Here is a 56042-nt window from a genome sequence, read left to right on the forward strand (position 1 = left end):
GAGGCGACGATTTCTCGACGGGAGCCGGAGGTGTTGGCTCGATATAGGGCTGTTCTGTGTGAGGGATGTCTTGGGAGAGAGCGTCTTGCTGGATCTCCGGATTGACGACAGTCGCGAAGTTGGTGACACCGTGGGAATCATCCAGAGCAGCGATCGCATCAATGAATGGTTGACGAAGTCGCTGTTCTAACATTCCTCGAGTGAGTTCGTTGGGAACTTCTAAGTAGAGGGTGCCGGCCATAACGCCTTTGGGTTCAACCAAGTTCACGAAGCCCTGTAGTTGAGGGGTAATTCGTTCGTCTCCGTTGAGGTGTGACAGAACTATTTGCCATAGTCCCTTAGTAGGGTCGGGTGTTTCCGACATTCTTTTCCCATCCCTCGTCAATAATTACTCACAGGCTTATCCACTGGTGAGTACAGCTATTCTCGCTGAAATACTGTGATCTTTTGGCCGTTATGCACCGATAGTCACCTTAGTTGTCCACAGCATGTCGTTACCAATGCCGATGTATTCTGTGTGGATAATGCGGCGTCATTCACATTGCGGTTTGACCGCATGCGTTTAACGCCGTAGTTTTAATCAGTTGACTTCCGGCCCTAGGGCCTACCAATTCTTCCCGGCTGCCAGAGCTGGGCCTTGGAGATATAGCTATGAGCAAGAGAACTTTTCAGCCGAACAACCGTCGCCGCGCGAAGGTACACGGTTTCCGTCTTCGTATGCGCACTCGTGCCGGCCGCTCGATTTTGAGCGCGCGTCGTCGCAAGGGACGCACCGAACTCTCCGCTTAGTCTCGTCCGGTGCTGTCTAAGGCGAACCGCGTAGCGTTGCCAAGCGATTTTCGTTTGGCCGTTCGTCGGGGTCGTCGTTTTACAGCACCGCACTGCATTCTTCACATTGTGAAGAATGAGCGATCACAGGGAGTCCGATTCGGATTCATCGTGTCCAAGGCGGTGGGCAATGCTGTGGTACGAAACCGAGTGCGTCGTCGACTTCGTGCCGCAGCTTTTCAATTGCTGCCGAATATTGACACTGATGTGGACATCGTTGTTCGGGCTCTAGCAGGCGCTGCGCAAGCTGAGTCCACTACGCTACTGGCTGAGATCGCAGAAGGGATTGACCGCATCGTGGTGAAGGCATGAACTCCGTCGCTACGTTCGCGTTGCTCATTCCAAGGAATATCTGTGTTCTTGTACTGCGCATCTACCGTGCGGTTGTATCTCCTCTTTATGGAGATGTCTGCCGTTATTACCCGTCGTGTTCCCACTACACTCTTCAAGCTATCCAGCAACATGGTGTTCTCCGTGGTGTGTGGCTTGGCTCTCGTCGGATCCTTCGCTGTCACCCGTGGGCAGAAGGAGGAGTCGACGACATCCCGGCTCGCCGGCATGACCGCTACCAGATCACTCGGTTCGGCTTTGTTGTAGCCGCAAGCCACGAAAGGGGCTAACCACTTCATGGACTTTTTCGCTTTCTTTAGCAGTCTGCTTTGGCCAATCAAGTGGGTGATCGAAGCAATCCTCGTAGCGTTCCATGAGGTCATCACATTCTTCGGTATGGATCCGGATGCCGGCCTCACCTGGGTGTTGTCGATCGTCGGTCTCGTGCTGGTAGTTCGTGCCGCGTTGATTCCAGTTTTTGTTCGTCAGATCAAAAGCCAGCGTCGCATGATGGAAGTTGCACCGCAGCTCAAAAAGATTCAAGACAAGTACAAGGGCAAAAAGGATCAGTTCTCCCGCGAGGCAATGTCGCGCGAAACCATGGAGATGTACAAGAAGGCTGGAACTAACCCCTTCAGCTCCTGCCTCCCCTTGCTCCTCCAGATGCCGATCTTCTTCGGTCTCTTTTCAGTACTACGTGAAGCTCAGCTTGAGGACCATCCTGCGGGCGTTGGACTACTCAACGCGGACCTCGCAGAGTCATTCGGAACCTCTTCACTTTTCGATATTGCGCCGCTACACCTTGCTATCAGTACTGCAGAGGGCAATGTAGCCGTCATCGTCACCGCAGTCATCATGGTTATTTTGATGACGGGTTCGCAGTTCATTACTCAGCTTCAGATCATGTCGAAGAACCAGTCGGCAGAGATGAAAGCCAGCCCCATGTACCGCCAACAGCGGATCATGTTGTACCTACTCCCCCTCGTGTTTGCCTTCTCGGGTTTCACCTTCCCGCTCGGCGTGATGTTCTACTGGCTCGTCTCGAACTTCTGGACCATGGGTCAGCAGTTCCTCGTCATCCGCAACATGCCCACTCCTGGTAGTGAGGCCGCGCTGGCTCGTGAGGCGCGTCTCGCCAAGCGCAATCAGCGCAAGGGGATCGTCGAAGAGACGCCCGAGGCCGGCACCATCGTTATTGAAGAGCCGAAGAACCCGCAGCGGGATCAGCCCGTTAGCAAGAACCGTGCAAAGAAGAAGCAGGGAAAAAAGAAATGACGAACGTTTCTGAAACCAACAGCGCCGCCATTGAGGATGCTCCTGTTGATGATCGTCTAGACCGCACGACAGCGCAGCTCGAAGAAGAGGGCGACATCGCGGCTGACTACATCGAGGAACTGCTCGATATTGCGGACCTTGACGGCGATATCGAAATCGACGCGCGTGCCGGGCGTTCGTATATCTCGGTGACCTCGAGTGAAGACACGAATCTGCGACTTCTTTCTAAGCCAGAGACAGTTACGGCACTGCAGGAGCTCACGCGAATAGCTGTTCAGAATAAGACGGGTGTTTTTTCGCGCCTGATTCTCGATATCGGTGGTTCGCGTGAGGCGCGCGCAGCTGAGCTTGCCAAGTTGGTAGACGCGGCTGTTGCTCGCATCGAGGCGGGGTCTGACTCCGCAGCACTCCCCCCTATGTCCTCTTACGAGCGCAAGCTCGTTCATGATGTTGTAGCCGAGCGTGGTTTTGTCTCGCAGTCCAGCGGTGAAGGCCGCGACCGTCACACAGTCATCACTCGTTCATAGTTTCACGTGAAACATTGACGGATGGACTGAGGCTCGAATCTGAGCCGGAGATTGCTTCTGAACTTTTTGGCGCTCGGATTGAGCTCGCGCGTGCCTACACCGAGAGTTTGGCTCTCCGTGGTGAGGAACTCGGTCTTATTGGTCCTTTAGAGGTACCGCGTTTGTGGTCACGGCACATCATTAATTGTGTCCTTGTCGCTCCCCTGCTTCGACCAGGTCTTGTTGGTGACATCGGAAGTGGTGCAGGCCTGCCTGGCTTGGTGCTTGCGATCGCCCGGCCGGATGTCGAGTTCGTACTGATTGAGCCCATGGAGCGCCGAGTTGATTGGCTCAACGCTGAAGCTAGTCGTCTCGGCCTGACCAATGTCGTTGTTGATCGCTCGCGCTCTCAGGATGCTCCCTACGCTGAGGCCTTGAGTCAGATAACGGCTCGTGCAGTCACGGCCCTTTCCAAGCTGATTCCTTCGACCGAACACCTTCTGGCGCCAGGGGGCGAGATGGTCTTTATGAAGGGTGAGCGCATCGATGCCGAAATCGAGGCCGCGGCAAAAGCCATCCGTAAGGCTCGCTTGAAGGATGTGGAATCTCTCGTTCTCGGAGAAGGAATCACTCCGGAGATCACAAGGGTCTTTCGGGCTAGAGTGGACTGATTCGGTTGGCTCGTGAGCCGTTTCAATCCCCATCCGATTCACTATCAGTCTGAGAGAAAGTTTCACGTGAAACATCCCGAAAGCGAAGTCAACGAACAAGGCAAATCGTTCGATGAATCCACGCCGCTTGCGCGGGAAATCGCGGATCTCACCCGTCGTCGGCAAGCAGTTGCTTCGGCCTCGCTTCCCCTCCCTTCTCAGCCCCGTGTCTTCACGGTCGCCAATCAAAAGGGTGGTGTGGGTAAGACGACGTCGACGGTGAATCTCGCTGCTGCCCTCGCCCGCACTGGCGCTCGCGTACTAGTAATTGATCTCGATCCTCAAGGGAACGCATCCACTGCGGTTGGGGTGGAACATCGATCCGAGACCGCGAGCGTTTATGACGTAATGATCAACGATGTTGCGATGGCCGATGTCGTGCAGAAGAGCCCTGAATTCGCAGCGCTGTTTTGTGTTCCGGCCACGATCCATCTTGCTGGTGCCGAGATTGAGCTTGTTTCGCTCGTCGCTCGGGAGCAACGACTCCGATCCGCACTTGATACGTTTCTCGCGGAAGCACCTGAGCCGTTCCACTATGTCTTTATCGATTGCCCGCCGTCTTTGGGTCTTCTCACTATCAATGCATTCGTGGCTGCTCAGGAAGTTCTTATTCCTATCCAGTGCGAGTACTACGCTCTCGAGGGTTTGAGCCAGCTGCTCAACAACATCAAGTTGATCGAGCGACACCTCAATCCCCGACTCCGAGTCTCTACGATTCTTATGACGATGTACGATTCTCGGACCAACCTCGCCAATCAAGTGGTTGATGACGTTAGGGAGCACTTTCCGAATCAGGTATTGACGACCGTCATTCCGCGTTCGGTCCGCATTTCTGAGGCACCTAGCTACGGCCAGAGTGTTATTAGCTATGACCAGAACTCCCCTGGATCGCTTTCCTATCTTGAAGCGGCAGCGGAGATTGCACATCGAGGAGCACCTAAATAATGGCAGCACCAAAACGTACTGGGTTGGGTCGGGGAATTGGCGCGTTGATTCCCTCGACTGACGAGAACGAGCAGCGGCCCGTAGACGTATTCTTCCCTGGTGGCGATTCGGTTCCCGAACGACTTCGATCGGTTCCCGGTGCGCGTCTCGCGAACCTCTCCCCTCTCGATATTGTTCCGAACGCTCGTCAGCCACGGACTGAGTTCCGTCAAGAAGAGCTAGAAGAGCTCATTGTCTCGATTCGCGAAATCGGAGTTCTCCAGCCAATCGTGGTTCGCCCCCTTGTGGGAGCAACCGAGGGAAACCCTCAGTACGAGCTCATCATGGGAGAACGTCGCCTTCGCGCGAGCAAGCACCTAGGGCTCGCTTCGATCCCGGCGGTTATTAAGAGCACCGCTGATGAAGACATGCTTCGCGATGCACTGCTCGAGAATCTTCATCGCGCTAACCTCAATCCGCTCGAGGAAGCTTCGGCCTACCAGCAGCTACTGGCCGATTTCGGAATTACTCAAGAGCAGCTAGCTGAGCGCATCGGTCGGTCAAGGCCACAAATCACCAATACAATGCGTCTTTTGCGTCTTCCTGAGAGCGTTCAGCGCCGTGTGGCTGCCGGAGTTCTCACAGCCGGTCACGCTCGGGCGCTGCTGTCGCTTCCTGACAGCGCCGGAATGGAACGTTTGGCGGAGAAGATCGTCAATGAAGAGCTTTCAGTTCGGGCGGCAGAAGCAGCCGCGGGCTCTCTCTCGACCAAGCCTGCTCGTTCCAAGCCTTCTCGAGGTAAAAAGCAAGGCCACTTGGATGAAATTGCGGAGCGACTCGGAGATCGACTCAACACTCGCGTCAAGGTCACGCTCGGCGCCAGCAAGGGACAAGTCGTCATTGACTTCGCGACGGTAGCCGACCTGAACCGTATTCTCGAAGAGCTCGGCGACAACGGCTTCAACTCCTAGATACGTATGGAGTTGACTCCCCCACGTCTGGGATCTCACCTCGATACGATTTTCCTTGTTAGTGAACCCCGTCGCGTCGTGCGGGGGTCTCAATTCGCTGCGACCGAACGTAAAGGTTCGCCCGCTCAGCCCTGCCGTGGCGTGTTGAATAGTCGAGGGCTGACACACGTGATCTGTATGTTTCACGTGAAACTTCGCTAGTCGCTAGTCGCTAGTCGCTAGTCGCTAGTCGCTAGTCGCTAGTCGCTAGTCGGGTCTGCTGCACGGATAGGTGACAGTGTGTAGTCACGCAGCCTGGGTGGCTGGCGTGTTCATGATGGCCTCGAACTCGATTGGCGTCAATCGGCCGAGCCGGGGTTGGCGTCGGCGTCGGTGATAGGTCCGCTCGATCCAGGTCACGATCTCGATGCGCAGCTCGTCGCGGGTTCGCCAGGCGCGCCGGTTGAGGACGTTCTTCTGCAGCAAGCTGAAGAACGATTCCATCGCGGCGTTGTCGCCGGCGGCGCCAACGCGCCCCATCGATCCGACCATGCCGTGGCGGCTGATCTCGCGAAGGAACTTCCTGCTTCGAAACTGGCTGCCTCTGTCGCTGTGAATCACGCAGCCCGCGACGTCACCGCGGCGAGCGACCGCGTTGTTCAACGCGTTGACCGCCAGGCTCGACTTCATCCGCGAGTCGATCGAGTAGCCGACGATCTTGTTCGAGAACACGTCCTTGATCGCGCAGAGATAGAGCTTTCCCTCACCCGTCCAGTGCTCGGTGATGTCGGTCAGCCAGAGCCGGTTCAGAGCGTCAGCGGTGAAATCTCGACCCACGAGGTCATCGTGAACCGCAGGCCCTGCCTTCTTGCCCTTGCCTCGGCTGCGTTTGCCGAACGAGGACCACCAACCATTGCGCGAGGCAATCCGCCACGCGGTCCGGTCAGCCATCGGCTCGCCATGTTCGCGAGCCTCGTCGGCCAGCAGTCGATGGCCGAACTCGGGGTCGTCCCGATGGGCATCGAACAACGCGTTCGCGCGATACGCCTGCACCCTCTCAGCGTTCGACACTGGCTGTTTCAGCCACCGGTAGTAGGGCTGGCGGGAGAGCTTGAGAACCCGGCACGTCACCGTCACGGGGATCCCGTCACTGGCGAGCTCTGTCACGAGCGGGTAGAACCTTTTCCCGGCAAATGCGCCTGCCCCAGATACGCCGCCGCGCGACGCAACACCTCAACCTCCTGCTCGAGCAGCCGGTTCCGTTGCCGCAACTCACGCAACTCTGCATCCCGATCGTCAGGCGACAACGACCCCGACTTGGCAGCCCGTTCAGTGGCACGCGAGCGCGTGATCCACTTCGTGAGCGTCATCGGATGGATCCCGAAGTCATGCGCGATCTGCTCGACCGTCACCCCAGGATCACGGTTCTCCGCAACACGAACGACATCGTCGCGGAACTCTTTCGGATAGGGCTTAGCCACAATGGCATCCTTCCAGGCCCGCCCGCAGGCAAGCCAGATCAGATGTCACCTATCCGTGCAGCAGACCCGTCGGCCCCACACTGGGTGAGCGCGCTCTATGCCGAAGGAGCAGAATCAGCTCATTCCGTGATTCAGCGAGTCAGACGCGCGCATGTTCCACGTGAAACATCCCGACCGCTGTTTTTGGGGCGACAATTAGACGCTGAGCGCAACTTAAATACACGTGCCTGACCGGCACGCGGTATCGGTGGGAAGCGGAGAAGGTGCCTAGCCTTCCATAGCGGTGTCGGCAAGTGCGGCGTAAACCCAGCCCAGATCGTGGCCGGCCGCTATCAGAGCCTGAGGCATGATCGAGGTTTCCATGAGCCCGGGCAGCACGTTCGCTTCGAGGAACCAGGGTGTGCCGGCGCCATCGACAATGAGATCTACGCGAGAAAGGTGTCGAAGCCCGAGTGCCGAATGGGCCGCGAGGGCCGATTCCGCGGCGCGCTCTGCATGCTCTTGAGAGATGCGGGCAGGAGTATAAAAGCGGGTCTGACCTGCATTATAACGAGCCTCAAATGTATAGGCTCCTTCGACAGGGTCGATCTCAACGGCGGGTAGCGCTACTGGGCCCGAACCGCTATCAAGCACTCCGATCGCAATCTCAACACCGGTTATGCGCTGTTCGATGAGCGCGACATCGCAATAGTTGTAAGCGTTGACCATGGCACTGGGGAGATCCGCGCGATCCGTCACAATCGAAACACCCTGAGCTGAACCACCTTGAGCTGGCTTGACGACCAACTCCCCCGACAGTTCATCGGCCAGTTCATCCAAGATGCTGTGAGCACCCAGTTCGCGGAACGAGTCACGAGACAGGGCGATCGACAGTGGAGTGCGAACTCCGACGCGAGAAACTAGTGCTTTCGCGGTTGGCTTATCCCACGCGAGACGTGCTGCGTCTGCCCGCGAGCCGACGTAGGGAATGCCGATGAGGTCGAGAAGCCCACGAAGGGCTCCGTCCTCTCCGCTCGCACCGTGCAGCGCTGGCCACACCACGTCGGGCTTGGAATCGCGGAGATAGGGAAGCAAGGAGGCATCCGGGTCACGCAGCTCAACGATCTTGCCCTGAGCCCGAAGGCCATCAGCGACACGCCGACCTGAACGGAGCGACACATCTCGTTCATGGGAGATTCCGCCGGCAAGAACTAGCACGCGGGTGGATGAAGCGTTCATGATGTCCTAGCTGAGGTTGGCTGGAGGGTTGATCATTGACGGAGCAGGAGGAGCAATCGTCAGCGGAGCTGTCTGAGAGAACGTGTTCAGCAATTCGAGTTCTCCATTAATGACCGTCGAGAGCCTACGGATGCCCTCGCGAATGAAGTCTGGCGTGGGATAGCAGAAAGACAGCCGCATGTTGCTGCGTCCGTTGCCATCCGCGTAGAAGGCTGTACCCGGCGTGTAGGCCACAAGTTCCTTGACAGCACGAGGCAACATCGACTTGGAATCGAGGTTGTCTGGCAGGGTTACCCAAATGTAGAAACCTCCGTTGGGTACTGTCCACTCCAGGTCGGGAAGATAGTCACCGAGAGCATCCAACATCGCATCGCGGCGTTCACGATACACGCCACGGAAGGTGTCGATCTGGCCCTTCCAATCGGCGACGCTCATGTACTCACTGATGATGTTCTGCGTGAAAGAACTAGGCGAGAGAACCGCCGCCTCATTAGCCAAAATGAGTTTCTCTCTAATTGCATGAGGGGCGAGAACCCAGCCAACACGGAACCCCGGGGCGAGGGTCTTCGAGAAGGTGCCCAGATAGATGACTCCATCCTCTTCAACGGAGCGCATGGCGTGAGGTGGTGGACCGTCGAAGTACAGAAGGCCGTAAGGGTTGTCTTCGAGCACGAGGATGCCGTTCTCGCGCGCGATTTCGAGCACTTCGAGCCGACGCTGCCAGCTCAGAGTCACCCCTGCAGGGTTGCTGAACGTCGGAACGGTGTACAAAAACTTGATTGTCTTGCCCGCAGCGCGCACTGCGGCGATATGGGAACGTAGTGAGTCTGGAACAAGACCAAATTCATCCATCTCGACGTGGGTGATTTCGGCCTGAAACGACTTGAACACGACCATTGCCGTGACGTAGCTCGGACCTTCGGCGATGACGACATCGCCAGGGTTGATAAAGAGCTTCGTTACGAGCTCGAGGGCGTGCTGGGACCCCGTAGTGACGACAACGTCATCAACACTGGCGCGGATGCCCTCCAACGCCATAACGTCGAGGATCTGTTCACGTAAAGCCGGAAGCCCCTGGCCGGAACCGTACTGGAGGGCCGCAGGACCGCGGTCACGCATTACTCGATCAATCGACTCGGTGACGAGGTCTTGCGGTAGCGCGGACACATAAGGCATACCGCCAGCGAGAGAAACAACTTCGGGGCGTGAGGCCACGGCAAACAACGCTCGAACTTCAGAGGCGGCAAGGCCTGAGGCGCGATCGGCATAGTGGTCGAACCACTGGTCGAGGTTGTTTGGCTGTGTTGTCATCGGTCGTCCCGTTCGGTTGACTTTAAATAATAGGCGTTTGAGGGTTCTGAGCTAAAACTGAGCAATGATTGCGTGGTGCGACGTCAAGCGGATCGCAGCTCCGCTCCGAACTACGGTAGTGGGCTGACGTGGAGCTAATCGTGATTGAATTCGATGCCTCTCCCCCGGACGTGAGAACCCGGCTCCCGCAACGTCCACGCACCACCACCACTGCCGCCGGCAGCTAATGAAGAAATCGAGAACCATAGTGAACGCTCGTACAGACTGGACAGAGGCGGACATCGGAGACCTCAGCGGAAAGGTCGCGATCGTGACCGGCGCCAACTCGGGCCTAGGGTATGAGACAAGTCGTGCCCTACTGAAGGCGGGCGCGCACGTTGTCATGACGATGCGGAGCGAAGACAAAGCCGAGGCCACTGTCGCGGCGCTGACCGCCGATCTTGGCAGCGTATCCCTCGAAACAGTGCTGCTTGACCTGGCCGATCTCGAGTCGATTCGCCACTTTAGCGAGAAGTTTCACGGGAAACATTCCCAACTTGACCTGCTTATCAACAATGCCGGGATTATGATGACGGATGCTCAGCTCACGATCGATGGTTTTGAATCGCAACTCGGCACGAACCATCTCGGACACTTCGCGCTCACCGGGCACCTCCTTGATCTCATCCGCTCGACCCCCGGCGCACGCGTCGTGAGTCTCTCCAGCGTCGCCCATCGGTGGGGATTCATGGAGTTCGGAAATCTGATGTTCCAGAACGGCTCGTACACACCGCGCGCAGCCTATGGTCGCTCCAAGCTCGCCAACCTGCTCTTTGCGTACGAACTTCAACGACAATTCGAAGCAACTGGTGTCGACGCAATCTCGGTCGCGGCGCATCCGGGCACGGCAGGAACGGGCCTTGCCGACCATCTTTTTGATCGCTGGTACCTGCGTCCGCTCAAGCCACTCGTCTTTCTGGGCATCCAATCCCCCAAGCAAGGCGCTCGTCCGACGCTACGGGCCGCAACAGACCCTGAAGCGCACGGTGGCGACTTCTTCGGGCCAGGCGGACGTAAGGAGTACAGCGGGGCGCCAGTGCTGGTCGAATCGAACGCGGCCTCGCATTCCGAAGTCGATGCCCGCAAACTCTGGGTCGAATCGGAGCGCCTGACCGGTGTTAAATACGAAAGCCTCCGTACACCCACCGAATAGTGGATGCCGGAGGCTTTCGGCTGAGACTGAGCTTTACGCCAAGAACTCCGCGAGGTCTGCTTCAATCGCGGGCTTCGGCTTCGCGCCGATAACGGTCTTGACGACTTCGCCGCCCTTGAAGACCTTCATGGCGGGGATCGAGGTGATCTGGTACTTCATGGCCATTTGGGGGTTGTCGTCGACGTTGAGCTTGACGATCTTGATCTTGTCGGAGTTCTCGCTGGCGATCTGGTCCAGGATCGGACCAACGGCGCGACACGGGCCGCACCATTCCGCCCAGAAGTCGACCATGATGGTGTCTTCTGAATTGAGGACGAGCTCTTCAAAGTTGGCGTCGGTTACTTCTGTTGCTGCTGACATTGATAATTCCTTTGTTCAGTGGGACGTTGAGGAGAACGGACGAAGGAGCGGTGTTTTAGGCGGCTTCTTCGTCAGACTCGCTGACTCGAGCGGGCTGTACAGCGCTGGCGACGAGTTCGCGAGGGAGCGATGCGAGGTAGTGCTCGGCATCGAGGGCAGCGACGGTGCCGGAACCGGCGGCCGTTACTGCCTGGCGGTAGGTGGGGTCGATTACATCGCCGGCTGCGAACACTCCGGTGATGTTGGTGCGAGAGGAACGACCATCCACAGCAACTGTTCCATCAGCGTTGATGTCGAGCTGACCATGCACGAGGTGTGTGCGGGGGTCGGCGCCGATAGCAATGAATAGCCCGCTGACGTCAAGGTGCGAAGTAGAGCCATCGACAGTGTCCGTGAGGTCGATGCCGTCAACAAGCTCGGAACCGGTGATGCCGGTTACGGCCTTGTTCCAGACAAACTCGATCTTCGGATCACTAAAAGCACGTTCCTGCATCGCCTTAGAAGCGCGCAGCTCGTCCTTGCGATGAATGACATAAACCTTGTCGGCAAATTTGGTGAGGAACGTTGCTTCTTCCATCGCAGAGTCTCCCCCACCCACGACCGCAATCGTCTTCTTGCGGAAGAAGAAACCGTCACACGTTGCACACCATGAGACGCCGTAGCCGCTGAGGCGTTCCTCATCGGGCAGCCCTAGCTTGCGGTACGCCGAACCGGTCGCGAAGACGACAGCAAGGGCTTCGTGCACATCGCCATTGCCGAGCGTGACCTTCTTGACTTGACCGTCGAGCTGGAGATCCGTGACATCGTCAAGAACGATTTCGGCGCCGAAACGCTCCGCCTGCTTCTGCATCTCGATCATGAGATCGGGACCCTGGATGCCTTGGGCAAACCCTGGGTAGTTCTCGATCTCAGTCGTTTTCATGAGTTCGCCACCAGCTTCGACCGAACTGGCAATCACGAGCGGCGCCAGATTCGCGCGCGCCGCATAGATCGCCGCGGTGTAACCGGCGGGGCCGGAGCCGATGATGATGAGTTGACGCACTTTTGTGTCTCCTTGGGATTGTGACTACCCGATTCAACACATCCTAGCTATGGAGTATTCCGAGTGTCTGTGGCGGGTGTCCAGTTACTGAATATTCGTAGCGGAGGCACAAACAGTTCACTTGTTGCCGCTAGAAAGCTGAATAGCTGCGCCAGCTAACGTCGAGTAACGCGGGCGATGATCGGGCGAACGAACGCGAAGAATTCGTCATTCTTCGTGAGAGCCAGCACTGTGGCATAGACGGCGAGCATGCCGGTGCCGGCCAACGCGATCGAAGCGAAGCCACCAGCAAAGCCGGAGACCACGAACGAGCCTTCACCGAATCCGCCCAGCAACATCAGGATGCCGTAGCCGACCCCGGCGGACGGAATCATCGCCGCCGCAAACCACAGCAAGCGGCGCAGCAACGGCAGCAGCTCAAAGCCTGGAACGCGCTTGCGGATGACGAATAGCGCGACCGTGGTTTGAATGGTTCCGGAGATCGTGATCGCAGTGGCGAGGCCCATAGCGATACGTTCCACGGGAAACGTCGAGACGAACAACGCAGCAGAAATGTAAAGAACCACCTGAAAACTCTGCAGGAAGAACGGCGTGCGGGTGTCTTCAAACGAATAAAACACGCGCTGCAGAACGTACATCATGCTGAAGGGCACCAGACCGACAAGATAGATCATGAGAACGCCCGACAGCGAGACAACTTGCTCGTGATCATTGCCGAAGAGGGCGCTGAAGGGGAAGGCAATCACAATGAGGCCAATCGCCGCGAAGACCAGCAACATCAGGATCGAACGCAGCGCGGAGGAGACATCTGTGCGCATCGAGACGAGGTCTTTGTCCCTCGCATGCCCGCTCATCCGGGTGAAATAGGCCATTCCGATTGATACAGCGATTACCGAATGCGGGAGCATAAAGATGAGCCAGGCGGTGCTCATGGCAAAGACAGAGGCGTTGCCAGAGGCGAGGGAGGCGACGTTGGTTTCGACGACGGCGCCGACTTGAGTAACCAGAATCATCCCGAACGTCCACGCAGCAGCCTTGCCCGCGTTGCCCAGACCAACACCACGCCACTGGAACTCGGGACGGTAGCGCAGGCCCGCGCGGTGCCAGAAGTACGCAAGGAGGGCTGCCTGCACAGCAATGCCGAGCGTTGCGCTGCCGGCCAGCAGCGCAATCATGTCGGGCGTCCACTCGGTGGACGGCAAACCGTCGGCGCTGCCAAAGATGAACTGGAAAACGATGAGGCCCGTGACCATGACGACGTTGTTGGCGACAGGAGCCCACGTGAATGGCCCAAACTTACCGCGGGCGTTCAACACCTCACCGAAGAGCGAGTACAGCGCGTAGAAGAGAATCTGAGGTAAGCACCAATAGGCGAAGGCGGTCGCGAGGGCCACTTCTTCGGCGCCGAACGTCTCGCTGGTCTGGGTATAAAGATCAACGAGCGCGGGAGCACTCAACGTTGCCGCGACCGTCACCAGAACAAAGATGACGATGCCGAGAGTGACGAGGCGGTTGATGAACTTCTGGCCGCCATCCTTATGGAGGGCAGCGCGAACAATCTGAGGCACGATGACAGCGCTCAACATGCCACCGGCGACGATTGCGTAGACGCTCTTCGGCAGTTGATTGGCAATGCCATAAGCGTCTGCGCCATTGCCGATCACTCCGAGCGTCTGAGCGAGCAAGACCGCACTCAGAAAGCCCAAGATGCGCGACACAAAGGTGCCGGAGGCCAGCAGCGCACTCGCGCGGCCAATCGTTGAGGTCTTGTTGTCAGGCAGACCCACTGAAGCAGAGGGGACGCCTGGCTCTGGCTCGGCTTCGGGACCGGGCTGATTAGTCATCTTGTGGCTTTCTGCGACGAACGATGCTGCGAATAAGGCCTGCGGCGAAGACCAGAGCCACGATCACGGCGAACGAGAGAACAACGGGAGTTTCCCATCCCGCCTGCACGTTTATTTCGCTGACCTTGGTTGTGCCAACGCTCAGACCATTGCCACCCGTGAGGCTGATTTCTACATCGACAACACCGTTGGAAAGCGATTGAACGGGGACATCTGCCTTTGCTTGCGAGTTAGCTTCGATTCGAAGCTCGACTCGAGAATCTCCGACGGCGAGAAGCCCCGTTCGCGGATCAACGGTGACGTAGACGGTGACTGCCTGATTGAGATCGTTGCTCACAGAAACAGGTAAGAAGCCGTTGTCGGCAACGAGGAGGAAATTGCTTGCCTCGACAACGCTCACAGCAGAGCGAAGATCACGCGAATCCACAAGAAAACGGTTTACCTCGGTGAGCCAGTCGGCCGGGTCGTCGCTGGGCATCGTGCCGAGCACGTCGAGGAGAGCCAACCGGCGCTCGGCAACGAGTGACTCGGGGTCTTCTGCGATGGAGAAGAACGACCGCTCTTGTTGCGCTGCCGCCAGCAAGCGAGTGGCATCGCCGAGTCGCGATTCCGGCTGAGGCTTATCGACGATTGTGGCGGCAGTCGGTGTGTCACGAGCCAGCTCGGTTAGCGACACCATCGTGATCGACGGGCTAGCGCTCAGCGTGTTGAGAGCCGCATCGAGGCGAGCCGAACTGACTTCCAAGGAGTGGTCAATAGAAATGAGAACGGATGCTGTTGCTGCAGTTTGAGCCGCGCCAGCTGCCAGCACGGTCTGTGTAAGGGCTATATCGGCGGCAGCGACATCCCGGTCAAGTGTCGAACCGAGCGCGACATCCATCGCAGCGGATGCACTCGCGTCAGAGACCAACGCGGTGACACCATCGATGCTGGTTACTGCTCCTGCGCCGGTTTTTCGTGAAACATTCGTCGATGACAGCACAATTGAGCTGTAGCCACTCTCGGTGAAAGCGGCAAGATCGCTCGAAATAACGGTATCGGTGCGGGGCCGAAGGAAGCCATCGATCGCGTAGTCCCACCCGAGGATTTGCTCCGTGGTCGGGTACTCGGGGACCTCATCAACCCCTGTATCCATCGGGTTAGCGGAGGCTGTGGGTGCGGGGTCATCAGAGGTCGCATCGGGGTCAGCAAAATTTGCCGCATCCAGCGCAAAGTCAAAGGAAATTGGCTCAAGAGTCGAAGCTAAACCGCCCTGAGACGCGAGAGTGACATCCGCATTTCCGTAAGGCAGGGGCACCACGTCATTGCTGACGAGGGACAACCGCTCCAGCCAGGAACGCGCAGACTCAGGAGCACTCGTGCCCAGCACGCGAATGGAAGCCACAATCATCGGATCAATAGCGATCGCAATTGGTTTACCAGCCACGGCATCCAATTGACGAGTGAGCAACCCCAGAGGCGCGGTGTATTCGGCGAGCGTCTCAGCGTCAAGGATTCCACCGCCGCCGGAAGGCACCGTCATCGGTGCTATTACGGCAACGTTTGTAGCCGCGGACGCCGGGGTGAGGGCCGACACACGGCTCTCGGCAGGGGCGGCACTCGCTCCGGTCGCGGCAAGTGTCAGCCCGAGACCGAGTGCCAGTGCGGCACTGAAGACTCTTATCGGCAACGGGAAACCCCGTACTCTCGCTCAGCCAGCATGGTGTGAGTTTATTCGTCCTTGCCTGAATGGTGGGTGGTTTGATCACAAGCGAGCAAAATTCATCCGGTGCACGTGCGAAACTAGTCGCACCATGGAGAGTGTTGCCCACGCGATCGAGAGTCTCGACAAACTTGCCGACTCTAAGCCAGTAGCCACCCTAGCGGCGCGATTCGCTGCCGAGGGTTTCGAACTCGCGCTTGTCGGTGGACCCGTGCGGGATGCGTTCCTGGGCCGCAAGGTCACCGACCTTGATTTTGCGACCAACGCGAACCCCGATGACATCATGCGGCTCGTGAAGCCGATCTCGGATGTTCAGTGGGATATTGGGCGGGACTTCGGCACCATCGCTGCCCGCATCGACGGCGAAACGGTGGAGATCACGACCTATCGCGCCGATAGCTATGACGGCGAGACGCGCAAACCCGTGGTGGCGTTTGGAGATTCGCTCGAAAAAGACTTGGAACGCCGTGACTTCAGCGTGAACGCGATGGCGCTCCGTTTGCCCGAACGCGTTCTGGTTGACCCCTGGGGTGGCGTCGAACATCTCCTCAGCAAGACGATAACGACCCCGGGTTCCCCTGAGGTGTCTTTTGGAGATGACCCGCTTCGGATGATGCGGGCTGCCCGCTTCACGTCACAGTTGGGTTTCACGGTCTCCCCTACGACCGTCGCGGCGATGAAGCAACTTGCTCCGCAGCTCGACATCGTGAGTGTTGAGCGTGTGAGCGACGAGCTGACAAAACTCTTGAAGACGGATGACCCGGTTCCGGGCATCCGGTTGATGGTCGAGACCGGCCTTGCGGATCAGGTGCTTCCCGAGATCCCCGCTCTGAAACTTGAAGTGGACGAGCATGCTCACCACAAGGACGTTTACGAACACTCCTTGACCGTGCTGCGTCAGGCAATCGATCTCGAGAAGAGCCGCCCTACCATTGAGGGCCCCGACCTCATCTTGCGCATCGCGGCGCTGCTGCATGACATCGGTAAGCCGTCGACGCGAAAGATCGAGCGCGGTGGTGTGGTGACCTTCCACCACCACGATGTTGTTGGCGCGAAGCTTGCGACTAAGCGACTGCGTGCCCTGCGCTTTGACAAAGAGACCATCAACTCTGTTGTGCGTCTGGTCGAGTTGCACTTGCGATTCTTTGGCTACACCGAGGGTGCGTGGACCGATTCGGCTGTGCGTCGTTATGTTCGGGATGCTGGCGACCAGCTTGAGCGTCTTCATATCCTTACTCGGGCGGATGTCACGACCCGCAATGTGCGCAAGGCTGACCGGTTGTCATTTGCGTACGACGATCTCGAGGAACGCATTGCGGCGATCGCCGAAGCGGAGGGGATCGCCGCAGTGCGCCCCGATCTCGATGGCGAACAGATCATGGAAATACTGGGCCTCAAGCCGAGCCGTGCGGTCGGCGAGGCCTACAAGTTCTTGCTTGAGTTGCGCCTCGACGAAGGACCATTGGGGGCCGACGAAGCCGAAAAGCGGCTGCGGACGTGGTGGACTGAGCGCTCCTGAGCGTCGCTTTAATGGTCATCTTGAGTATTGACCCGCCAAGCAACTACACTAGGCAGGTTGTCTGACTGCTTTCGTGCGGTCGGATGAACGTCAACACCCTCCTGTTACAGACCGTCTGTAACCGTTTAAGTCCGAAGGAGGTGGGTTTGTGACGCATCAGTACGAACTCATGGTTATCCTCGATCCAGAGATCGACGAACGTACCGTGGCTCCCAGTCTCGACAAGTTCCTCAATGTCATCCGCAATGACGGTGGCACCATCGATAACATCGATATTTGGGGTCGCCGTCGTTTGGCCTACGAGATCAACAAGAAGACCGAAGGCATCTACGCCGTCGTCAACTTCACCGCAGAGAGCAAGTCGACAGACGAGCTTGACCGCCAACTCTCACTCAGCGAAGCTGTCATGCGCACCAAGGTGCTGCGTGCAGAAGCTGGGTTCGCTCAGGTAGCTGCTGCCAAGAAGGTTGCTGAAGAGAAGGCTGCTCGCAAGGCTGCTGCTCCGGCAAAGACTCCTGCTGCAGACGCTAAGGCTCCCGCAGCTCCGGCTGCTCCCGCTGCTGACGCCAAGGCTGAAGCGGAAGCTAAGTAACCGTGGCCGGCGAGACAGTCATTACGGTCGTGGGAAACCTCACGGCAGATCCCGAACTGCGTTACACGCAGGGTGGACTTGCCGTAGCTAACTTCACCATTGCCTCAACGCCGCGCACCTTCGATCGAGCATCCAACGAGTGGAAAGACGGAGAAGCACTATTCCTCCGCGCTTCCTGCTGGCGTGAATTCGCCGAGCATGTTGCCAGCTCACTGACCAAGGGAACCCGCGTTGTTGCGCAGGGTCGACTTCGTCAGCGTTCCTACGAAACCAAAGAGGGCGAAAAGCGCACGAGCATGGAATTGGAGATCGACGAGATCGGTCCCAGCCTCCGCTATGCAACGACGCAGATCACCCGCGCCCCCCGTGACAGCTCGGCTCCTCGCGGAGTTCAGCAGAACAACGGTGGCGGCCAGTCAAACGAAGAGCCGTGGGCAGCTAGCGCTCCTGCCGCATCCTCGGGCGACGTGTGGAACACCCCTGGTAACTACTCCGACGAGACGCCTTTCTAGGCCCTCGGCGCTCAATCTTAATTACAGAAAGAAGTAACACTCATGGCAGGAAAGAGCAGCGGCGACCGCCGCAAGCCCATCCGCAAAGGCAAGGACGGCAAGAACGCCGCACCAGCCAAGTCGATCCGCGTAGGCGTTATCGACTACAAGGATGTCGCAACGCTTCGTAAGTTCATCTCCGAGCGTGGAAAGATCCGCGCTCGTCGTATCACCGGTGTTTCCGTTCAGGAGCAGCGTCTCATCGCCACGGCTGTCAAGAACGCCCGTGAGATGGCATTGCTGCCTTACGCCGGCGCGGGCCGTTAAGGAGCCACCGACATGTCAAAGCTCATTCTCACTCACGAAGTGACCGGTCTCGGCGCGCCTGGCGACGTTGTAGACGTAAAGAACGGCTTCGCTCGTAACTACCTCATCCCCCAGGGCTTCGCCGTGGCGTGGACTCGCGGTGGCGAAAAGCAGGTTGAATCCATCAAGGCAGCACGCGCATCGCGTGAGCACGCCACTCTCGAAGAAGCGCAGGACCTCAAGGCTCGCCTCCAAGCGACCAAGGTCAAGCTCACTGTGACGGCTGGTCAGGGTGGACGACTGTTCGGTTCGGTCAAGCCCGCACACGTAGCGGATGCTGTTGCCGCTGCTGGACTTGGCGACATCGACAAGCGCAAGATCGAGATCACCTCGGCAATCAAGTCTGTGGGAGATCACGAAGCTACGATCCGTCTGCGCGACGACATCGTTGCGACGATCACTCTTCAGGTGGTTGCTAGCAAGTAACTGTTTTAAGACAAGGACGGCGGGCCAATCGGCTCGCCGTCCTTGTGCTTTAAGCCCACTTGTCAAGGGTTTTGTGCACAGGATTAAGAAAAATATGGAACCCTCAATCTTCACTTTAGACATGTTTCTACACACTGTGTGTGAAAAGTAAAAGAGCTGGTCAGAGATGCTTTTACAAGACTATTTGCTGTAGTTTCCACAGGACTTTCCACAGTTTGTTCACACGGCTTGCGGCGTTTCGTCCGAGTTGTGCACAACGTTATCCACAACCCCAGTTGTGGGTAGTTGATTCCCCTTCGTAAGGTGAAGCAGCCTTGAAGCGGGACTCGCTCTGGAGCACGCCCGAGTGTCAGGGGCTGCACGTATAAATAGGGCTGCCCCACTAGGAGGAAAACCATGTCGATTGCGCATCTAGGCCTTGCCGGCGACGATCGCCAATCCGGCGAATCTCGTGGCGGCTCGCGAGGCGATCGCGTTCCCCCACACGACCTCCTTGCCGAACAAAGTGCCATCGGCGGAATGCTCCTGAGCAAGGATGCTGTTGCCGACGTCATCGAAACCGTGCGCGGCGTGGACTTCTACGTTCCCAAGCACGAGACGATCTTCAACGCGGTGCTCACTCTGTACTCGCACGGTGAACCTACCGATGTCATCGCCGTCACCGACGAGCTCACCAAAACCGGAGAGCTTTCTCGCGCTGGGGGAGTCGAATACCTCCACACGCTCACGGGCCTAGTTCCTACCGCAGCCAACGCCGGCTTCTACGCGACCATCGTTACGGAGAAAGCTGTACTGCGTCGCCTTGTCGAGGCAGGAACCCGCATCGTTCAGATGGGTTACGCGAGTGAGGGCGAAGTTCTCGACCTCGTCAACAACGCCCAAGCCGAGATCTACTCCGTCACCGGCGGCGTCGAAACCGAAGACTACGTTCCCCTCACGATGGCCGTCGAAAGCGCCATCGATGAAATCGAAGCAGCGCGCGGCCGCGACGGCCAGATGATCGGTGTTCCCACCGGCTTTGCTGAGCTCGATGAACTCACCAACGGACTACACCCCGGCCAGCTGATCATTTTGGCCGCGCGACCAGCTATTGGTAAGTCGACTCTTGGTTTGGACTTTGCTCGCGCAGCATCCATCCATCATGACTTGCCGTCCATTGTGTTCTCGCTCGAAATGGGTCGAAGCGAAATCGCTATGCGACTCTTGTCGGCCGAGGCCAGTGTTCCACTGCAGCACATGCGTAAGGGTTCCGTGCACGCCAACGACTGGACCACCATCGCTCAGACGCGTGGTCGCATCAACGACGCACCGCTCTACATCGATGACAGCCCCAACATGACCCTCGTTGAGATCCGGGCCAAGTGCCGTCGGCTCAAGCAAAAAGTCGGGCTGCGCATGGTCATCATCGACTACCTGCAGCTCATGACAAGCGGTAAGAAAGTCGAATCACGTCAGCAAGAGGTCAGTGAGTTCTCGCGTGCTCTCAAGCTTCTCGCCAAGGAACTCGAAGTTCCGGTTATCGCTATCTCTCAGCTGAACCGTGGTCCTGAACAGCGAGCCGACAAGAAGCCTGCGCTCTCCGACCTTCGTGAATCAGGATCGCTCGAGCAAGACGCCGACATGGTGATCTTGCTGCACCGTGAAAGCGCCTACGAAGCAGATAGCCCTCGCGCCGGTGAAGCTGACCTCATCATTGCCAAGCACCGAAACGGACCAACACGCACCGTCACCGTGGGCTTCCACGGTCACTTCTCGCGGTTCGTCGACCTGCCGCCAGGGTCGTAGTCGGCTCGCTGAGAGCACTTCGCCGCGAGCCGCCTAGACTAGAGGCACCCGCTTGTTCAGAAAGAAGGCGATCGCTTGACTAGTGCTCACACTGAGCCGCTGCCTGCATCCACTGCGTGGTACGTTCCGCTTGCTCGCGCAATTCCCGCTCTGGCCCTTGCAGTCGTCATCACGTTCTCGGCCGATCACTCATCGCGCCTCGGGCTTGTCACGCTGGCCAGCTACACGCTTATCGTCGGTGCCGTGCTGTTGACTGCGAGCGTGCTCTCCACGCACCGTGGAATCGGGCGCAACCTCACGATTACCCAGGGCGTCCTTTCGATCGCTGCCGCCATCGCCGCCTTCATTGCGTCGAACGGCGGGCAAGCCTATTTCGTCTTCCTGCTGACCGCGTTCGCCGCGATCACCGGATTCATCGAGCTTTACCTCGGGCTGCGCAGCCGCAGCCGCGACGCATCATCGCGCGACTGGGTTTTCGTCGGCAGCCTCACCGCGCTGCTCGCCCTCGTAGTGCTGCTCGTGCCGCCGGGATTCAGCCAACCCTTTACTGGGCCGGATGGAATCGACCGTGAACTCACGGCATCCATCGTGGTGGTCGGACTTCTCGGAGCCTATTGGGCCATCCTTGGTGTGTACCTAGTGATTGCTGCACTCTCGCTCAAGTGGAGCACAACCGATCATGATGCTGTTACGGCAGCCGTGCAAGAGAAAGAGGACCAGTGACTACCCCAGACAAGCGTGACCGCACGCGCCCCGCAGAGATGCTCGGCCTCTCCGCAGTTTTCGGGCTGTTCACGGGACTGGTGGTTTTCATGGCTACCCGCGACCTGATGCTCGGCCTCATCTTTGCCGGTGTTGCCTTCATCGTGTCGCTGGTCGTTATCGCGATGCTCACCCTCGCGGTGCGCCCCGACAAGAACGAACTCCTCGATCTCGACGAACAAGATCGCGAAGCCGGGCACTAGCCTCCTCCCGTTCTGACCAGCCGCCGAGAGTTGGCTCAGCGCGGCAATAATTGTGGCGCGCCCGGAGTTCAGAATTTCACTCGAAGCCCTTTGACTCCCAGTCTTTATTAAGGTTAGGCTTACCTAAGCAACACTCGCTGCAGCGGGTGTTGCGTTTTTACGCCCGACCGCTTTCGGTCATCCGAAATAACTAAGGACATCATGAACTTTTCACGAACCCGGCACGGAGTACTCGTTGGAGTACTGGCTCTCGCGCTTGCTGCCTGCAGCACCGCGACGCCTGAAGCTGCAGATTCAGACGGAGCAGAAGCATCCGTTCAGTTCGAGGACAACAACGGCAGCCAGACCGTAGCTACGCCGTTCACTTCGGTCGTTGCCACTGACAACCGCACGTTCGAGACTCTCGCCTCGTGGGGCATCGAGCTCAGCGCCGCCGCCGTAGCGCTGATGCCGAGCACCATCTCCTACACTCAGGACGACTCAATCATCGACCTGGGCAACCACGGCGAGCCTGACCTCGAGGCTGTCGTTGCCGTCCAGCCCGACGTCATCATCAACGGGCAGCGGTTTGCGCAGTACCACGACGACTTCGCCAAGCTCGTACCTGACGCCGTGATCGTTGAGCTCGACCCGCGCGAGGGTGAGCCCTTTGACACCGAGCTCAAGCGCCAGACCACCGTTCTTGGCGAGATCTTCGGCAAGCAGGCAGAGGCCGAACAGCTGAACGCTGACTTCGACGCCGCCATCGAGCGCGTAAACGCGGCATACAACGCTGACGACTCCGTGATGGCTGTAATCACCTCGGGTGGAGAGATCGGATACTCGGCTCCCAGCGTCGGTCGTACCCTCGGCCCGCTCTTCGACCTCTTCGACTTCACCGCCGCACTGGATGTCGATGACAGCAGCGAAGACCACCAGGGTGATGACATCTCGGTAGAGGCAATCGCTGACTCCAACCCCGACTGGATTCTCGTTATGGACCGCGACGCCGCGATTCTCGCCGACGACCCCACCTACGTGCAGGGCAGCGAAGTTCTTGAGAACTCCGAAGCACTCTCGGGCGTCACCGCGGTGAAGGAAAGCAACCTCGTTTACATGCCGGCTGACACGTACACGAACGAGGGCATCCAGACGTACACCGAGTTCTTCAACGCAATCGCTGACGCGCTAGAAGCCAAGAACTAGCGTCGCTCACGCCGTTCGGTGCTGAAGCGTGCCCCCGGGCGATCTTCAGCACCGAACGGTTCTGGCCTTCAATCAGAAACCCTCACTCACGGATGACGTCAACACTGGCCCGACGGCGGCCCGCCAACACGACCACCCTCTTCGATTGGAAACTCCTGCTCGCGACGGTGGGCGTTGTGCTGCTGCTGATCGCCTCCCTGTTCACGGGGGTCTACGACATCTTCGGGGCGGATGACGGCCAAAGAATGTTCGGCATCACGCGCGTTCCGCGAACGATCGCGCTGGTGCTCGCGGGCGCCGCGATGGCAATGAGCGGCTTGGTGATGCAGCTGCTGACGCAGAACCGGTTCGTGGAACCAACCACGACGGGCACCACCGAGTGGGCAGGTCTTGGACTGCTCACCGTCATGATCCTCTTTCCGGGAGCCAGCATCCTCGCCCGTATGAGCGGAGCGGTCGTAGCCGGGTTCATCGGCACCGGAATCTTCTTCCTCTTCTTGCGCCGCGTAACCCTGCGTTCATCGCTGATCGTGCCGATCGTCGGCATCATGCTCGGCTCGGTGGTCGGCGCCATCTCCACCTACATTGCTCTCTCCACGGACATGCTTCAGAGCCTCTCCGTGTGGTTCGCCGGCAGCTTCACCTCGGTGATGCGCGGACAATACGAACTGCTCTGGATCGTTGCGCTCGTCGTTGTTGTGATTTTCTTGTTCGCCGACCGACTCACCGTTGCGGGGCTCGGCCAAGACATAGCGACGAATGTCGGCGTGAACTACAACCAGATTTTGCTCATCGGCACCGCGCTCATTGCCGTCGCGACCGGAGTGGTGACGGTTGTCGTGGGCAATCTGCCGTTCCTCGGCCTCATCGTTCCCAACATCGTGTCGATGTTCCGTGGCGACGACCTGCGCAGCAACCTGCCCTGGGTGTGTTTGCTGGGCATCGCGATCGTGACGGTGTGCGACATCGTCGGCCGCACGATCATCATGCCGTTCGAAGTTCCCGTGTCGCTCATCTTGGGTGTCGTGGGCGCGATCGTCTTCATTGCTCTCCTGTTGAAGCAGCGCCGTCGTGCATAGTCCCGTGGATGCTCAGGAGACGCCGATCGTCGCGGTCGGGTCGGCGACAAACTCGGAGTCGAGTCTTCAGAGCCCGAAGAAACCCAGGTTTGTGAAGCTGTCGAAGGCGCCTAAGAAGCCGAAGCCCGTAAAAGCAGCAAAGACGGCGGCTGGCTCGCCCGGCGTGACGGGGCCGTTCCCCACGTTTCGGGCGCGACGCCGATACTGGACGCTGCTCAGCATCCTGAGTGTGCTGGCTGTCGCGATCGGGTTCGGCCTGCTCGCCTGGAACAACCCGATGCCGGTGGGCACCGAAGGGTTCTGGCTCATCGCTGAGTTGCGCGCCACCAACGTCATCGTGATCGCCGTGGTGGCCTTCTGTCAGGCGATCGCAACCGTGAGTTTTCAGACGGTGACAAACAACCGGATTCTCACGCCATCCATCATGGGCTTCGAGTCGCTGTATGTGGCGGTGCAGACCTCTGCGGTGTACTTCCTGGGTATCAGCGGCATCGTCGCCCTGCAGGGTCTCCCCCAGTTCTTGCTTCAGATCGCCCTGATGGTCGGGCTCTCGCTGCTGCTGTACGGCTGGTTGCTTTCTGGAAAGTACGGCAACCTGCAGATCATGCTGCTCGTGGGCATCATCATCGGCGGCGGGCTGGGAGCAGTGTCGACGTTCATGCAGCGCCTGCTTACGCCCAGTGAGTTCGACATCCTGACGGCCCGCCTGTTCGGCTCCATCTCCAATGCGGATGCCAGCTACCTGCCCATCTCGCTCGTGCTCTGTCTGGTGGCCGGCAGCGTGCTGCTCTCGCAGGGTAAGCGCCTCAACATCATTGCGCTGGGTTCAGACACCGCCACGAATCTAGGAATCAGCTACCGCTTCGAGATCATGCGCGTGCTGTTCTTCGTATCGATTCTGATGGCTGTCTCGACGTCGCTCGTGGGTCCGATGACCTTCTTTGGGTTCTTGGTCGCCACGCTCGCTTACCAATTCGCGGATACCTACGACCACCGCCACATCTTTCCGATCGCGGTGTTGGCCGGGTTTGTGGTGTTGGGCGGAGCGTACTTCGTGATGAAGAACCTGTTCTACGCGCAAGGAGTGGTCTCGATCATCGTTGAACTTGTCGGAGGAACCGTCTTCCTCATCGTCATTCTGAGAAAGGGACGACTGTGATCACCCTGAGCAATGTGGGCAAAAGCTATGGGCACGACGTGACCATTGGTCCCGTCGATCTTACGATCCCAGAGGGCGGCATCACCGCGCTAGTAGGGCCGAACGGTGCGGGCAAATCCACGCTACTGACGATGATTGGCCGACTGCTTGGGATCGACTCCGGCCACATCGAAGTCGCGGGCTACGACGTCGCGAAGACTAAGTCGAAAGACCTCGCCAAGATCATCGCGATCTTGCGGCAAGAGAATCACTTCATCGCCCGCCTCACGGTGCGTCAGCTCGTGGGGTTCAGCCGCTTCCCGTATTCGCAAGGTCGACTGACCGAAGCGGATGAGGTTGCGATCAACAACTCCATCACCTTTCTGAATCTTGAAGGCCTGCAAGACCGCTACCTCGACGAGCTCTCAGGCGGACAGCGTCAACGCGCCTACGTTGCCATGGTGCTCGCGCAAGACACCGAATACGTGCTTCTGGATGAGCCCCTCAACAACCTCGACATGAAGCATTCGGTTCAGATGATGCGCCACCTGAAGCGCGCCGCCCAAGAACTCGGCCGCACCATCATCATCGTGCTCCACGACATCAACTTCGCGGGGCACTACGCCGACCACATCTGCGCCGTCAAAGATGGCCAAGTCACCGAGTTCGGAACGCCCGCTGAGATCTTGACCGATGACGTGCTCACCCGAATCTTTGACACACCCGTTCACGTCATCGACGGCCCTAACGGTGCCCTCGCTGTGTACTACTGACGGCCGTGCGCGGTCCCTGGGCAAATAGCCATGGCAGCCGAGCGGCTCGACGGCGCAGGACTTTGATCCTCTTGACGTTTCGGAAACTCAGGAGATTCGGGCGCAGCGAGATGTTCTGTCCGCAACCACTCACGCGTTTTCGGGGCAAAGCTAGCGGCGAGATACGAATTTCCTGAATTTCCCAAAGGGCGCGGCGGCGGTGGCGGTGGCGGTTACGACTGAGAAGCCACGAGTGAGAAACACAAAAGGCCGGCCTCGTGACGAGACCGGCCTTCAGAGCGCTACTGCGTAGAGCGTGAACTACTTGGCGTCGCCGAGGTAGTCGACGAGCGAGCTGGCAAGGCCGACATAGGTGGCGGGGGTCAGTGCCTGCAAACGTGCTTTGGCATCCGCACCAATGTCGAGCCCCGAGATGAACTCGGTGAGGTCGACGGAGTTGATGCGCTTGCCGCGCGTGAGTTCCTTGAGGATGGCGTAGGGGTCGCTGATGGTGCTGCGGCCCGCGGTGACCTCGGCGCGAATGACCGTCTGGATGGCCTCGCCGAGGATCTCCCAGTTGCTGTCGAGATCAGCGTCGAGAGCCACCGGGTCAAGGGCGATCTCCTTGAGGCCGCGCTCGATGTTGTCGAGAGCGAGCAGCGAGTGACCGTAGGCGACGCCCACGTTGCGCTGCGTCGTGGAGTCGGTGAGGTCGCGCTGGAGTCGTGAAGTCACGAGAGTCTGAGCGAGCGACTCGAGAAGAGCGCTCGAGAGCTCGAGGTTGGCCTCAGCGTTTTCGAAGCGGATCGGGTTGATCTTGTGCGGCATTGTCGACGAACCGGTTGCGCCCGCCTGCGGAATCTGGCGGAAGTAGCCCATCGAAATGTATGACCACACGTCAGTGCAGAGGTTGTGCAGCACCCGGTTGGCGTGACTCGTGGCCTGGTATAGCTCCACTTGCCAGTCGTGGGATTCGATCTGCGTCGTCAGCGGGTTCCAGTCGAGTCCGAGGGACTCCACGAACTCCTTCGAGAGAGCTGGCCAATTCTGCTCGGGGTCTGCAGCAAGGTGAGCAGCAAACGTGCCGGTCGCTCCGCTGAACTTGCCGAGGTAGCTGATGTCCTCAATGCGAGTCAGGATGCGGTCGAGACGGTACACAAAGACCGCGAACTCCTTGCCCATGGTGGTCGGCGTCGCCGGCTGACCGTGGGTGTGAGCGAGCATCGCGTTGTCGCGCATGAGCTCGGACTGCGCGCGAAGCGCATCGAGCACTGAACGGAACTTGGGCAGCCAGACTTCGCGCACAGCATCCGAGATGGTGAGCGCGTAAGAAAGGTTGTTTACGTCTTCGCTTGTGGCAGCGAAGTGGGTGAGTTCAGCGATCGCGGTGAGGCCCAGCTCGTCGAGCTTGGCGCGCACCAGGTACTCGACGGCCTTGACGTCGTGGCGGGTGGTGGCTTCGAGGCGAGCAAGTTCATCGATCTGTTCTTGGCCAAAATCGGTAGCGAAGTTGCGCAGGGCGGTGACCTGATCGGCGCTCATCGGGCTTGAACCGAACAGGCTCTTGCTCGTGAGGAAGATCAGCCACTCGACCTCGACATGCACGCGGGCCCGGTTGAGGCCTGCCTCGGAGAGGTGCTCCCCCAGGGCCGAAACTGCTGGGCGGTAGCGGCCGTCGAGGGGGCTCAGTGGTTGAACGGGCAACGGGCTCATGGGGCTCCCTAGTTGTTTTCGGTGTGTGCCGAAATTCCTGGCGTGATCTGGCGAAATAGTGAACCGCAGGCCCGCTCGATCATGCCGAGGACATGATCGAAGAGTGCGGCATCCGAATAGTAGGGGTCTGGCACATCGATGAGAGGAGCGAGTTCGCTGTCAAAGCTCAACATGGGCTGCACTTTCGACCGGTCTTGATCGTTGGGCGCCCACGTGCGCAGAATTCGTTCCTGTCCTCGATCAAACGCGACGATGAGGTCGAGCTTGCTGAACCATTCGGGGTCGAACTGGCGGGCGCGATGCCCAGAACCATTGTAGCCGCGCGCGGAAAGGGCGGCGATGGTGCGGTCATCGGCGGCTTCGCCCACATGCCAATCACCGGTTCCTGCCGAAGTGACGGCAATGTTGTTTTCAAGCCCCGCTTTCGCAACGAGGTCTTTGAACACTGCTTCTGCCATCGGTGAACGGCAGATGTTTCCCGTGCAGACGAAGCAAATCTTGAATGTAGACGAATCGGAGAGCGCGCGCTCGAAGGTCATGCTTCATTGTGTCGCAATTTCGACTCCTCAACAGCAGTGGTTCAGGGATTTTCGTCCCCGATGCTCGCCGGATGCCGCAGTGAGGCCGGGTGTTTGGCGAGAGTTGTCATGTCGGAAGGCGACCAATGACTACTCCCCCGGATACGACGGCTCATGACGCCCTCGGTTTTCAAGCACGACAGCTCCGAATGATCCTTGAGCGGCTGGCCACCGTCAGAGACTTTCTCCCCAACGGGAGCATCGACTGGCGAGGTCCTGCCCAGCAACACTTCGATGCGGGAATTGCCGACCTGCATCGCGAACTTGCGCGAGCGAGCACCCTCATCCAGTCCGCGGAACATCGCACGACGGTTGCTGCGCAGCAAGTGATGTCGCATGTCGGGTGAGCTCGTCATTTCTGGAGGAGGCAGCTATGCCGTTTCCACAGAAGAGATGCTGTCGAACGCGAGCAAGTTGCAGCGGGCCGCTGAAATGTCCCGAGACATCGCGGGAGCAATTCAGATGGTGGATGAGCGGCTCACGCGAAGCCAGTTAGAAACGTTGGGCATTCCCAGCGGCGTTGCTTTCGCCGAAGAGGATCTGCGGTGTGCTTTCACAACCCTTCAGATTCTTGCTTTTCGCGCGGATTGGCTGACCGGCATGGTGCGGGCTGCTGCCCAGACTTACGGCCTAGGGGAAGCCTTCGTTGAGGGGGTGACGCGCAAGGTTGCCGCAGAAGCTGCCGCTCTTCTTGGCTTTCTGTTTCCCACCGAGCTAGTGATTGTGGGCGGTGCCGTCGCGGCAGTTCCTGTAGTGGCAGGCATTGCGGTGGCCGCTCTTATAACCGGACACACCCCAGAGGACATTCTTGCCTCTGAACAATTTTCGGCAGCGCTGAACGAACTCATTACTGATCCTGTGTTCGTGCAAACGATGCGGTTCGCCGTCATGAATGTTGATGAGTTCGCGGTCGGAGCTTCGGGACTGCCACCTGGTCTGGTCTCCGCGCTCAGCGCGGCTGGTCTTATCGGAGTGTCATCATCAGCGGGCTTAATCAAGGGACTGGGCGGTGTCGCTGGGCTATTCAAAGAGACCCCCGTGACCTTGGTGAGCAAGACTCCCCCGACTCGTGTCGAACCTGCGCAGTCATTCGAGGAACGGGTTGAGCGCATTCCCCAACCAACACCTGATGAGCCGTGGCAAGTGCGCATCGAGACAATTTCGACACCGGGCGAAGAAGACCGCTACGACGTGTATGTCTCCGGCACCGTGAAATTTGACATCCTCAACTCAGCGGAACCGTGGGATGGCAGCAGCAATCTCTCCCTGGCCGCCTCTCACGACGCAGCCTCTGCTGCGGCCGTGGCTGCTGCGATGAAAGAGGCAGGAATCACGAGCACCAGTGCCGTGTCGTTCACCGGTCATTCTCAAGGCGCAGCGATCGCCGCTCGACTCGTCGAATCTGGGGAGTACAACACCGTGGGGCTGGTGACCGTCGGGGGAAACATCGGTCAAATAAAGCTCCCGCCCGATATTCCTGTGGTGATCGTTGAACACACAGACGATGTCGTCGTCGCTGCAGGCGGTCTTCAAGGCAACAACAGTGCCATCGTGGTGGAGCGAGAGGCCTACGCCGGTCGAACACTGCCTGAAGGCGTGCCTGTTCCTGCGCATCAGGCATCCGAATACCGTGAGACGGCGCGACGCATGGATCAGTCAGACGCCCCTGAGCTGCAGCAGGCGTGGCAGAAACTTGCTCCACCCTCCGGCAGCACAACGACCACCACAGTCACAACCTACGAGTACGAGCGGGCTAGGCCTTAGTGCTTCTTGCCCACGATGGGGCGAACGAGGATTCCGATGAACCAGCTGATGAGACCTAGAACGAGGGCTCCAAGCACTCCCCACCAGAAGCCGTCGACAACAAGCCCAAAGCCGAAGAGGCTTGAGATCCAGCTCGTCAGCAGCAGCAGCAGACCGTTCACGACCAGAGCAAGAAGCCCCAACGTCAGCACGTACAGGGGGAACGCAACAATTCGGATGAGATTGCCGAGCACCCCATTGACGATTCCGAAGACAGCGGCGACGATCAAGAACGTCAGCACAACCTCTAGGGTTCCCCCCGGAGCAAAGGACACAATCTGCACGCCGGCAACAACCACGGTAGTAAGCCACAAGGCAAGAGCGTTGATGAGCAAGCGCACGATGATTCCCATGCATCAACTATGCACCCCCGGTTTAGTAGGCCGCAACGGCAGCGGGCCAAACGCGGTTGTCTCTGCAATCGCGCACCGGGATCCAGCACTCCCGCGAATTCGTCACAGCCGTGAAACGAGCAGAGCGCTTCACGCCCCTAGGCTGGTCACGTGACCAGCAAACGAGTACAGCTCCGCCCCGAGATTGCCGCAATAGTGCCCTACCGTCAGGGTGCGCCCGCAGCCGCAGACGCTTTCAAGCTGTCCTCCAACGAAAACCCCTTCGAGCCGCTTCCCTCGGTGCTCGCGCAACTGACCACCGACACCATCAACCGGTACCCCGACGCATCCGCGCTCGACTTGCGTGCCCAGCTTGCCGAACGATTCGGGGTCACTGCTGACAGCGTCCAGGTCGGCGCGGGTTCCGTCGCCGTGCTCGCGCAGCTCATCAGCGCCGCCGCTGCCCCCGGCGATGAAGTCATCTACGCGTGGCGCAGCTTCGAGGCCTACCCGCTGCTGGTTTCCTCTGCCGGCGCCACAAGCGTGCAGATCGCGAATCAATCCGACCACCGACACGACCTCGACGCCATGAGCGCGGCCATCACCTCATCCACTCGCGTTGTTATTGTCTGCAGCCCCAACAACCCCACCAGCACAGTGGTGACGGATGCTGAATTCCGCGAGTTCATGGCGACAGTCCCCGACAACGTGCTTGTTGTGCTCGACGAGGCCTACCGCGAGTTCGTCACCGATCCCGCAGCGGTGCGCGGCGAAACCCTCATTGGCGAGTACTCCAATCTCGTGCTGTTGCGCACCTTCTCGAAGGCCTACGGCCTTGCCGGTCTCAGAATCGGGTACGCGATTGGTCCCGAGTACGTGATGGATGCGGCGCGAGCGGTAGCAATTCCGCTCTCTGTCACGGAACTTGCCCAACAAGCAGCCACCGCATCCCTCGACCATGAAAGTGAATTGTTGGAGCGCGTCAGCCGAATTAACGATGTGCGCGAAAGCATTGTGGTGGGCTTGCGCGAGCTGGGCTGGGCGGTTCCGACACCGAGCGGCAACTTTGTGTGGCTGCCCACTGGGGCAGCAACCAATTGGGCTGCGGAGGTGTTCCGCTCGCACGGGATTGTCGTTCGCGCACTCGGCGAAGGCCTCCGCGTGAGTGTCGGCGAGGAAGAATCTGTGGGGAAACTCCTAAGAGCAGCGCAAGAGGTTGTCACTTCAAAGGAAACGATCTAACGCTGGCCGCGTTAGATTAGTCGAATGTCTTATACCGCCGCGACGGTTCAGCTGCTGTCTCCCGAAGGCACGCTCGTTCACAGCGATGCCAGCGAACAGTACCTCCCGTTAGTAGACAAGCTCAGTGACGACGCTCTTCAAGAGCTCCACCGCCACATGGTTGTGATGCGCCGCTTCGACATCGAAGCCGCCAACCTGCAGCGTCAAGGTCAACTTGCCCTCTGGGTGCCCAGCCACGGGCAAGAAGCTGCCCAAGTGGGGTCGGCGCTCGCCGCAAAGCCCCAAGATCACCTCTTTCCTTCCTATCGGGAACACGTCATCGCGCTCACGCGCGGCGTCGACCCGATCACGATCCTCTCCATGTTCCGCGGCCTCAGCCACGGCGGGTGGGATCCGAAAGACCACGACAACTTCCATCTCTATACCCTCGTCATCGGCTCACAGACTCTGCACGCCACCGGCTACGCCATGGGAATGAATCTTGATGGCCGCAGTGGCACCGGCAACCCCGACACTGATGCCGCGGTCATGGTCTACTTCGGCGATGGCTCGACAAGCCAGGGTGACGTCAGTGAAGCAATGGTGTTCGCGGCCAGCTACCAAACGCCGCAAGTCTTCTTTCTGCAGAACAACCACTGGGCAATATCGGTTCCCGTGTCACGTCAGTCGCGCACCCCGCTCTATCTGCGCGGCGAAGGGTTCGGCATCCCAAGCGTGCAAATTGATGGCAACGACGTGCTCGCGAGCTACGCTGTGGCTCAAGCCAACCTGGACGCCGCCCGCTCCGGCGAGGGCCCCCGATTCATCGAAGCCCTCACCTACCGCATGGGTGCCCACACCACGAGCGACGACCCATCGAAGTATCGCGAGAACAGCGAACTCGAATTCTGGGCGCAGCGCGACCCCATCACTCGCTTCGAAACGTACTTGCGGGGGCGCGGCGCGAGTGAAAGCTTCTTCGCAGAGATCGCGGCGGAAGGTGACGACTTGGCTGCTGACATCCGCAAACGCATTCTCGAATTGCCGGTTCCCGCCACGTCGACGCTGTTTGACCACGTGTACTCCGATCCCCACCCCGTGATGGATGAGCAGCGTCAAGCGCTCACCGACTTCGAGGCGTCGTTTGAGGAGAACAACTAATGACTGAAACGATGACAATGGCGAAAGCCCTCAACGAGGGACTTCGTGCAGCGATGGCTGCGAACAGCAGAGTGCTGTTGATGGGCGAAGACATTGGCCCTCTCGGCGGAGTCTTCCGCGTCACCGAAGGTCTGCAGGCGGAGTTCAGCGACAAGCGAGTGCTCGACACTCCACTGGCTGAATCGGGCATCGTGGGTACCGCCATTGGGCTCGCGATGAGCGGATTCCGCCCCGTGTGTGAAATCCAGTTCGACGGTTTTATTTTTCCCGGCTTCGACCAGATCACCTCGCAATTGGCGAAGCTGACCGCGCGCCACGAGGGCACGCTCACGATGCCCGTTGTCATCCGCGTTCCCTACGGCGGACACATCGGCGCCGTCGAGCATCACCAGGAGAGCCCGGAAGCATACTTTGCTCACACTGCCGGACTTCGGCTGCTGAGCCCAGCTACCCCTCACGACGCTTACTGGATGATCCAGGAAGCAATCGCGAGCAACGACCCGGTGATGTTCTTTGAGCCCAAGTCGCGCTACTGGCAGAAGGGCGAGGTCGATCGGGAGTCGAGCGGCATTGCCACTCACGCCAGTCGGGTCGTGCGCGAGGGAACCGAAGTGACCGTGGTGGGCCATGGAGCGATTGTATCGATGCTCTTGCAGGCAGCGGAGCTCGCAGCCGAGGAAGGCACAAGCATTGAGGTAGTAGACCTTCGATCGCTCTCCCCCATCGACTACGACCCGATCGTGGCATCCGCCCAAAAAACGGGCCGCGTCGTTGTTGTTCAAGAGGCCCCAGGGAATGTCAGTGTGGGCTCAGAGGTTGCCGCAACGGTAACCGAGCGCGCGTTCTATTCGCTCGAAGCCCCCGTGCTGCGCGTGAGTGGTTACGACCTTCCATTCCCTCCGGCCAAGCTGGAATCCGTGTATCTGCCCAGTGTTGACCGCATCCTTGATGCTGTTGACCGGGCGTTGGCCTACTGACGAAGGAGGCCCTTGTGGCTGTATCTGAATTTCCTCTCCCCGATGTGGGCGAGGGGCTGACTGAAGCTGAGATCGTCTCCTGGAAGGTTGCGCCCGGTGATGACATCACCGTCAACCAAGTTCTCGTCGAAATCGAGACGGCCAAGTCACTCGTAGAGTTGCCATCGCCTTTCGCGGGCACGGTGCAGAAACTGCTTGTTGAAGAAGGAGCGACCGTTGAGGTCGGCACCCCCATCATCAGCGTGCAGTCCACCGGCGGCTCGGTTGAACTTACGGCACCCGGTTCTGGTGAAGATGAAAGCCACGGGTTGATGTCAGATGTCGGGCATGACAGCAGTGCCGCGAGCGACACAGCGTCTGCTGTTGCCGACACGGCATCCACGATTGCGAATGACGACGAGAAGCCCGGAGCTGTGCTCGTGGGGTACGGCACGGGCGGTCACGTGAATTCGCGTCGTCGCAAGGGCGGACAGCCGGCGAAGGATGACGCGAGCGCGACCGCCGCGTCGAAGCCGCGTCCGGCATCCGTTCCCGCTGCTTTCGCGAGCCCCATCATCGCCAAGCCGCCGATTCGCAAGCTGGCCAAGGATCTCGGGGTTGAACTTTCGGAGGTTGCTGCCACGGGTCTTGCCGGCGAAACCACGCGCGAAGACGTGATTCGTCACGCCTCGCAGGCCAGCGTCTTCCGCAATATCGAAACCCCAGCGTGGGGCGACGAGCGCGAAGAGCGAATCCCCGTCAAGGGAGTGCGCAAGGCAATCGCCAAGGCGATGGTGCACAGTGCGTTTACGGCACCTCACGTGAGCGTCTTCACCGACGTCGACGCCACGCGAACCATGGAGTTTGTGAAGCGCCTCAAGAACTCGCCTGACTTTGCGGGAGTGCGCGTAAGCCCCCTGCTCATCATGGCGAAGGCAGTGAACTGGGCGGTGCGTCGCAATCCCACCGTGAACTCGAGCTGGACTGACAAAGAGATCATCGTTCACCACTACGTGAACCTGGGTATCGCTGCGGCAACCCCGCGCGGACTCATTGTGCCGAACATCAAGGATGCTCAAGACTTGAGTCTCTTCGATCTTGCGAAGGCTCTCGAACAGTTGACGCTCACCGCGCGAGACGGCAAGACTCAGCCCGCCGAGATGTCGAATGGCACGATCACGATCACCAACATCGGCTCCTACGGCATGGACACGGGTACACCGATCATCAACCCCGGCGAGGCTGCCATTGTGGCGCTTGGCTCGATCAAACAAAAGCCGTGGGTTGTCGATGGTGAAGTGCGAGCTCGCTACGTCACCACAGTGAGCGCGAGTTTCGACCACCGCATCGTTGATGGCGATGTCGCAAGCCGTTTCGTCGCTGACCTTGCGAGCGTGCTCGAAGAGCCTGCACTTCTGCTCGATTAGCAGCCAGTCGGGGGCGATTGCGCTTTTGTGCTGCGGTGATTTCGCCACAGTAGTAGGTAGTGTGGCGGCATGTTCATCAAGAAAAAGTCGCCTGCAGCGCAGCCAGCATCAGAGTCGCAACGCCCCCGTATTCACGAACTCTGGACTGATCGCTTAGGTTCTTGGTCGATTAGAGCACTTCAAGTGCTCTTGCTGCTCACGCTCGTTTCGGTGATCGTTTTCGCGCTCACACAGATCAAGCTTGTTGTTATTCCGGTACTGATCGCGCTGATTTTTGCCGCTGCCGCGAGTCCGCTCGTGGTGTGGATGCGCCGCAAGGGTGTCGGGCGAGCGCTGTCGACCTGGATCACTTTGCTTGGCGGCATCCTCGTCTTTGGTGGACTCATCACCGCGATTGTGTTTGCGGTTCGTGACCAGTGGGGCGAGCTATCGGACTCTGCCGTGGAGGGCTTCGAGCAACTGAAGGGTTTTGCGCTTGATGGACCGTTCCCTATCGATCAAGATGCTCTCGATGAAGCGTGGAACGCAATCATCGATTTCGCGACGAGCGCGACCTTTGGGCTCGGCGCAATTCAGGGGGTGTCGGCGGCCGCTGAGGTTGTCACGGGCATCATTCTCGGTGTCGTGATCCTCTTCTTCTTCCTCAAAGATGGCGACCGCATTTGGGAGTTCTTCTTGCGGCCGCTTCGCGGTGAGCGTCTCGATCGCGGTCACCGCATCGGTCACACCGCGGTTCGTACCCTGGGTGGGTACGTGCGCGGTACGGCCACCGTCGCGGCCGTGGATGCCTTCGGTATCGGCATTGGACTCCTGATCTTGCAGGTTCCCCTCGCGTTGCCCCTCGCCGTGATTGTCTTCTTGGGCGCGTTCATTCCCCTTGTCGGAGCAACCGTTGCCGGCATCTTGGCCGCCGTAGTAGCACTCGTCACGAACGGTTGGGTCGTTGCGCTCATCGTTCTCGGCATTGTCGTGCTCGTCAACCAACTTGAGGGCAACTTTCTGCAGCCCGTCGTGATGGCGCAGTCGCTGAGCATCCACCCGCTCGTTATTTTGGTGGCGTTGACGGCAGGCACAATCTTGGGCGGCATTGTGGGCGCGGTCTTGGCGGTGCCGATCGCCGCCGTGGGGTGGGCAATTCTCAAGACGTGGAATGAATCGGGCGCGAAGCCTGATCTCGAGCCTGGGACAGTGAAAGAGGGCGCTCGACAGAAGTAGCGGCATAAGGGGCTGTGCCTCGAAGGGTGGAGCATGCGCTATGCTATTGATAACGAAACTCATTACCGCTATCAGCTAACGCCTTAGAAGGACACCCTGATGTCTCGCTTCACCACTTCTGTTTTCACTGCCCCCCGGTCTCGCGCGTTCACGGCAGCCGCCGTGCTTGCGGTCTCCGCAGTTACTCTTGCCGGTTGCTCCACGGCGCAGCCTGCCGCCGAAGACGATGGCACGATCGCCGTCGTCGCCTCCACGAGTGTCTACGGCAACTTGGTCGCGACTCTCGGCGGCGACGCCGTCTCCGTGACCAGCCTCATTGACAACCCCGCGCAAGACCCACACAGCTACGAAGCATCCGCTCGCGACCAACTCGCGGTCTCCAACGCTGACCTCGTGGTGCTCAACGGTGGTGGCTACGACCCCTTCGCTGAGGCTCTCTACGAGTCTTCCGGAGCATCCGCCGTTCTCATCAACGCGGTTGACGCTTCAGGGCTGCTCGAAGATGACCACGATCATGACCACGCGGATGAAGCGGATGACGCGGCCACCGACGATGCAGACCACGCAGAAGATGCGGACCACGCAGAAGATGCAGACCACGCGGATGACGCGACCGACGACCATGCCGCCGACGAGCACAGCACCGACGACGGCCACGATCACATCGAGGGCTTCAACGAGCACGTCTGGTACAGCTTCCACGCGATGGAGCACGTTGCCGAGCAGATTACTGCTGAGCTCAAGACTCTCAGCCCGGCAGATAGTGACACCTTCGACGCCTCGCTTGCGGCATTCATGAGCGACCTCGAGGGACTCGAGACTCAAGCAGACAAGCTTGCAGTTGTTGCGGACGACCGCGGGGTAGCGGTCACCGAGCCCGTTGCTGTCTACTTGCTCGAGGAGATCGGGCTTCACAATGAGACTCCCTCCGCGTTCACGGAAGCAATCGAAGAGGGTTCGGATGTTCCCCCGACGGCCCTGCGCGACGTGCTTGAGCTGATTGAGTCTGGCGATGTCGCGATGCTCGCCTACAACGAGCAGACTGCAAGCGCTGAGACTGAGCGAGTGCGTCTTACGGCCGAAGAAGCCGGACTTGCGGTGGTGTCGTTCACCGAGACCCTTCCCGAGGGGTCAGACTATGTCGAATGGATGACGTCAAATCTCGATGCGCTCGAAGTAGCCCTCGGCTAGTTAGCGAGTCGACCGAATGACCGCTACTGCACTGCCTGCCGTGCTCAGCATCCGTGATGGGGTGCTGGGCTTCGGCGCGCGCACCCTCTGGTCGGGGCTCGACCTCGATGTTGCGCCCGGCGAGTTTGTGGCGGTGCTCGGCTCGAACGGTTCCGGAAAGTCGAGCCTGTTGAAGGCGATTCTGGGGCAGCAGAAACTCGACGCCGGCACTATTACGGTTGCCGGGCATCCGGTTCACCGTGGTGATCGCCGCATTGGCTATATTCCGCAGCAGAAGCTGGCGGCGCCTGGCACACCGCTGCGCGGCCGCGACCTTGTGACCCTGGGCGTGAATGGCCACCGTTTCGGCGTGCCGACACTCCCCCGCAGCGTCAAGACTCACGTGGACGAGCTCATCGCGGCCGTTGGCGCAACCGAGTATGCGAGCAATCCCATTGGCTCGCTCTCAGGTGGCGAACAGCAGCGCTTGCGGGTAGCGCAGTCTTTGGCGGCGGATCCGGTGTTGTTGCTGTGCGACGAACCACTCTTGAGTCTTGATCTTCAGCATCAACGCGGGGTGTCAGAGCTTATTGATCAGCGTCGGCGTGAGCACAACACTGCAGTCGTTTTTGTGACACACGATGTGAACCCGGTGTTGGGCATGGTTGACCGCATCCTCTATTTGGCTGGCGGAAAGTTCACTATTGGCACCCCAGATGAGGTGTTGCGCAGCGAGGTCTTGACCGAGTTGTATGGCACCCCGGTTGAGGTTGTGCGGGTGGGTGGCCGCGTCATTGTGGCTGGCACGCCCCACGGCGATCACCATCACGAAGAGGAGATCGCATGACCCTCGACGACTTCTGGAGCCAGATCGTCGGCTTTGAGAACTATGGCGAACTCCTCAATCTGGTGCGGTTCTCTCTCATCGCCGCGGCAGTCTTGGGCATTACGGGCGGACTGATCGGCGTCTTCGTGATGCAACGCGATATGGCTTTTGCGGTGCACGGCATTAGCGAACTCTCTTTTGCGGGGGCAGCGGCAGCCCTGTTGTTCGGCGCCAATGTCGTCGCGGGCTCGATTGTCGGCTCACTTGTGGCGGCAATTCTGATCGGGATGCTCGGGGCGAAGGCTCGGGATCGAAATTCGATTATTGGCGTGCTCATGCCGTTTGGTTTGGGTTTGGGCATCCTGTTTCTGGCGCTCTACCCCGGACGCAGTGGCAACAAGTTTGGGCTCCTCACCGGTCAGATCATCACGGTCGATGGTGAACAGCTGGGTCTGCTGATCGTCATCAGCGTTGTCGTGTTGGCTGCGCTGTTCGTGGTGTGGAGGCCGCTCACCTTCGACAGCCTCGACCCTGAGGTCGCAGCAGCCCGTGGTGTGCCTTCGCGGGCTCTCGCGTTGGGCTTCATGGTTATGCTCGGTCTGATGGTTGCGGTTGCCGTGCAGATTATTGGCGCACTGTTGGTGATGGCATTGCTGGTCACGCCGGCTGCCGCCGCAATGCGGGTGTCGTCGTCGCCGCGCATGGTTCCGGTGCTGAGCATGATCTTCGGATTCGTGTCTGCAACGGGTGGCGTGCTGTTGGCCCTGGGCGGCTCGCTGCCGATTAGTCCGTACATCACAACAATTTCTTTTCTGATCTACCTGGTCTGCCGGGTGGTGGGTGCGCGCCGCGGGCGTGGTCGTGGCCACCGGGTGAGCCGGGCATCCGGAGCGCAACTGACCAGCGCAAGCGCAGGGGGCAAAAGTTAGAATGGTCACTATGAAGCGCAATACGTGGCAGCGAGAAGCGGTGCGGGATGCCCTGACCGAGTCAGAGGGCTTTGTGAGCGCTCAGGCGCTGCACAGTGCGCTTCGCGACGCCGGTAGCTCTATCGGTCTTGCCACTGTCTATCGCGCCTTGGCAGACCTCGCTGGAGCTGGTGACGCTGATTCGCTGCAGCAAGATGGCGAGAGCCTGTTTCGCGCGTGCACGCCTGACTCGCACCATCACCATTTGATCTGTCGTCAATGCGGCACGACCGTCGAAATTAAGGCGGATGAGGTGGAGCAGTGGGCAAAAAATGTTGCCGCAGAGCACGGTTTCACGCAGCCAAACCACATTGTTGACGTCTTCGGCTTGTGCCCAGCGTGCTCTAGCACGTAACATATACCGTTGATCGAGCGGTATCTTCCGCTCTCGTACACACATCCCACCCTGATCGAATCCGTGTGAAAGCGCGGTGCGAAAAGAATGCAGTGTGTGTGCCGACAAGTGATCTTGGGTAAGGCTTTGTCCTTACGGTAACTAGAACAGGAGTATCACCATGGCAGCAACCTGCCAAGTGACCGGCGCCATTCCCGGCTTCGGACACAACATCTCGCACTCGCACCGTCGCACCAAGCGCCGTTTCGACCCGAACATCCAGAAGAAGACGTACTACGTACCGTCGCTTCGCCGCAACGTAACTCTTCAGTTGTCCGCAAAGGGCATCAAGGTTATTGACGCTCGCGGCATCGAATCCGTTGTCAAGGACCTCCTTGCACGTGGGGAGAAGATCTAATGGCAAAGGCACAGGACGTACGTCCGATCATCAAGCTCCGTTCAACTGCTGGAACGGGCTACACCTATGTGACGCGCAAGAACCGTCGCAACAACCCCGACCGCCTCGTACTGAAGAAGTACGACCCAGTGGTTCGCAAGCACGTTGAATTCCGCGAGGAGCGCTAAACATGGCTAAAAAGAGCAAGATTGCAAAGAACGAACAGCGCAAAGTTATCGTTGCGCGTTACGCTGCGCGTCGTCTCGAGCTGAAGAAGGCTCTCGTCGACCCCAACGGAACTGACGAGTCGCGCGAGGCTGCACGCCTCGGACTTCAGAAGCTCCCCCGCGATGCTTCGCCGATCCGCGTACGCGGTCGCGACGCCATCGATGGACGTCCCCGTGGATTCCTCAACCAGTTTGGTGTTTCCCGTGTTCGCTTCCGTGAAATGGCTCACCGGGGCGAGTTGCCCGGAATTACCAAGTCAAGCTGGTAGATTCCAAGCGGTTCCGACGTTTTCTAACGTTTCGGAACAACTAACTGCACTACGTCCGAGGAGGACCACCTTATGGCTGACAAGTCGCTAAACCGTACTGAATTCGTAGCGGCGGTTGCCGCAGAGTCTGGCCAGAGCCAGGCTGCCGTTTCCGGCGTCGTTGACGCTTTCTTCTCCGTGCTGTCCAAGTCGGTCGGCGAAGGAACCAAGGTTTCGATCCCCGGATGGATGGCTGCAGAGCGCACCTTCCGCGAGGCTCGCACCGGCCGTAACCCGCAGACGGGTGAAGCAATCGAGATCAAGGCCAGCCACGGCGTAAAGCTCAGCGCAGGCAGCAAGCTCAAGGCAGCAGCCAAGGGCTAAGTAGCAACTTTGAAAAGGGCGGCATTCTCCGGGATGTCGCCCTTTTTGTTTGTGTGCCCGGCAATGGCCATACCGAGCAAACTCCCGCATAATCCCGAGTACTCTTGAGGGGTGTTACGAATCAGCCGGATCGCCGGTCCCGCCCTGCTGATCGTCATTGCCTTTGTCGTGGTCGTCGCCGGTCTGCAGTTTGGCGGTGGAGCAGAAGCTCCTATCCTGCTCGATCCCGGTGCTGTCGTGCGGTGGGGGCTCCCGATCTCCAAGCTTTTCGTGAATCTCGGGCTTGCCGCGACTATCGGTGGACTCATGATCGCTGTCTTTGCGATGAGTCCGAAGCGTGACGAGTTCACTCTCACTCTCGACTTCGCCGCGGCTGGCGCTGCCGTGTGGGCTGTCGCCTCCGCGTTTACGGGGTTTTTCACCTTCCTGGCGGTGCGCAACCAGCCCATTGACCTCTCAAGCGCCTTCGGCGACGTTCTGGCCAGCTTTCTGACCGTCACCGAACTCGGCCAAGCCTGGCTCGCGACTGTGCTCATAGCGGCTGCTGTGACCGTGCTGTGCTTCGCCGTGCGCAATATGAGCGCCCTCGTCTTCGTGCTCGTGCTCGCTGTCGCCGGGCTCATCCCCATGGCACTGCAGGGCCACAGCGGCGGAACTGAAGACCACGACGCCGCAACGAGTGCAATATTCCTGCACCTCGTCTTCGCCGCGCTCTGGCTTGGCGGACTCCTGGCCCTGGCGATAGCCCGCCCCGCGCTGGGCAAAGAGCGCCTTGCCATAGTGCTGCGGCGCTACTCCACCGTCGCACTCGTGAGCTTCATCGTGGTGGCCGCCTCCGGCTATGTGAGCGCAGAAATTCGTGTCGAAAATCTGACGAACCTGCTGTCGCCCTACGGCATCCTCGTGCTTGTCAAAGTGTTTGCCCTCATCGTGATGGGCCTCTTCGGAGCGGTGTACCGCAACTATGCGATTGGTCGGCTCGAAGCCAGCCCGCGCAAAGAACGCGGATGGTTCTGGTGGATTGTCACCGCCGAACTCGCTTTCATGGGCCTCGCCTCGGGCGCAGCTGCCGCGCTGGCCGCAACCCCAACACCCGTTCCCGAGATCGTGGCAGCTGATGTGCCCGACTCATCCCCCGCCGCCTACCTCACTGGCTCTGCCTTGCCGCCGCCGGTCAGCGCAAGCAACCTCTTCACCCTGTGGAGCTTCGACCTCATCTGGGTGCTGATCTGTGCCTTCGCGATCTTCTTCTACCTCGCGGGCGTGTGGCGCCTCCACAAGCGTGGCGACAGTTGGCCCATCCACCGCACCGTCTTCTGGGTGCTCGGGATGCTGTTGCTGTTCTACATCACGAACGGTGGAGTGAACGTCTACGAGGGCTACCTGTTCTCGATACACATGCTCGGGCACATGACCCTCGGCATGATGATTCCGGTGCTGCTCGTTCCAGGTGCGCCCGTCACCCTCGCGATGCGCGCGATCGCCAAGCGCACTGACGGCAGCCGCGGAGCCCGCGAATGGATTCTGCTCATCGTGCACTCGCGATACATGGCGATCATCGGGCATCCGATCGTGGCGGCAGCAATCTTCGTGGTCTCACTGTGGATCTTCTACTACACGCCGCTGTTCCGCTGGGCGACAACCGACCATGTGGGGCACGAGTGGATGATCATCCACTTCCTTGGGTCTGGATACCTCTTTGTGCAAGCCCTCATCGGAATCGACCCGTCGCCGCACCGCCCCGCCTACCCCCTTCGACTGTTGCTGCTGCTTGCCACGATGGCGTTCCATGCCTTCTTCGGGCTCGGACTCATGACGGGAACAGGCCTACTGCTCGCCGACTGGTACGGCGCCATGGGCTGGGACACCGGACTGAGTGCACTGGAAGATCAGCGCATTGGCGGCGGTATCGCGTGGAGCGTTGGCGAGATCCCCACGATCGCGCTCGCGATCGCGGTAGCCATCATGTGGCGTCGCAGCGACGGACGTGCTTCCGTGCGCTACGACCGCAAGGCGGATCGCGACGGCGACGCCGAACTAGATGCCTACAACGAGATGCTCGCGAAGCGCTAAGCTGTCGAACGATCGTGGCCCGGCAGCCGTCGGTGCCTAGGCACGCAGAAAACGTCTCTGTGTGTGCGACGTGCCTGCGTGCGCTAGTTGGGGTACTGGGCCGTGATGAGTAGCTCGTCCTCCGGCATAAACGTGACGAGATAGCTCGCCGTGAAGTCAACGCCTTCGTCGAAAGTAGAAACCGAGCCGTCGAAAATGGAACGCACGTCGACTGTGAGGTGAGCCGCGCCATCCGTGGCGGGCATCAGCCAGCTGCCCGTTGCAGAACCGGGAACGAGAGTCACCTCGGGGTAAGTTGCCATGCTCCACTCGGGCGTCGTCACGATGCGGTTAGCCATGGGCTGACCAAACGGGCACCCGGTGGGCAAAAGGACAACCTGAGTGGCGCACTCGTCGAGGTAGTCGTTAACTTCGCGCTGCACTTGCGCGACCATCGCATCATTAGCGACGACGTCGAGGCGCGCGCGAACGGTTTTTCCGGGGTCTGTTGCGGAGACCCTGATCGGCTCCGCGGTGAGGAACGTTGAGGTGTGGCTGATGTCGAAGCTGCTGGGAGTGAGCACAACGTACGGTGACGGAGTGTCTTGCGTTGGCGTCACAAATTCAGAACCATTCGCGGTGAAGCCCTGAGCGTTAGCGACCGTGAGTCGCACAATGCTCAGTGGAGGGGTCACGAACTTCCAATCTGCAAACACCCCAAAGCGGCTTCCGTCACGCTCGACCGTGAACGTCGAACGTGACGTGTTGCCGTCGAGGTCGAATACGAACGTCACGGTCTCGGTGCCATTTGCGTTGACCGTGCGCTCAGCAAGCGCGATGTTTTCAATTGTGCTGAGGGCAGAGGGACGCAAGAGGTCATGTGAGCCGGCAAGGAGCATGGAGCCTGCGCCCGTGGTGTCGATGGGCGTGGCGCCCGAACCGTCATCTGATGACGCTCCGTGCTCTTCGGCTAAGTGGATGTCGGCGATCTGAAGAGCTGACGGCATGTCGTGCCTCGCGAGAGCACCCAAATAGCTGCGTACGAACCCGCTTGAGCTAAACAGGGTCGAATTCACGATCAGCACCGTCGTGACGAAGGCAGCAATAATCAGCCCGAGCACGATAGACCAGGTGACAAGCTCGCGACGCATTCACACATCCTAAACCGCTGAGGTGAGAGAAACCCTGCACACAGAAAGTGACGCGCAGGCACAGTGCTGACCATCGGCAGCATTAGGGTGATTGGGTGTCCGAAATCACCCTCTCGCCCGAGCAAGCAGCCGTCTTCGCTGCGATCGAGACCACGCGCGAGAATCTCTTTGTCACAGGGCGTGCCGGCACCGGCAAATCAACGCTCCTGAACCACCTGGCACACAACACGTCAAAGCAGATCGTGATCTGTGCGCCGACCGGTGTTGCGGCTCTCAACGTCGGTGGGCAGACGATCCATTCACTGTTCAGGTTGCCGATCGGTGTTATCGCCGACCACGAGCTCGAGCAAAATGATCAGTTGCGCAAGCTGCTCAATACGATTGAGACTTTGGTCATTGACGAAGTATCGATGGTCAATGCCGACCTTCTCGACGCGATCGATCGCAGTCTGCGTCAGGCGCGACAGCGAAAGAAAGAACCGTTTGGGGGTGTGCAGGTTGTGCTGTTTGGCGATCCGTACCAACTCGCTCCGGTTCCTGGCGATCCGGATGAGCGCGCCTACTTCGAAGATCGCTACCGGTCGATCTGGTTCTTCGATGCGCTCGTGTGGCAAGAGACCGATCTCACGATTTACGAGCTCACGAGCATCCATCGCCAGCATGAGGATGAGTTCAAATACATGCTCAATGCCGTTCGTCACAACGGCGTTACCGCTGAGATCGCGGGCCGCCTCAATGCGGTGGGCGCTCGCCCCGCGCCCAACGACGGCACCATCACGCTCGCGACGACGAACAGCACTGTGACGCGCATCAACGCTTCTGCACTCGCCCGGCTGCCCGGCCGAGTGCTCACAGCGAAGGCCGAAATCTCGGGAGAGTTTGGCGGGCGCGCCTACCCGGCCGACGAGGCGCTTGAGCTCAAGGTGGGGGCGCAAGTGATGTTCTTGCGCAACGACACTCAAGAGGGCGGTACCCAGCGCTGGGTCAACGGCAGCGTCGGCACTGTCGTTAAGATTGCGGACACCGTGTGGGTCGAGGTCGACGGCCGCGACTACGAAGTGAAGCCCGCCGTCTGGGAGAAGTTCAAGTACTCCTACTCAGCGCGCACGAAAGCGCTGCGCAAGGATGTCGTGGCCGAGTTCACGCAGTTTCCGCTGCGCCTCGCGTGGGCCGTCACGATCCATAAGTCGCAGGGCAAAACCTACGACAGTGCGATCGTGGATCTCGGGCCTCGCTCGTTCGCTCCCGGCCAGACCTACGTTGCACTCAGCCGTATCAGTCGCCTTGAAGGGCTCTACCTCACGCGGCCGCTGCGCCCGAGCGACATCATCGTGGATGAGAACGTGGTGCGCTTCATGTCGCGCTCCAAGCCGATTCCCGCCATTCAGGCGTAGAGGTTTGGCCTGCGCTCCCCCATGTTGGGATCGCATTCCCCCGTTGCGACTGCCGCAAATTCTGGCTGCCGCTACTTCACGCTGCCGGCCGTGATGCCTTCCACGATCTGCTTGTTGAAGACGATATAGATCACGATCATCGGCAGTGTGACGATCGAGAGTGCCGAGAACAGGAGTCCGTAGTCGGTTACATACCGGCTAGAGAATGCAAGCAAGCCGGTCGGAATCGTCTTGAGCGCGTCATCCTGAATGTAGAGCAGCGCGAGCAAGAACTCGTTCCAGCTCGAGAGCGCCGAGAAGATCGCCACTGTCGCCAGACCGGGGCGAAGGAGCGGGAGCGCGATCGATCCGAAGACGCGCAAGTCACTCGCTCCGTCGATGCGCGCAGCTTCGAAGAGTTCGTTGGGCACGGCATCCAAGTAGACCTTGAGCAGGTACACGGTCAGCGGTAGCCCCATGGCGGTGTAGGGGATGATGAGTGCCCACCGCGTATCGGTAATGGCCAGCTGGGTGAACATCGTTGACTGGGCGATGAAGTACGACTGCAAGGGCAGCAGAAGCCCGAGAGCAAGTAACCCCATCAGCAGGTTACGGCCACGGAAGCGGTAACGGCTGAACGCGAAGGCGGCCGCCGCCCCTAACAGTAGGATGCCCAGAACCGAAGCCCCCGTGACGATGATGCTGTTGAGCGCGTACTGGCCGATGTGGCCGATCTCGAAGGCCTCCACCCAGCGCCCAAAGTCGATCTCGGTCGGAAGGGCGAACGGGGTCGCAAAAATGGCGGAGTTCGACTTGAAGCTGGAGAACACCATCCAGAGCATCGGGAAGAAGAACACGACGGCGATGACCGCGAGGGCGCCAGTGAAGAGCACATCGGGAATGCGCAGGGGAGTTTTGCGTCCCGCGTGATGCTTGCTGCCTGACGCTCGCTGCGAGGATGGCGCTTTAGGTTCGGTCAGGCTCATGAGCGCACGTCCTCTGGCTTCTCACGATTGACTCGCGTGAAGACTAGGCCCAGCGCCACAACAACAGCCGTGAGCACGACCGCCATGGCGGAGCCGTAGCCAACATTCTGGAAAGTGAATACTGATTTCACAAGGTAGGTCGTCGGGATCTCGGTGGCACCGTAAGGCCCGCCGTTGGTCATGACGTAGAAGAGGTCAAAGCCTTGGAAGCCGCCGGTGATGCAGAGCAGTAGCGCGACGGTAATCGCATTGCGAATCATCGGCACCTTGATGCGGCGAAAGAGCTGCCATTCGTTTGCACCATCGAGCCGAGCCGCCTCGATAACCTCGGTAGGCACTTGGTTGAAGGCCGCGTAGAAGATGGTCATGTAGAAACCGGCATATACCCAGCCGGAGACCACGCTGACAGCGAGGAGTGCGGTTGCCGGATCGCCGAGCCACACTCGCTGAAGGCTGTCGAGACCGAGGGATTGCAGCGCTGCGTTGAGAAGACCGAAGTCATTGTTGTAAACGAAGGCCCACAACACGGCAACGACGACCATCGGCAGCATGACCGGGGTGAAGATTGCCACGCGGAACCACAGTGAGCCCCGCCGGTGCACGCTCACGAGTCCGGCGAGAACGAGGCCCACTACGACCTCCAACACGATCGTGATGGCGATGTAGATGAGCACGTGCACGAAGGAGTCGCGGAATAAGACGTCGTTGGCGGCCTTGATGTAGTTGTCGATGCCGACAAACACCATGGTGCCGTAGCCATTCCATTCCGTGAAGCTGTAGGCGAAGGTCATGATCACGGGAAAGAGCACAGCGAAGCCGAAGACCGCCATGGCGGGCACCAAGAACAGATACGGGGTGGCCGTACGGTTCGCCTTCATCGGTGGATCCCTTCGAAAGAAAGAACTGGTCGTCCGCCTTCGGGTGACGGACGACCAGCAGTGTGGCTAACTAGCGAGGAGAGCTAGCCCAGCTTTTGATCTATGCCTGCAACGGCATCCGCGGGAGAGGTCTGGCCGCCGAGCACTTCAGCAAGCGCTGCGTAGAGAGCGTTGGCGGTCTCAAGGTCGTAACCAGTGTCGGGCGGTAGAACAATTGCGGGAGCTGACTCCAGCATGTTAATGAGGCCAGCACTGCGCGAGTCGATCTCGTCACCCGAGGATGCGGAGAGAGCCATCGGAGTGAGTTCTGCAGCGATAAACGCCTGAACGTTCTCATCGTTGTTGAGCAGGGCAAGGAACTCCGCAGCGAGGTCTTGCTTGCCGCTCTTCGCGTTGATGACGTAGCCGGTAACGACACCGATCACACTCTCCTGGTTGCCCTCACCGGGCATTGTCGGAAGGTTTACGTAGTCGAAGTTGAGGTCAGGCGCCTCGTCGATGGCCCAGCTCACGAGCCATGAGCCTATGGCGTGCATGGCGGCTTTGCCCTGGAAGAAGAGCTGAGCACCCTCGTTGTCGTCGACAGCATTCGCGCTTTCGTTGACGCAATTGTGATCAGCGAGCTCTTCGACGTAGCCAAAGGCTTCAACCCAGTCAGGGGTGTTGAAATCAGCTTCGCCCGACAGCGCGGCGCTGTAGGCCTCTTCGCCAACAACGCGCGAGGTCAAGTGGGCGAGCCAGTTACCCGCGGCCCACAAATCCTTGTTGCCGGAAGCGATCGGGATGATGCCCTCTGCATCGAGGGCGTCACACGTGGCGAGGAGCTCGTCCCAGGTGGTGGGAGGCGTGAGCCCGGCATCCGCGAAAATGTCTTCGTTGTACCAGAGCACATTGGCAACGTCGGCCGCATGCGGCACCATGACGATCTCGCCGTCAACGGTGAGCGAACCGAACACTTCTTCATCGAACAACCCGGCGATGGGGCCGGATGTCACAGCATCGGTGAGGTCGGCCGCGAAGCCATCAGCGGCGCGTTGTTCGAGTCGAGCACCGGCCCACTCGAAGTAAATGTCGGGAGCATTGCGCCCGTTGAGCAGGTTCGGGAGCCCAATGGTTTGGTACAGGTCGTCGTCTTGGTAGTTCATCTCGACGGTCAGATCGGGGTTCGCAGCCTCGAACTGAGCCGCCACGTCATCCCAGACACGGATCTGAGCTTCACCAGGAGAGCCCATCGCGATGCGGAGAACGTTGTCGTCGGAACCTCCTCCGCCGGCTGAACAACCGGTGAGGATCAGGGCTGAGGTGCTGAGAACAGCGACAGCAGCGAGGGTCTTCTTTCTCGTGACGGGCATGATCATTCCTTTGCTGTAGGTGATGCAGTGTCGGGTGATGCAGTGCGGTGTGGTGCAGGTAATGCAGGTGGTGCGGGTGGTGAGCCCCCGGCGGAAACGAGCTCCGCCAAAGTCATATCGAGCAGATCGCCGAAAACTCGGCGGCGAGCGGCGCGCAGCGCATCGAGGAAGGGACGAAGCCGCGACGGGCCATCGGTGGCGAGCCGGCCTGCAGCGGCGAGCTGCGCGATCTCCACGAGAGCGTGAGCGCCCACCCGGAACGACTCGAGCCACGGGCGCACTTCGTCAATGAGCTTCTGGTTGGTGACCGGGCCATCGAGCAGCCGATCAGCGCTGCGCACCATCGAGTCTGCAATCGTGAGCAACTCGGATGCCGCGGCCGCGGAATCGCCGTACTCCGACTCAAAAGTGAAGCGTTCGAGGGCCTCGCCCAGGGCGGGAGCGTCGTCAGCCGAGAGGCACGAAGAACGAACGGTGTCGGCGAACAGGCTGAAGTCTTCGGCGTTTTCGGGGCCAACGACATCCAGAATCGCTTGCTTCCAGCTGGCCTCGGGGTCGTAGCCCGCGGGGTCGCGCAGATAGTCGGCGATCGTAGCGAAGGGAATCTTGGAGGACTCGAAGAGGTCCATGCCGTTGGCGATGATGCCGGTCGAGAAGCGGTGCAACTGCGGATCACGGCCGCGATAAGGTCCGATGTGCAGCTCATGGCCCATCGCGACATCGTTCACGGGGTAGTTATCCCAGTAGGTAGCGGGGCGACCAGTGGCGCGGGCAAAAACAGCGGCATCGGCGAGATCGAGCGTGGCTGAACAGATGGCGCGACCCGTCCAGAAAAGGTCGATGCGCGGGTCAATGCCGAGCCCGAGCCGGCTGATGTATTGCTCATCGCCGTAACCCCAGTACTGCGTGGGGCACACTGTGAGATGAGTACTCGCGTCGAACTGGGCAAACACGCGGCCAATGACTGACTGGTGAGCCGTTACGAGATCGGGGAAGGCTGCTCTGTCGGCTGGATGTTGCAGCCGGGCCGGGATGTCATCCAACAACAGTCCGAAGCTGGTGACGCCTAGTTCGCGCACGGAGTCGAACTTGGCGAGCAGCATCGCAATGTCGTCATCGCTGGAGTACTTCATCGTGAGCCCGGGGGAGAGGCAATACATGAACGTCATGTCGTGCGTGGCGCAGCGCGCAATGAGTTGGGCCATGCGGGCGAGTTCGGCACCCTCATAGGGAGTGCGCCAGTCGTGCCGCACGAGCGGGTCGTCCTTAGGGGAGTACACGAAGGTGTTCATACCGCGTTCGCCGAGAAAGTCGATCAGGTCGAGGCGTTGGTTGTGGCTCCAGGGCGCGCCGTAGAAGCCCTCGATGACGCCGCGGACGGCGAAGGGCGAGGGCGTGGCGCTGACCCGGGAGTGAGTGGTCATGGTGTCGTTGTCCGGCCAATGAATCGGTGGTTGCTGACATCGCCGCTGGAGGTATTGCTGCTCTCGTAGATGTCGGGGATCACTCCGGCATCCACAGAAAGCTGAATGGCTTCGGCCATCACGGCGTTGAGAATTGCTGCTCCCACCACAGTAGAGGTCGCAGACACCCGGCTGCCGAGGCCAGCGATGTCCACGGCCGCATCGCCGACGGCGCCACCGTTGTCGATCACAACGGTGGCGAGCTCGTGGAGTCGCGGCAAGGTGGTGGGGCGGGCCTCGGGGGAGGTGGCGTGGGTGAGGCTCGTGATGGCAATAACGGGAGTGCCGTTAGCCATCGCCAACTGCACAATTTCAGAAGTCACTGCGTTGCTGCCGGAATTGGATGCCACGATCAGCACGTCATCCGGGGCGATGGGGTGATCGCGCAACAGTGCCTCAGCGAGGCCGGGAAGACGTTCGAGGGAGGTGCTGAGCAGCGCACTCGTGTGCAGCATCAGCCCGTCGAACAGGAGAGGCTTCACGTTCACGAGGCCACCTGCGCGGTAGTAGAGCTCTTCCGCCAACATATGGGAGTGGCCGGTGCCAAAGATGTGTATGGTGCGCTGCGCGACCAGAGCATCGGCGATGATGCGGGCGGCGGCGAGAATGTTGGCACCTTCGGTGGTGCGCAGCCGGTCAACGAGATCGGCTGCCAGTCCCAAGTAACGCGCGGCGGGAGAGTGCGCGTCGAGGGTGGTCGGGCTTGAGGAGGTCATGCGGGATTTCCTTCTTTCCACACGTGGATGAGGCTGCGATAAAGGTTGTCGGTGTTGCCAGAGCCGATCAGCAGGGCGCCATCCAGAGCCGAACCATCGGCGGGCCGGAACGACATGCCTTCGGAGGCGAGGTGCTCGACTAAGCGAGCGAAAAGCAGAGTGTTGGGGCCGAGCAGCTTGCCGCCCAGCGCGAGCGGAGCATCCACTGCCACCCAGGCCACGGCAACGCGAGCGGTGAGAAAGAGTTCGTGCGCCGCTTGCTCGACGATGGAGTTGGCGACAGCGTCACCGTCGCTTGCCGCGGCGAGAACAGAGCGCGCGAATTGAGAAATACGATTGACCGGGCGGTGAGCGCTATGAAGTCGGGCCGCCAAATTGTCGAGCCCCTCAAACTGTTCGGCAGCGCGCGTGGTGAGAGAGGTCGTCTCGCCGCGGCCATCGAGGGCGCGGAGCACCGCTGAGATTCCCCGGCTGCCGAGCCAGAACCCGCCGCCAGAATCGCCCAAAAGATAGCCATCTCCATCAACGGTGCGCGTCTCGCCGTTCTCGCGGACCGCAAGGCAGGCCACGCCGGTTCCGGTGTTGAGCGAGACGCCCGCCTCGGCAGAAAGAGCGCCGGCGTGAGAGGTAGCAGTATCGTTGGCGATCCACACCTCGCTGGCGCCCGTGGTGGCCGACACGAGTTCGGCCAGGCGTGAGAAGGAGGCGGTATCAGCGGGAACAGTCGTGAGACCCATGATCACGCGATCCACGGGGGCAAACTTGCCGTGGCTCCACGCGGTGGCAACGGCACCAGCAACGGAACGCATGGTGTCGCCTTCGAGACGGCTGACGCCATCCACTTCTACGGTTCCGGGCTGTGCGCTGCTCTTGAGTCGGATGCCAGATTGGCCGCCGTCGACAGCGAGCACGCGAAGCATTAGCTGTTCCGAGCCGGATCTGGTGAGAATGCGCCGCCCGAGACCTGAGCGGTGAGCTGGTACTTGTCGCCGCGGTAGAAGCAATTGGCGATCATGATGATGTTTCCGCGGGCGTCAGAGTCGACCATACGGATGCGCAGGCAGGCCTGGTTCTCGCTAATGGTGAGCAGCTCGCGCACTCGCTCGTCGGGCAAAACCGGTTCGATCGAGACGTTCGCGGCGCCGGGGGAGACGCGGTAGCGGCTGCTCAGTAGCTCGTAAAGGGAACCACCGAGGTCGCTGCCGTTGATTCCGGGAACGAGCGCTTGAGGGATCCAGACGGTTTCGACGGCCATGGCTTCGCCGCTGCCGAGGCGCAAGCGCGTGAAGCTGACGACGGGGTCGCCGGGCGCGATCTGAAGTTGGGTGGCCATTGCGGCATCGGCGGGAGCGACGCGGTAGGCGAGCAAGCGTGCGCTGGGCTCGAGGCCGCGATCGCGCATATCTTGTGAAAAAGAGGTGAGCCCGAGCAGTCGCACGAAGGGTTGTGGGGTGACGTAGGTGCCAGAACCGTGGCGGCGTTCAACCAGGCCCTCGGCGACGAGCGCGTCAACTGCGCGGCGGATCGTCATGCGGGCGACACCCCAGCGGGCACTCAAGTCGCGTTCGCTGGGCAGGCTCTTGCCCACCTCTGTCGACGCTACGAGTTCTCGCAAGCGCGCACGAAGGGTGTGTCGGGTGGACTCCTCTACGATCGTCACCCTCACATTGAAGCCCATTTTCGCAGGCCTGGTAAAGGGGGGAGTAGACCATTCCGGGGTACATTGTGCCGTAATCTAATAGAAACATTCCCGGTACTACGGTGTATCTTCCCGATAAACGCAGGGCAAGCGACGTGACATCTAGACCACTGTCGATTCAGCCCGGAAGCCACAATGTAGACCAGTTGACGCGACCGATATGGTGAATCCATGAGCAACATTCGGCCTGCGGGACTCTACGATCTTCCCGGCACCTATCGCGTGTGTCTTCAGACCGCGGATGCCGGGGCCGATGGGAGCGCTCTCTTCACGAATCCTGACCTCCTGGGCCACATCTATGTGGGCCCGTATCTCGTGGGTGCCCCCGATCTCGCGTTCGTCATCGCGGACGAACTCGGAGTCGCCGGCTACGTTCTCGGCGCCGCCGATACGCGCGAGTTTGAACAGTGGCAAGAACGGGAGTGGTGGCCGGTGTTGCGCGAGCAGTACCCGGCGACTTCCGGTAGCTCGCTCGATGTCGAGCTGATTTCTCACCTCCACTCGCCAGTAACGGCACCAGCTGCGGCGGTCGAGAATCATCCCGCCCACCTCCACATCGACCTACTGCCGCGCGTGCAAGGTACGGGCGCGGGGCGAGCAATGATGGAGACACTCTTTACGGCATTGCGCGCTCGCGGAGTACGCGGGGTTCACCTCGATGTTGGCGAAGACAACCACAATGCGATCTCGTTCTACCGTTACCTCGGCTTCGTTGAGTTGGCCCGCGGAGCAGACTCGATCTACCTCGGAATGGAACTGTCGTGATTCTGCCTGACTCCACCGCTACGCCACTTCGAGGCGGCCCCACGCTGCGCTGGGGCGTGCTCGCTCCCGGTGGCATCGCCACCGACTGGGTGGCGGCCATGCACGCCAACACTGACCAGCGGGTCGTTGCCGTGGCGTCGCGCTCGGCCGATCGCGCGGCGGAATTCGCTCAGAAGCATGGCATCGAGCGCAGCTATGGCAGCTACGACCAGCTCGTTGCTGACCCCGGCGTCGACATCGTCTACATCGCTGCGCCCAACGTATTTCACCAGCCGCTGGCGCTGCTCGCGATCGCCGCGGGCAAGCATGTCTTGATCGAGAAGCCCCTCGGCATCGACGCCGCTGACGCCCAAGTGATTGTGGACGCCGCACGAGCTGCTGGCGTCTTTGCCATGGAAGCCATGTGGACCCGCTTCTTGCCGCAAACCACGATCATCGCGCAACTCTTGGCTCAGGGCGAGCTCGGAGACGTGGCGATGGTCACGGCAGATTTCGGCGCCAACTTTGGTGCACCATCCGGTCAGCCGGTCTTTGACCCCGCGATGGGCGGTGGCTCGCTGCGCGACATCGGCATCTACCCCGTGTGGTTCTCGCAGTTCGTGCTCGGTGCCCCCAGCGCGGCTGTGGCAACGGGGCAGATGCTCGCGAGCGGTGTTGATGCGCAGGCGGCGGTGATTCTCGACCATGCCACCGGTGCCCAGGCCGTGTTGCACACGACGATGCTGGCCGACACCCCCACGGAGGCCCGCATCAGCGGCACGCGCGCTCGCGTTGAGGTGCGCACTCCGTTCTACGCGCCGAATGGTTTTGCTTTCGTGCGCGACGAGGAACGCATCGAGTTCACTGACGGCACGGGATTGCGCGGCCGCGAAGGGCTCGCTTTTCAGACGACGGCGATTGCCCAGCACATTGCAGCGGGGCGAACGGAAGCGCCCGAGCATCCACTCGATACGTCGCTCACGGTGTTGCGCACACTCGATGGCTTGCGCGGGCAGATTGAAGCACAGGGCTAAATTTTGCCGGCTTACTCCCGCAATCGCGGGGCTGTAGTGGAGAATTGACGAATGGAATTCTCCTTCGCCTTTACTCCTGACCTCATCGCGGTCTTTCTCACACTTTTCGTTCTCGAAATTGTGCTCGGAGTCGACAACGTCATCTTCATTTCGATCCTTGCATCGAAACTGCCGAAGGATCAGCAGGCGAAGGCTCGCAACCTAGGCCTCACTCTCGCGATGCTCATGCGCATCGTGCTCGTGCTGTTTGCGGGCTGGATCATCACGTTGAAGGACGAAATCTTCGTCGTCGGCGAGCTGGGGTTCTCGTGGAAAGACCTCATCCTTATCGCGGGTGGTGTCTTCCTCGTCTACAAGGCCGTCACCGAAATTCACCACAAACTTGAAGGCGACGAAGAGCACAGCTCTGGCGGTGGCAAGAAAGCGGCTACTTTTGGGTCGGTCATCGCGCAGATTCTGGTGCTCGACCTCGTGTTCTCACTCGATTCCGTGATCACGGCCGTCGGTATGACAGAGAACCTCGTCGTGATCATCACCGTGGTTGTGCTGTCGTTCGGCATCATGCTCTTCGCGGCCCGCTTTATCTTCACCTTCGTCAACAAGCATCCGACAGTGAAGATGCTGGCCCTGTCGTTCTTGCTCCTCATCGGAGTCTTCTTGATCGCCGAGGGATTCGGCGTCTACATCGACAAGGCCCTTATCTATGCGCCGATGGCGTTCGCCATTCTGGTCGAAGCTCTCAACCTGATCGTGGCGGCCCGGCGCGCTAAGCGCGAGGAGCGCCGCCAGCGCCCCGTGGGATTGCGCCCACGGTACGCCGATGTCGACGAGTCAATCGCGGTGCACACTGCTCTGGAGGGCCGTTCCAGCGCTGGCTCGGTCGGGCTGTCAAAGAAGCCCGTTGAGGGAGCTGTTGATTCTGAAGCTAGCGGCGTTCGCGATGAGCGCTCGGGGCTCGGATAGCGCGCTCAAGTCTCGGAAACACTGCGGGCGCGTGTGAAGGCAGCGCAGTAGAGGTTGCCCAAGGCGGGCCGTGCCGGTTCGGCGACACGACCCGCGCGGCAGGCTAGGCGGCCGCTTTCGCGCGCGACAGGTCGATGAATAGGTCGGTGTTGAACTGGTACGCGGCGAGCACTTCTTCAATGACTCGGTCGCGTTCAGCGTCATCCCACTCGACAGCATCGAGCTGGTCGCGGTACGTGTTTTTGAACTCTTTGGGCTTCGCGATCTCGTCGAACAGGTAGAAGCCGACACCGTTGGTTTCGAAACCGAACTGGCGTTGCATGATGGTGCGGATGATCTGACCGCCCGAGAGATCACCGAGGTAGCGGGTGTAGTGGTGGGCGATGAAGCCGCCAGCCCAGTTCTGGGCAGCGATCTCGCGCACGCGAGCGGCATAGGCGGCTGCGGTGGGCAGCGCGGTGATCTGATCGCGCCAGTTGGCACCGATCAAGAACTCGAGGTCGGCTTCGATCGCGGGAAGGCGCGTGAGCTGGGACGTGATGAACGGCGCCGCTACGGGGTCTGTGGAGAACTGCTCGGCGGCCGCTTCGATTGCTTCGTAAATGAAGTAGTGCTGAGCGACGAGGGCGATGTAGTCATCGCGGGTTCCCTTGCCCGTCATGAGGTCTTTCATGAAGTCGGCGCCCTCGCTGTCGCCGTG

The 56042-nt window shown here is 59.8% G+C and carries 61 protein-coding genes (2 of these 61 cut by a window edge); 41 read left to right on the forward strand and 20 right to left on the reverse strand.

Translation table 11 applies throughout. From position 1 onward, the window contains the following. Window positions 1-364, reverse strand: the start of a protein-coding gene (dnaA, locus tag AACZ26_RS01320; RefSeq protein WP_339618517.1) for a chromosomal replication initiator protein DnaA. 1052 nt of this gene lie to the left of the window's left edge; the window shows 364 of its 1416 coding nt (coding positions 1-364); the start codon lies at window positions 362-364; its stop codon lies off the left edge, out of view. Window positions 365-651: 287 nt separating this feature from the next. Here dnaA and rpmH point away from each other — a divergent pair, with 287 nt between their 5' ends. The 8 genes from rpmH (at window position 652) to AACZ26_RS01360 (ending at window position 5544) form a co-directional block, all read left to right on the forward strand. Next, entirely contained in the window at window positions 652-789 is a 138-nt protein-coding gene (gene rpmH, locus AACZ26_RS01325; RefSeq protein WP_055810406.1) for a 50S ribosomal protein L34, read from the forward strand. Between the two features lie 9 nt (window positions 790-798). Beyond that, on the forward strand, window positions 799-1140 hold the full coding sequence (gene rnpA / locus AACZ26_RS01330) for a ribonuclease P protein component (RefSeq protein WP_339618528.1): 342 nt from the start codon (window positions 799-801) through the stop codon (window positions 1138-1140). Beyond that, entirely contained in the window at window positions 1137-1448 is a 312-nt protein-coding gene (gene yidD / locus AACZ26_RS01335; protein WP_339618530.1) for a membrane protein insertion efficiency factor YidD, read from the forward strand. The genes rnpA and yidD overlap by 4 nt, the downstream gene beginning before the upstream one ends. A gap of 7 nt (window positions 1449-1455) precedes the next feature. After that, window positions 1456-2433, forward strand: coding sequence for a membrane protein insertase YidC (gene yidC / locus AACZ26_RS01340; protein ID WP_339618531.1), 978 nt, complete (start codon window positions 1456-1458; stop codon window positions 2431-2433). Next, window positions 2430-2960 carry a R3H domain-containing nucleic acid-binding protein gene (locus AACZ26_RS01345; protein ID WP_339618532.1) on the forward strand — a complete coding sequence of 177 codons (531 nt, stop codon included), beginning with the start codon at window positions 2430-2432 and terminating at the stop codon, window positions 2958-2960. Before yidC ends, AACZ26_RS01345 begins: the two co-directional genes overlap by 4 nt. Before the next feature lie 14 nt (window positions 2961-2974). After that, window positions 2975-3610 carry a 16S rRNA (guanine(527)-N(7))-methyltransferase RsmG gene (gene rsmG / locus AACZ26_RS01350; RefSeq protein WP_339618533.1) on the forward strand — a complete coding sequence of 212 codons (636 nt, stop codon included), beginning with the start codon at window positions 2975-2977 and terminating at the stop codon, window positions 3608-3610. Window positions 3611-3676: 66 nt separating this feature from the next. Beyond that, window positions 3677-4594: a ParA family protein gene (locus AACZ26_RS01355; protein WP_339618534.1), complete on the forward strand. Its 918-nt coding sequence runs from the start codon at window positions 3677-3679 to the stop codon at window positions 4592-4594. Continuing rightward, a complete protein-coding gene (locus AACZ26_RS01360; RefSeq protein ID WP_339618536.1) occupies window positions 4594-5544 on the forward strand; it encodes a ParB/RepB/Spo0J family partition protein in 951 nt (316 codons plus the stop codon). Before AACZ26_RS01355 ends, AACZ26_RS01360 begins: the two co-directional genes overlap by 1 nt. A 285-nt stretch (window positions 5545-5829) precedes the next feature. Here AACZ26_RS01360 and AACZ26_RS01365 read toward each other — a convergent pair. From AACZ26_RS01365 to AACZ26_RS01375, 3 genes are all read right to left on the reverse strand, one after another. Continuing rightward, a protein-coding gene (locus AACZ26_RS01365) for an IS3 family transposase (RefSeq protein ID WP_339618537.1) occupies window positions 5830-7004 on the reverse strand; the annotation gives its coding sequence in 2 pieces (ribosomal slippage) (window positions 5830-6708 and window positions 6711-7004; 1173 coding nt in all). Window positions 7005-7271: 267 nt separating this feature from the next. Then, window positions 7272-8222: a D-alanine--D-alanine ligase gene (locus tag AACZ26_RS01370; protein WP_339618538.1), complete on the reverse strand. Its 951-nt coding sequence runs from the start codon at window positions 8220-8222 to the stop codon at window positions 7272-7274. 6 nt (window positions 8223-8228) lie between these two features. Next, window positions 8229-9533 (reverse strand): PLP-dependent aminotransferase family protein, encoded by a 1305-nt coding sequence (locus AACZ26_RS01375; RefSeq protein WP_339618540.1) that lies wholly within the window; start codon window positions 9531-9533, stop codon window positions 8229-8231. A 247-nt stretch (window positions 9534-9780) separates the two neighbouring features. On the opposite strand from AACZ26_RS01375, the gene AACZ26_RS01380 reads away from it, so the two are divergent. Further along, a complete protein-coding gene (locus tag AACZ26_RS01380) occupies window positions 9781-10725 on the forward strand; it encodes an oxidoreductase (protein WP_339618542.1) in 945 nt (314 codons plus the stop codon). A 33-nt stretch (window positions 10726-10758) separates the two neighbouring features. On the opposite strand, the gene trxA is transcribed toward AACZ26_RS01380, so the two are convergent. The 4 genes from trxA to AACZ26_RS01400 all read right to left on the reverse strand — a co-directional run bounded on the left by trxA (window position 10759) and on the right by AACZ26_RS01400 (window position 15640). Continuing rightward, complete coding sequence (gene trxA / locus AACZ26_RS01385) at window positions 10759-11085, reverse strand: thioredoxin (protein ID WP_339618543.1); 327 nt, start codon at window positions 11083-11085, stop codon at window positions 10759-10761. 55 nt (window positions 11086-11140) lie between these two features. Then, window positions 11141-12127, reverse strand: a complete 987-nt coding sequence (gene trxB, locus AACZ26_RS01390; protein ID WP_339618544.1) for a thioredoxin-disulfide reductase — start codon at window positions 12125-12127, stop codon at window positions 11141-11143. 155 nt (window positions 12128-12282) lie between these two features. Further along, window positions 12283-13971 (reverse strand): murein biosynthesis integral membrane protein MurJ, encoded by a 1689-nt coding sequence (gene murJ / locus AACZ26_RS01395; protein WP_339618546.1) that lies wholly within the window; start codon window positions 13969-13971, stop codon window positions 12283-12285. Next, a complete protein-coding gene (locus tag AACZ26_RS01400) occupies window positions 13964-15640 on the reverse strand; it encodes a DUF6049 family protein (RefSeq protein ID WP_339618547.1) in 1677 nt (558 codons plus the stop codon). Before AACZ26_RS01400 ends, murJ begins: the two co-directional genes overlap by 8 nt. A gap of 124 nt (window positions 15641-15764) precedes the next feature. Between AACZ26_RS01400 and AACZ26_RS01405 the strand changes: the two genes are divergently transcribed. The 12 genes from AACZ26_RS01405 (at window position 15765) to AACZ26_RS01460 (ending at window position 25992) form a co-directional block, all read left to right on the forward strand. After that, window positions 15765-17192: a CCA tRNA nucleotidyltransferase gene (locus tag AACZ26_RS01405; RefSeq protein ID WP_339618548.1), complete on the forward strand. Its 1428-nt coding sequence runs from the start codon at window positions 15765-15767 to the stop codon at window positions 17190-17192. Window positions 17193-17340: 148 nt separating this feature from the next. After that, window positions 17341-17784, forward strand: a complete 444-nt coding sequence (gene rpsF / locus AACZ26_RS01410; protein WP_339618549.1) for a 30S ribosomal protein S6 — start codon at window positions 17341-17343, stop codon at window positions 17782-17784. A gap of 2 nt (window positions 17785-17786) precedes the next feature. Continuing rightward, window positions 17787-18296, forward strand: a complete 510-nt coding sequence (locus AACZ26_RS01415; protein WP_100387797.1) for a single-stranded DNA-binding protein — start codon at window positions 17787-17789, stop codon at window positions 18294-18296. 42 nt (window positions 18297-18338) lie between these two features. Further along, window positions 18339-18602, forward strand: a complete 264-nt coding sequence (gene rpsR, locus AACZ26_RS01420; RefSeq protein ID WP_009773575.1) for a 30S ribosomal protein S18 — start codon at window positions 18339-18341, stop codon at window positions 18600-18602. Window positions 18603-18614: 12 nt separating this feature from the next. After that, window positions 18615-19067: a 50S ribosomal protein L9 gene (rplI, locus tag AACZ26_RS01425; protein WP_339618551.1), complete on the forward strand. Its 453-nt coding sequence runs from the start codon at window positions 18615-18617 to the stop codon at window positions 19065-19067. 396 nt (window positions 19068-19463) lie between these two features. Next, a complete protein-coding gene (dnaB, locus tag AACZ26_RS01430; RefSeq protein WP_339618552.1) occupies window positions 19464-20852 on the forward strand; it encodes a replicative DNA helicase in 1389 nt (462 codons plus the stop codon). A 75-nt stretch (window positions 20853-20927) separates the two neighbouring features. Continuing rightward, on the forward strand, window positions 20928-21575 hold the full coding sequence (locus tag AACZ26_RS01435; RefSeq protein ID WP_339618554.1) for a DUF308 domain-containing protein: 648 nt from the start codon (window positions 20928-20930) through the stop codon (window positions 21573-21575). After that, window positions 21572-21817, forward strand: a complete 246-nt coding sequence (locus tag AACZ26_RS01440) for a hypothetical protein (RefSeq protein ID WP_100387801.1) — start codon at window positions 21572-21574, stop codon at window positions 21815-21817. Before AACZ26_RS01435 ends, AACZ26_RS01440 begins: the two co-directional genes overlap by 4 nt. A 201-nt stretch (window positions 21818-22018) precedes the next feature. After that, window positions 22019-23002, forward strand: coding sequence for an ABC transporter substrate-binding protein (locus AACZ26_RS01445; protein WP_339618555.1), 984 nt, complete (start codon window positions 22019-22021; stop codon window positions 23000-23002). Window positions 23003-23094: 92 nt separating this feature from the next. Then, window positions 23095-24081: an iron chelate uptake ABC transporter family permease subunit gene (locus AACZ26_RS01450; RefSeq protein WP_339618557.1), complete on the forward strand. Its 987-nt coding sequence runs from the start codon at window positions 23095-23097 to the stop codon at window positions 24079-24081. A 163-nt stretch (window positions 24082-24244) separates the two neighbouring features. Next, window positions 24245-25240 (forward strand): iron chelate uptake ABC transporter family permease subunit, encoded by a 996-nt coding sequence (locus AACZ26_RS01455; protein WP_339620611.1) that lies wholly within the window; start codon window positions 24245-24247, stop codon window positions 25238-25240. Next, window positions 25237-25992 (forward strand): ABC transporter ATP-binding protein, encoded by a 756-nt coding sequence (locus AACZ26_RS01460; protein WP_100387805.1) that lies wholly within the window; start codon window positions 25237-25239, stop codon window positions 25990-25992. The genes AACZ26_RS01455 and AACZ26_RS01460 overlap by 4 nt, the downstream gene beginning before the upstream one ends. Before the next feature lie 300 nt (window positions 25993-26292). Here AACZ26_RS01460 and purB read toward each other — a convergent pair whose 3' ends face one another. Both purB and AACZ26_RS01470 read right to left on the reverse strand, forming a co-directional pair. Next, window positions 26293-27684 (reverse strand): adenylosuccinate lyase, encoded by a 1392-nt coding sequence (gene purB, locus AACZ26_RS01465; protein WP_339618558.1) that lies wholly within the window; start codon window positions 27682-27684, stop codon window positions 26293-26295. Window positions 27685-27692: 8 nt separating this feature from the next. Then, complete coding sequence (locus AACZ26_RS01470) at window positions 27693-28223, reverse strand: low molecular weight protein-tyrosine-phosphatase (RefSeq protein ID WP_339618559.1); 531 nt, start codon at window positions 28221-28223, stop codon at window positions 27693-27695. Between the two features lie 125 nt (window positions 28224-28348). On the opposite strand from AACZ26_RS01470, the gene AACZ26_RS01475 reads away from it, so the two are divergent. Together AACZ26_RS01475 and AACZ26_RS01480 are read left to right on the forward strand one after the other, a co-directional pair. Continuing rightward, window positions 28349-28609, forward strand: a complete 261-nt coding sequence (locus AACZ26_RS01475; RefSeq protein ID WP_339618560.1) for a hypothetical protein — start codon at window positions 28349-28351, stop codon at window positions 28607-28609. Further along, window positions 28599-30026, forward strand: a complete 1428-nt coding sequence (locus tag AACZ26_RS01480; protein WP_339618561.1) for a hypothetical protein — start codon at window positions 28599-28601, stop codon at window positions 30024-30026. Before AACZ26_RS01475 ends, AACZ26_RS01480 begins: the two co-directional genes overlap by 11 nt. On the opposite strand, the gene AACZ26_RS01485 is transcribed toward AACZ26_RS01480, so the two are convergent. Then, window positions 30023-30418, reverse strand: a complete 396-nt coding sequence (locus tag AACZ26_RS01485; RefSeq protein WP_339618562.1) for a phage holin family protein — start codon at window positions 30416-30418, stop codon at window positions 30023-30025. The two genes, AACZ26_RS01480 and AACZ26_RS01485, sit on opposite strands and share 4 nt — an antisense overlap. A gap of 150 nt (window positions 30419-30568) precedes the next feature. Between AACZ26_RS01485 and AACZ26_RS01490 the strand changes: the two genes are divergently transcribed. The 14 genes from AACZ26_RS01490 (at window position 30569) to AACZ26_RS01555 (ending at window position 43004) form a co-directional block, all read left to right on the forward strand. After that, the gene (locus AACZ26_RS01490) at window positions 30569-31639 is read left to right on the forward strand and encodes a histidinol-phosphate transaminase (RefSeq protein ID WP_339618563.1); all 1071 of its coding nucleotides are present in this window, start codon (window positions 30569-30571) and stop codon (window positions 31637-31639) included. Between the two features lie 24 nt (window positions 31640-31663). Continuing rightward, window positions 31664-32779 carry a pyruvate dehydrogenase (acetyl-transferring) E1 component subunit alpha gene (gene pdhA / locus AACZ26_RS01495; protein ID WP_339618564.1) on the forward strand — a complete coding sequence of 372 codons (1116 nt, stop codon included), beginning with the start codon at window positions 31664-31666 and terminating at the stop codon, window positions 32777-32779. Continuing rightward, entirely contained in the window at window positions 32779-33756 is a 978-nt protein-coding gene (locus AACZ26_RS01500; RefSeq protein ID WP_339618565.1) for an alpha-ketoacid dehydrogenase subunit beta, read from the forward strand. The genes pdhA and AACZ26_RS01500 overlap by 1 nt, the downstream gene beginning before the upstream one ends. Before the next feature lie 14 nt (window positions 33757-33770). Then, complete coding sequence (locus AACZ26_RS01505) at window positions 33771-35162, forward strand: dihydrolipoamide acetyltransferase family protein (protein WP_339618566.1); 1392 nt, start codon at window positions 33771-33773, stop codon at window positions 35160-35162. A gap of 69 nt (window positions 35163-35231) precedes the next feature. Next, window positions 35232-36377, forward strand: coding sequence for an AI-2E family transporter (locus tag AACZ26_RS01510; RefSeq protein WP_339618568.1), 1146 nt, complete (start codon window positions 35232-35234; stop codon window positions 36375-36377). A gap of 99 nt (window positions 36378-36476) precedes the next feature. Continuing rightward, window positions 36477-37568 (forward strand): metal ABC transporter solute-binding protein, Zn/Mn family, encoded by a 1092-nt coding sequence (locus AACZ26_RS01515; protein ID WP_339618570.1) that lies wholly within the window; start codon window positions 36477-36479, stop codon window positions 37566-37568. Window positions 37569-37584: 16 nt separating this feature from the next. Next, window positions 37585-38394, forward strand: a complete 810-nt coding sequence (locus AACZ26_RS01520) for a metal ABC transporter ATP-binding protein (RefSeq protein ID WP_339618571.1) — start codon at window positions 37585-37587, stop codon at window positions 38392-38394. Further along, entirely contained in the window at window positions 38391-39302 is a 912-nt protein-coding gene (locus tag AACZ26_RS01525; protein WP_339618572.1) for a metal ABC transporter permease, read from the forward strand. The genes AACZ26_RS01520 and AACZ26_RS01525 overlap by 4 nt, the downstream gene beginning before the upstream one ends. A gap of 10 nt (window positions 39303-39312) precedes the next feature. Further along, window positions 39313-39696 (forward strand): transcriptional repressor, encoded by a 384-nt coding sequence (locus AACZ26_RS01530; protein ID WP_339618574.1) that lies wholly within the window; start codon window positions 39313-39315, stop codon window positions 39694-39696. Window positions 39697-39856: 160 nt separating this feature from the next. Continuing rightward, window positions 39857-40093, forward strand: a complete 237-nt coding sequence (gene rpmB / locus AACZ26_RS01535; protein WP_022885355.1) for a 50S ribosomal protein L28 — start codon at window positions 39857-39859, stop codon at window positions 40091-40093. Beyond that, window positions 40093-40260: a 50S ribosomal protein L33 gene (gene rpmG, locus AACZ26_RS01540; RefSeq protein ID WP_009773536.1), complete on the forward strand. Its 168-nt coding sequence runs from the start codon at window positions 40093-40095 to the stop codon at window positions 40258-40260. Before rpmB ends, rpmG begins: the two co-directional genes overlap by 1 nt. A gap of 2 nt (window positions 40261-40262) precedes the next feature. Continuing rightward, window positions 40263-40568, forward strand: a complete 306-nt coding sequence (gene rpsN, locus AACZ26_RS01545; protein ID WP_339618581.1) for a 30S ribosomal protein S14 — start codon at window positions 40263-40265, stop codon at window positions 40566-40568. Between the two features lie 72 nt (window positions 40569-40640). Then, window positions 40641-40931 (forward strand): HU family DNA-binding protein, encoded by a 291-nt coding sequence (locus AACZ26_RS01550; protein WP_100387826.1) that lies wholly within the window; start codon window positions 40641-40643, stop codon window positions 40929-40931. A 111-nt stretch (window positions 40932-41042) separates the two neighbouring features. Then, on the forward strand, window positions 41043-43004 hold the full coding sequence (locus tag AACZ26_RS01555) for a cytochrome c oxidase assembly protein (RefSeq protein WP_339618584.1): 1962 nt from the start codon (window positions 41043-41045) through the stop codon (window positions 43002-43004). A gap of 83 nt (window positions 43005-43087) precedes the next feature. Here the strand turns inward: AACZ26_RS01555 and AACZ26_RS01560 are convergent, their stop codons facing one another. Then, window positions 43088-44134 (reverse strand): hypothetical protein, encoded by a 1047-nt coding sequence (locus AACZ26_RS01560; protein ID WP_339618585.1) that lies wholly within the window; start codon window positions 44132-44134, stop codon window positions 43088-43090. 95 nt (window positions 44135-44229) lie between these two features. On the opposite strand from AACZ26_RS01560, the gene AACZ26_RS01565 reads away from it, so the two are divergent. Continuing rightward, on the forward strand, window positions 44230-45528 hold the full coding sequence (locus AACZ26_RS01565) for a DEAD/DEAH box helicase (RefSeq protein ID WP_339618587.1): 1299 nt from the start codon (window positions 44230-44232) through the stop codon (window positions 45526-45528). Between the two features lie 71 nt (window positions 45529-45599). Here the strand turns inward: AACZ26_RS01565 and AACZ26_RS01570 are convergent, their stop codons facing one another. The 7 genes from AACZ26_RS01570 to AACZ26_RS01600 all read right to left on the reverse strand — a co-directional run bounded on the left by AACZ26_RS01570 (window position 45600) and on the right by AACZ26_RS01600 (window position 52562). After that, window positions 45600-46493: a carbohydrate ABC transporter permease gene (locus AACZ26_RS01570; protein WP_339618589.1), complete on the reverse strand. Its 894-nt coding sequence runs from the start codon at window positions 46491-46493 to the stop codon at window positions 45600-45602. Next, window positions 46490-47371: a carbohydrate ABC transporter permease gene (locus AACZ26_RS01575; RefSeq protein WP_100387833.1), complete on the reverse strand. Its 882-nt coding sequence runs from the start codon at window positions 47369-47371 to the stop codon at window positions 46490-46492. The genes AACZ26_RS01570 and AACZ26_RS01575 overlap by 4 nt, the downstream gene beginning before the upstream one ends. 83 nt (window positions 47372-47454) lie before the next feature. Then, window positions 47455-48723, reverse strand: coding sequence for an extracellular solute-binding protein (locus AACZ26_RS01580; RefSeq protein WP_339618591.1), 1269 nt, complete (start codon window positions 48721-48723; stop codon window positions 47455-47457). Between the two features lie 2 nt (window positions 48724-48725). Next, window positions 48726-50147 carry a protein O-GlcNAcase gene (locus AACZ26_RS01585; RefSeq protein ID WP_339618592.1) on the reverse strand — a complete coding sequence of 474 codons (1422 nt, stop codon included), beginning with the start codon at window positions 50145-50147 and terminating at the stop codon, window positions 48726-48728. Continuing rightward, window positions 50144-50902, reverse strand: coding sequence for an SIS domain-containing protein (locus AACZ26_RS01590; protein ID WP_339618593.1), 759 nt, complete (start codon window positions 50900-50902; stop codon window positions 50144-50146). Before AACZ26_RS01590 ends, AACZ26_RS01585 begins: the two co-directional genes overlap by 4 nt. Beyond that, window positions 50899-51822 (reverse strand): BadF/BadG/BcrA/BcrD ATPase family protein, encoded by a 924-nt coding sequence (locus AACZ26_RS01595; protein ID WP_339618594.1) that lies wholly within the window; start codon window positions 51820-51822, stop codon window positions 50899-50901. The genes AACZ26_RS01590 and AACZ26_RS01595 overlap by 4 nt, the downstream gene beginning before the upstream one ends. After that, window positions 51822-52562 carry a GntR family transcriptional regulator gene (locus AACZ26_RS01600; protein WP_339618595.1) on the reverse strand — a complete coding sequence of 247 codons (741 nt, stop codon included), beginning with the start codon at window positions 52560-52562 and terminating at the stop codon, window positions 51822-51824. The genes AACZ26_RS01595 and AACZ26_RS01600 overlap by 1 nt, the downstream gene beginning before the upstream one ends. 210 nt (window positions 52563-52772) lie before the next feature. On the opposite strand from AACZ26_RS01600, the gene AACZ26_RS01605 reads away from it, so the two are divergent. The 3 genes from AACZ26_RS01605 to AACZ26_RS01615 are packed head-to-tail and all read left to right on the forward strand — an operon-like array spanning window position 52773 to window position 55342. Beyond that, on the forward strand, window positions 52773-53366 hold the full coding sequence (locus AACZ26_RS01605) for a GNAT family N-acetyltransferase (RefSeq protein WP_339618596.1): 594 nt from the start codon (window positions 52773-52775) through the stop codon (window positions 53364-53366). Further along, a complete protein-coding gene (locus AACZ26_RS01610; protein WP_339618599.1) occupies window positions 53363-54379 on the forward strand; it encodes a Gfo/Idh/MocA family oxidoreductase in 1017 nt (338 codons plus the stop codon). The genes AACZ26_RS01605 and AACZ26_RS01610 overlap by 4 nt, the downstream gene beginning before the upstream one ends. Before the next feature lie 51 nt (window positions 54380-54430). Then, window positions 54431-55342 carry a TerC family protein gene (locus AACZ26_RS01615; protein ID WP_339618601.1) on the forward strand — a complete coding sequence of 304 codons (912 nt, stop codon included), beginning with the start codon at window positions 54431-54433 and terminating at the stop codon, window positions 55340-55342. 103 nt (window positions 55343-55445) lie between these two features. On the opposite strand, the gene AACZ26_RS01620 is transcribed toward AACZ26_RS01615, so the two are convergent. Further along, window positions 55446-56042, reverse strand: the 3' portion of a protein-coding gene (locus tag AACZ26_RS01620; protein ID WP_100387841.1) for a heme oxygenase (biliverdin-producing). 51 nt of this gene lie beyond the right edge of the window; 597 of the gene's 648 nt are visible here — the last part of the coding sequence; its start codon lies off the right edge, out of view; its stop codon occupies window positions 55446-55448.

It is taken from the genome of uncultured Salinibacterium sp. (genome assembly GCF_963974405.1).
GTDB lineage: Bacteria > Actinomycetota > Actinomycetes > Actinomycetales > Microbacteriaceae > Rhodoglobus.

Bases quoted from the DNA above. Each gene is read 5' to 3' on its own strand.
- yidC (WP_339618531.1), top strand. From the start codon at position 1,456: ATGGACTTTTTCGCTTTCTTTAGCAGTCTGCTTTGGCCAATCAAGTGG.
- AACZ26_RS01405 (WP_339618548.1), top strand. From the start codon at position 15,765: ATGGAGAGTGTTGCCCACGCGATCGAGAGTCTCGACAAACTTGCCGAC.
- rpmB (WP_022885355.1), top strand. From the start codon at position 39,857: ATGGCAGCAACCTGCCAAGTGACCGGCGCCATTCCCGGCTTCGGACAC.
- rpmH (WP_055810406.1), top strand. From the start codon at position 652: ATGAGCAAGAGAACTTTTCAGCCGAACAACCGTCGCCGCGCGAAGGTA.
- rpmG (WP_009773536.1), top strand. From the start codon at position 40,093: ATGGCAAAGGCACAGGACGTACGTCCGATCATCAAGCTCCGTTCAACT.
- AACZ26_RS01445 (WP_339618555.1), top strand. From the start codon at position 22,019: ATGAACTTTTCACGAACCCGGCACGGAGTACTCGTTGGAGTACTGGCT.
- AACZ26_RS01510 (WP_339618568.1), top strand. From the start codon at position 35,232: ATGTTCATCAAGAAAAAGTCGCCTGCAGCGCAGCCAGCATCAGAGTCG.
- dnaB (WP_339618552.1), top strand. From the start codon at position 19,464: ATGTCGATTGCGCATCTAGGCCTTGCCGGCGACGATCGCCAATCCGGC.
- AACZ26_RS01595 (WP_339618594.1), bottom strand. From the start codon at position 51,822: ATGCTTCGCGTGCTCGCTGTCGACGGCGGCCAATCTGGCATCCGACTC.
- AACZ26_RS01480 (WP_339618561.1), top strand. From the start codon at position 28,599: ATGTCGGGTGAGCTCGTCATTTCTGGAGGAGGCAGCTATGCCGTTTCC.
- rplI (WP_339618551.1), top strand. From the start codon at position 18,615: ATGTCAAAGCTCATTCTCACTCACGAAGTGACCGGTCTCGGCGCGCCT.
- AACZ26_RS01560 (WP_339618585.1), bottom strand. From the start codon at position 44,134: ATGCGTCGCGAGCTTGTCACCTGGTCTATCGTGCTCGGGCTGATTATT.
- yidD (WP_339618530.1), top strand. From the start codon at position 1,137: ATGAACTCCGTCGCTACGTTCGCGTTGCTCATTCCAAGGAATATCTGT.
- AACZ26_RS01570 (WP_339618589.1), bottom strand. From the start codon at position 46,493: ATGAGCCTGACCGAACCTAAAGCGCCATCCTCGCAGCGAGCGTCAGGC.
- rpsR (WP_009773575.1), top strand. From the start codon at position 18,339: ATGGCAGGAAAGAGCAGCGGCGACCGCCGCAAGCCCATCCGCAAAGGC.
- AACZ26_RS01370 (WP_339618538.1), bottom strand. From the start codon at position 8,222: ATGAACGCTTCATCCACCCGCGTGCTAGTTCTTGCCGGCGGAATCTCC.
- purB (WP_339618558.1), bottom strand. From the start codon at position 27,684: ATGAGCCCGTTGCCCGTTCAACCACTGAGCCCCCTCGACGGCCGCTAC.
- AACZ26_RS01485 (WP_339618562.1), bottom strand. From the start codon at position 30,418: ATGGGAATCATCGTGCGCTTGCTCATCAACGCTCTTGCCTTGTGGCTT.
- AACZ26_RS01475 (WP_339618560.1), top strand. From the start codon at position 28,349: ATGACTACTCCCCCGGATACGACGGCTCATGACGCCCTCGGTTTTCAA.
- AACZ26_RS01375 (WP_339618540.1), bottom strand. From the start codon at position 9,533: ATGACAACACAGCCAAACAACCTCGACCAGTGGTTCGACCACTATGCC.
- AACZ26_RS01450 (WP_339618557.1), top strand. From the start codon at position 23,095: ATGACGTCAACACTGGCCCGACGGCGGCCCGCCAACACGACCACCCTC.
- pdhA (WP_339618564.1), top strand. From the start codon at position 31,664: ATGTCTTATACCGCCGCGACGGTTCAGCTGCTGTCTCCCGAAGGCACG.
- AACZ26_RS01605 (WP_339618596.1), top strand. From the start codon at position 52,773: ATGAGCAACATTCGGCCTGCGGGACTCTACGATCTTCCCGGCACCTAT.
- rpsN (WP_339618581.1), top strand. From the start codon at position 40,263: ATGGCTAAAAAGAGCAAGATTGCAAAGAACGAACAGCGCAAAGTTATC.
- AACZ26_RS01590 (WP_339618593.1), bottom strand. From the start codon at position 50,902: ATGACCTCCTCAAGCCCGACCACCCTCGACGCGCACTCTCCCGCCGCG.
- AACZ26_RS01525 (WP_339618572.1), top strand. From the start codon at position 38,391: ATGACCCTCGACGACTTCTGGAGCCAGATCGTCGGCTTTGAGAACTAT.
- AACZ26_RS01550 (WP_100387826.1), top strand. From the start codon at position 40,641: ATGGCTGACAAGTCGCTAAACCGTACTGAATTCGTAGCGGCGGTTGCC.
- AACZ26_RS01345 (WP_339618532.1), top strand. From the start codon at position 2,430: ATGACGAACGTTTCTGAAACCAACAGCGCCGCCATTGAGGATGCTCCT.
- AACZ26_RS01580 (WP_339618591.1), bottom strand. From the start codon at position 48,723: ATGCCCGTCACGAGAAAGAAGACCCTCGCTGCTGTCGCTGTTCTCAGC.
- murJ (WP_339618546.1), bottom strand. From the start codon at position 13,971: ATGACTAATCAGCCCGGTCCCGAAGCCGAGCCAGAGCCAGGCGTCCCC.
- AACZ26_RS01530 (WP_339618574.1), top strand. From the start codon at position 39,313: ATGAAGCGCAATACGTGGCAGCGAGAAGCGGTGCGGGATGCCCTGACC.
- AACZ26_RS01585 (WP_339618592.1), bottom strand. From the start codon at position 50,147: ATGACCACTCACTCCCGGGTCAGCGCCACGCCCTCGCCCTTCGCCGTC.
- AACZ26_RS01515 (WP_339618570.1), top strand. From the start codon at position 36,477: ATGTCTCGCTTCACCACTTCTGTTTTCACTGCCCCCCGGTCTCGCGCG.
- trxA (WP_339618543.1), bottom strand. From the start codon at position 11,085: ATGTCAGCAGCAACAGAAGTAACCGACGCCAACTTTGAAGAGCTCGTC.
- AACZ26_RS01500 (WP_339618565.1), top strand. From the start codon at position 32,779: ATGACTGAAACGATGACAATGGCGAAAGCCCTCAACGAGGGACTTCGT.
- AACZ26_RS01520 (WP_339618571.1), top strand. From the start codon at position 37,585: ATGACCGCTACTGCACTGCCTGCCGTGCTCAGCATCCGTGATGGGGTG.
- AACZ26_RS01575 (WP_100387833.1), bottom strand. From the start codon at position 47,371: ATGAAGGCGAACCGTACGGCCACCCCGTATCTGTTCTTGGTGCCCGCC.
- AACZ26_RS01615 (WP_339618601.1), top strand. From the start codon at position 54,431: ATGGAATTCTCCTTCGCCTTTACTCCTGACCTCATCGCGGTCTTTCTC.
- AACZ26_RS01470 (WP_339618559.1), bottom strand. From the start codon at position 28,223: ATGACCTTCGAGCGCGCGCTCTCCGATTCGTCTACATTCAAGATTTGC.
- AACZ26_RS01360 (WP_339618536.1), top strand. From the start codon at position 4,594: ATGGCAGCACCAAAACGTACTGGGTTGGGTCGGGGAATTGGCGCGTTG.